The organism is Pseudomonas sp. Z18(2022) (assembly GCF_036346535.1).
Taxonomy (GTDB): Bacteria; Pseudomonadota; Gammaproteobacteria; order Pseudomonadales; family Pseudomonadaceae; genus Aquipseudomonas; species Aquipseudomonas yamanorum_A.
On sequence record NZ_JAOTOA010000004.1, the window covers coordinates 56,585 to 114,255 of the forward strand.

The window sequence follows — 57,671 nt, forward strand, 5'->3', positions numbered from 1 at the left end:
ACGGCGTACTCCGGGGCCAGGGCGGCAAACAATTTGCCGTAGGTCGCCGAAGGAAAGCCATTGGCGTGGGCGAAAAACACGTGCTGCGACATACCTGATCCATCACCGTAAACAGAGCGTTGATTCTCCCCAGACCGGGCAGTCACGGCAATGACTGTAACTGCCAGGAATGATGACACTCACGCCATGCCTATCGAGCCGGCGGGTTCTCGCCCAGCGGCACTACGGCCATGGTCAGGCGCGACACACAGCTGGCCTTGCCTTCATCGCTGGTCAGGCGGATATCCCACACATGGGTGGTGCGCCCGATATGAATCGGCTTGGCCACTGCCGTCACCCGCCCGCTGCGCAAACCGCGCAGGTGGTTGGCGTTGATTTCCAGGCCCACGCAATAGAACTTGCTGGCATCGATGCACAGGTAACTGGCCATGGAGCCCACGGATTCCGCCAGCACCACCGACGCGCCGCCGTGCAGCAGGCCGTAGGGTTGATGGGTGCGGTGGTCGATCACCATGCTGGCGGTCAGGGACTCGTCGTCAAAGCTTTCAAAGCGAATATCCAGTACTTCACCGATGGTGTTTTTCTGGCTCGCATTGAGTTGTTCGATATTGGGTTGAGTGCGCCACAGGCTCATTGATCGGTCCTTATTGGTGTTATGTCAGTGCTCAATCCTGCCACAGCACGGCCTCGGAGCGCTCGCTCCAGGCATGAAACTGCGACCCGTAGGCAGATTCAATCACGTTGCGCTTGATCTTCAAGGTCGGCGTGAGGAACCCGTTTTCCACCGCCCAACTGTCTTTCACCACCACCAGTTGGCGCAAGCGCTCATGTTTATCCAGCGCCTGGTTAACCTCTTCCAGCAAGCGTTCGAGACTGCCCTGCAACGCCTGGCGCCCTGTACCTGCGGCATCTTGCAGGCCCACCTCGGATAACACGCACAGGCCCATGGGCGCGCTCAAGCCATCGCCCACCACGCACACCTGTTCGATACGCGCATGCTCGGCCAGGCGGTTTTCAATCGGTGCCGGGGCCACGTATTTGCCTTTGCTGGTCTTGAAGATTTCCTTGAGCCGGCCGGTCAGCCGCAGGCGGCCATCGGCGCCCTGCTCGCCCTTGTCGCCGGTGCACAGGAAGCCGTCGGCGGTGATGGTTTCGGCGGTTTTTTCCGGGTCCTTGAAATAACCGAGCATAGTCGCGCCGCTGCGCACCTGGACTTCGCCGTCGTCACCGATGCGCACTTCAACGTCCGGGCATGGCGGGCCGATCCAGCCGAGCTTTTGCTGGCCGGGGCGACACACGTGGGAATAGCCGCAGCTTTCGGTCATGCCGTACACCTCCAGCACGTCCAGGCCCAATCTCCGATACCAGAGCAACAAGGCCTCAGGTACCGGGGCCGCGCCGGAGATCGCCACACGCACGGCGTCCAGGCCCAGCCCGGCGAGCACCTTGTGGCCCACACGCTTACCGATGAAGGGCAAGCGCAGCAGGGTATCGAGGCGGCTTGCGGGGATTTTGCTGTAGACGCCCATCTGGAATTTGGTCCAGATACGCGGAACGCCGAACAGCGCCGTAGGCCGTGCCCGCTTGAGGTCTGTAAGAAAGGTGTCGAGGCTCTCGGCGAAAAATACGGTTTGCCCGGTGTAGATCGAGGCCATTTCCACAAACATGCGTTCGGCCACGTGGCACAGCGGCAGGTAGGACAGCAGGCGATCGCCCTCCCCCAGGCCGAACAATTCAGTACCACGGATGGCGGCAAAGGCCAGGGCGCCGAAGCTGTGCATCACGCCCTTGGGCAGGCCGGTGGTGCCGGAGGTGTAGATGATGGTGGCTAGGTCGGAGGCTGCAGGCGCGGGGTTGTCCTGGATCGGTGAGCAGGTTTGCAGGTCGGCCCAGGTGAAATCGAATTCGCCTTCGGGGCATAGCGGCAGGCTGATGGTCGGCAGGTCCGCCTTTACCCCGGCAGACATGGAGGGCCAGTCGTCCAGTTTGCCGATAAACGCCAGGGCGGCTTCGGAGTGCTCCAGCACATGGGCGACGGAGTCGGCGGTCAGGTTGGGGTAGAGCGGGACCGAGACGTGGCCGGCCATCCAGATGGCGAGGTCGGCGATGATCCAGTGGGCGCAGTTTTTCGAGATCAGGGCGATGTGGGAGCCCTGGGGCAGGTCGCGGGCTCGTAGCCAGTGGGCGGCGCAGCGGGCCTGATGGCCGGCTTCGGCCCAGGTGAGGGTCTGGACTTCGCCGCCTTTGATGGGCTGAACCAGGAATCGTTGCCGTGGGTGGCGGGTTTCGCGATCGAAGAAGACTTGCAGCGGCAAACGAATAGCGACAGACATGGACGCGCTCCTTTGTGTTCCGATGGTAGCCAACCAAGCACTTGCTTGGGTGGACTATTTCATGGGAGCGCGGGGGGTGCAAGCTCTGAAGTTTTGGGGGTATATCCGTTGCTGCGGCCAGGGCGGCTATGGGTTCCGCTCTTACAGCGGCTCACTTTTGAACAGCCGGAATGCCGGCCCAGTCAAAAGTAAGCAAAACGCTCTTGCCCCACCACTCGGCACCTCGCCTAGGCTCGGTGTGCCCGAACGCAGGCAGCGTGGTTTAACGGGGCGCCTAAGATCAAGATCAAAAGCTACAGCGGGCACGATCCCCTGTAGGAGCTGGCTTGCCGGCGATGGTCGTTAACGATGAAGCTGGCATCCTGAATGAACGCGGCGCTCTCAGGTTCTTCGCCGGCAAGCCGGCTCCTACAGAAAAGCGGCTTTTGCCTTTGCTTCTAACACTCAGGTCGGCTTTCAGGCCGCCGTGCTCTTGATCTGCGGGCCCCGTTAACCACGATGGCCTTCGTTCCGGCATGCCGAGCCTTAGCGAGGCACCGACTGGTGGGGCAAAGACCTTTTGGTTACTTTTGGCTGGGCCGGCATTCCGGGCGTTTGCCAAAAGTGACCCGCTGTAAGAGCGGATCCCTAAGTGGCCGTTACCGCAGGAATGGATATGTACTCAATACCAAACCCAATCCCCACCTAAGGATTCCGAACCCCCAAAAGACTCATCAACCCAGCCAAAGGAAAATCCCCCTCCAGCTCCGCCAAACTCGCCGTACTCATAGGCTGCGGCTGCCGCAAATGCCCATGCTGCAAATAACTGATCAGCCCGCCCACAAACGGCTGATGGCTAACCAGCAACACATCATCGTCATTGTCGAGATGCTTGAGCACCTCCAGCGGATTACTCTCCGGCGTCAACCAGAGCACCGTCCGAACCTCGGGCTCAAACCCCAACGCCTCCCGCACCAACTGCGCGGTCTGCTGCGCCCGCACATAAGGGCTGGCAATAATCGCCCGCACAGGCTGCCCAATCAGATGCGCCGCACTGCGCAAAACCTCTTCGCGCCCATGGGCCGTGAGATTACGCTCCGCATCCGTGCGCGCATGCCCCTCGGCTTCACCGTGACGCAATACCCACACTTTCATAGCTTCGGTTCCTCATCACGCGCCGGATGCGGCGCCGGCGGCACGCTGTGGGCGGCCTCGCCTTCCGGTACACGGGGCGTCGGCCAATCAGCAAACGGCCAAGGCTTCTGGTCACTGTGAAAACTGCCAAACCGCCCAATCTGCGCCAAAAACTGACTCAAGCTGTCACCAAAATTCATCAGCCCAAGGTTCGGCGCACCGTACACCAGCCGGTAAACCAGTTGCACCACCACCAGCGCCCCCAGCAGAAACTGCGCCACTTGCCACACCAGGGCAAACACCAGCATCCACAGGACACGCAGGCCGATGGATTCGTACTTGGGTGCTGCTTTCGGATCGTTCATCGCGCGTTCCTCAGTTGAAACCACTGGTGGAAATAAAGTCGACATCGGTTTTCGGCTCAGCCCGCATCAGCAACTCGATAACCTGATTCAGGGTACGCCCCTCAAACAGGATCGCATGCAAACCGGCCACCAACGGCATGTACACCCCGACTTCCTGGGACTTGGCCTTCAGCACCTTCAAGGTGTTGACGCCTTCAGCCACCTCGCCCAAACGGGTGACGGCGTCTTCCAGGCTCAGGCCCTGGCCGAGGGCGAAACCTACCTGATAGTTGCGGCTTTTCGGTGACGAGCAGGTAACGATCAGGTCGCCCACGCCCGCCAGGCCAAGGAAGGTCATCGGGTTGGCGCCCTGGTTGACCGCAAACCGGGTCATCTCGGCCAAGGCACGGGTGATCAGCATGCTCTTGGTGTTTTCGCCCATGCCCAGCGCCACGGCCATGCCGGCGATGATCGCGTAGACGTTTTTCAACGCCCCGCCCAGTTCGACGCCAAAGCGGTCGGCACTGGCGTACACGCGGAAGGTGCGACCGTGCAGCACTTCCTGCACCCGCTCGCAAAGTTCTTCGTCTTCACTGGCGATCACGGTGGCGGTCAGTGCGTGCTCAGCCACTTCCCGCGCCAGGTTCGGGCCCGACAACACGCCAATACGCGCCTCGGGGGCGATTTCTTCAAGGATTTCGCTCATCAACTTGAAGGTGTGCGCCTCGATGCCCTTGGTCAGGCTCACCAGCAGCTTGCCCGCCAGCCGCTCGGCATGGGGCGCCAGCACCGAACGCAAGGCACTGGACGGCAGCGCGACGAAGCACAGGTCGCACTCGTTCAGCGTCGCCAGCAAATCAGTCACCGGCTCCACGGCCGGCAGAATCTTGATGCCTTTAAGGTAACGGGGGTTTTCCCGGTTGACCCGAATGGCCTCGGCTTGCTCGGGGTCACGCATCCATTGACGCACCTGATGACCATTTTCAGCCAGCAGGTTAGCCACGGCGGTACCAAAACTTCCGCCTCCCAGGACCGCAATAGGGCGCTGTTCAGTCATATGCAATCCGTTAATCCATAGCAGTGGCGATGGCCGCATTATACGGAGCGACCCGCCTGCGGCCAGCCCCTGCGTCAATTCAAACGCTCGTCGGAAAATGCGACATTTGTGCGAAGTAATTACAGGGGCGACGACTGGCAAACGGCCCCACCTCAGTTAACATGGGCGGCTATCCGTAATTATCAAGGCCGTGCCGTGTCTTTGGGCCCTCCTCCTCGCTCATCCCTTTTGCTGACGTTGTTGTGCATGCCGTGGTGCAGTACTCCGTTGCTGGCCGACGATCTGTTCCTCGACAGCCAACCGCTGCCGCAGGTGTTGACCGCCACCCGGCTCAAGCAATCGGCCGCCGCCGTGCCCGGCAGCATGACGGTGATCGACAGCGAGCTGATCAAGGCCAGCGGCGCGCGGGACATTCCCGAACTGCTGCGGCTGGTACCCGGGATGATGGTCGGCTACACCACCGGCAACCAGGCCGCCGTGAATTACCACGGCACCCAGGCGGGCGACGCCCGGCGCATGCAGGTGCTGATCGACGGTCGCTCGGTGTACCGCGCGGGCCTGGCGACGGTGGACTGGAGCGATATCCCGGTGGCCCTCGAAGACATCGACCGCATCGAAGTCTTCCGCGGCCCCAACACCGTCAGCTATGGCGCCAACGCGCTGATGGCCGTCGTCAACATCCTCACCCGCTCGCCGGCCAACAGCCACGGCACCCGCATGAAACTCACCCAGGGCGGCCGCGGGATCAACGACTGGTACGCCAGCCAAGGCATGGGCTGGGAAACCGGCGACCTGCGCCTCTCGCTGTCCGGCCAACAGGACGATGGCTTTGACAGCGACCGCGTGGGCGCCGACCGCCGCGACAGCCGTCGCCTGAGCCGCTTCAGCCTGGCCGTGAGCCAGACCCTGAACGCGCAACAAAGCATCGACTGGCAACTGGATGCCAAGGAAGGCACCAACCAACGCCCGTATACCTACCAACCGGTATTCGACGGGATTACCGAAGGCGGTACCAATTCCGACGTCAGCGCCAAGGACTACGCCGGTTCCCTGCGCTGGAACTTCGATTTCAACCCCGATCACAGCCTGTATATCCAGGGTTCGGCCCAGCAGTGGGATCGCCGGCAGATCTGGCGCGCCTGCGACGCCAAGGTCTCGTTCAGCCCGGAGTTGACCCAGTTGTGGCAGCTCAACCCCAACTATGCCGAGCGGCTGGCGCGGCACATGGATGCGTTCAGCAACGGTTCGGCGCCACCCGGCAGTGCCGCCGAACAGGCCTTGGCCAATCAGGTACTGGATCAATGGCGTAATGGCGCGAACCAGAGCGTCTGCGGCAACATCGACCAAAGCACCAAGGAAAGCCGCTACGACCTGGAGCTGCAAGACACCCTCAGCCTGTCCGACAGCCTGCGCCTGGTCAGCGGCATGAATTACCGCTACGACCGCGCCGACTCCGACACCTACTTCAACGGCACTATTGACGACACCACCTGGCGCCTGTTCGGCCACCTGGAGTGGCGCGCCAGCGAACACTGGCTGCTGCAGGGCGGCGCGATGTACGAAGACACCCACCTGAGCGGCAACTCGCTGACGCCCCGGGTGGCCGTCAACTACCTGATCAACCCGCGCCACGGCCTGCGCGCGGTGTACTCCGAAGCCATCCGCTCCCCGGACATGTTCGAGAACAACGTCAACTGGAGCTACCGCGTCACCAACCTCAGCTCGCCGGCCTACGGCCAGAACTCCGGGCAATACTTCGTGGTGACCCGCGGCCCGGGCAACCTCGACAAAGAGCTGATGCGCTCCCGGGAACTGGGCTACAACGGCTTTTTTGCCGACATCGGGCTGAACGTGGACGTGAAGCTGTTCTACGACGAAATCAGCGACATGGTCAGCGAGCCGCTGCGCAACAACCAGTACATCGCCAGTAACTCGAACAGCTCGCGCTTTACCGGCACCGAAACCCAGCTCGACTGGCACATGAGCACCGCCGACCGGCTGCGTGTCACCTATGCTTATGTGGATGCCAGCGCCACCAACCCGCTGGACAAACAGCAAACCGCCCGCAACAGCGGCTCGGCCGGCTGGATGCGGGAATGGGGCCATGGCTGGTCCAGCGCGGTGTTCTACTATGGCGACGACGCGCTCAACCAGTATCGCTTCGAACGGGTCGACCTGCGGGTGGCCAAGCGCATTGCCCTGGGCAAAGCCAACGTGGAGCTGGCCGGCATGTTGCAACAACGGCTCGACAATCAGCCCACCACCTGGCCCGACAACAACTATGACCAGCGCCACGTGCTCTACTTCAGTGCGGAGTTAGAGTTCTAGCATGAACCGCGCCCCGTCACGGATGACCCTCTCCTTTACCGCCCGACTCTGGCGGCGCTGTGTGTTGCTTGGGATTTTATGGTTTGCCGCCCCGGCATCGGCGGCGGACATCCTGCTGACCGCCGAAGAAGATGGCCCGGGCGTACAAACCTTCGTGCAGGCCCTGGCCCAACAGCGCCCCGAAGACAGCGTGAAGTTCACCCCGCTCAAGGACCTCCCCGCCCCCGCACACTTGCCCACCAGCACCCGCCTGATCCTGCTGGACCTGCCCAGCCTCGACTGGCGCCTGCAAGACACCCAGGGCCCGCCGACACTGGTGCTGCGCATCAGCCGCCTGCAAGCCCGCCAGCGCCTGGGGGACAGCTTGCCGGCGAAGATCAGCCTGTTATGGAGCGACCCGCCACTGGACCGCCAACTGCGCCTGATCATCGGCATCCTGCCCCAGGCCCGGCGCATCGGCGTGCTCTATGGCATCGACAGCGAATTCCTGCTCAGGGAGCTGCGCCAGTACGCAGCGCCCATGGGCCTTGAGATCGTGCCCCAGCTTTGGGACAACATTAATGACAGTCGCCCGCTGCAAAGCCTGTTCAAGAGCAGCGACGTTCTGCTGGGTCTGGACGATCCCCAGTTGTACAACCCGAAAACCGCAAAAAACCTGCTGCTCAGCAGCTACGCGAGGCAATTGCCGCTGGTCGGGCCCAACGCCGGGTTCGTCAAGGCCGGCAGCCTGGCCAGCACCTACAGCGATCAGACCGACTGGCTGAACGTACTCGACCGGCTGCTGGACCATGCACCGTCCAGTTGGCCGCGCTCGCTGTACCCGGAACGCTTCAAAGTCGTGGGCAACCCACAGGTTGCGCGCTCACTGGGAATCGAACAGGTGGACGAAACCAACGTCGCCGCCCGCCTGGCCGAAGGAGAAAAACGCCCATGACCTTTCGTCGCCGTTGGGACATCAACACCCGAACCCAGCTCATTACCCTGGGCCCGGCACTCCTGCTGACGCTGCTGTTGATCAGCTTTTTTACCTTCGTACGGATCCAGGACTTGCGCCAGGAGCTGGACCACACCGGCCAATTGATCGCCAACCAACTGGCGCCGGCCACCGAATACGGGGTGATTTCCGGCAACAACGACGTGCTCGAAAGCCTGTTGCGGGCGACCCTGGCCACGCCCCATGTGCGCTTCCTGGAGATTCAGGACAGTTCCGAAAACATTCTGGTGTATGTCGAACAGCCGTCGGAGAAGCACGATCGTTCGCTGTCGGTGAAAGTGTTCCAGGCGCCGATTCGTCTGCAACACATCCAGCTGGGCAATGACTTCTTCCAGGACAGCATCGCAGAGCCCAAGGCGCCCCGCGCGGATTACCTGGGGCGGGTGATTGTCGGCATGTCCAACGATGCGTTCAGCCAGCGCCAGCAGGAAATCCTGTTCAAGGCCGGGATTCTCGCGCTGTTCGCCCTGCTGTTTACCTTCCTGCTGGCGCGGCGCCTGGCGGCCAGCCTGTCGCAGCCGATCAGTGCCATGGGCAATGCGGTCAAGGCTATCCAGCAGGGTGACTACCAGACGCCACTGCCCATCGTCGATGACTCGGAGTTGGGCGACCTGTCGCGCCACATCAATAACCTGGCCGACGGTTTGAACCAGGCCAGTCGCGAACAGCACCAGGCCATGGCCCAGTTGATCCAGACCCGCGAAGAAGCCGAACGGGCGAACAATGCCAAGTCGGACTTCCTGGCGATGATGAGCCACGAACTGCGCACGCCGATGAACGGAGTGCTGGGCATGCTGCAACTGCTGGAAACCACCGACATGACCGAGGAGCAGACCGAGTACGCGGCACTGGCTTCGGAGTCCACCGAACACCTGCTCAAGGTGATCAACGACATCCTCGACTTCTCGCGCATTGAGCGCGCGGCCCTGGAGCTTGAGCACATTCCGTTCGACCTGGTGGAGCTGATCAGCAGTTGCGCCCAGGCCTTCCAGCATTCCGCCCAGCAACGCGGCCTGGCGTTGGAGGTGCCGATCCCGCAGGGCCTGGGCTCACTGCAGGTACAAGGCGACCCGACCCGCATCCGGCAGATTCTGGTGAACCTGATCGGCAATGCACTGAAGTTTACCGAGCACGGCACCGTCACCGTCGAACCCCACTGGCAGACCCTGGACCATGAATTGCTGTGGTTCACCTGCACCGTGCGCGACAGCGGGATAGGCATTTCGGCCGAGCGCCTGGAATTGATGTTCGATGCGTTCCAGCAAGCCGACAGTTCCATTTCAAGACGTTACGGCGGCACCGGGCTCGGCTTGCCGATTGCCCGTACCCTGGCCGAACGCATGGGCGGCACCCTCCGCGCCCAGAGCGAAGAAGGCCAGGGCTCGGTATTCACCCTGGAAATCCCGCTGGCGATCTACCAGCAGAGCCTGCCGGTGCTCGCGCCAAACGCTGAAGGCAGTGCCAGCACGGGCGAAGGGCGCAACGTGTTGCTGGTGGAAGACAACCCGGTCAATCGCACCGTGGTGGAAGCCATGCTGCGCAGCCTGGGGTTCGAGGTGAGCATCGCCACCGACGGTGCCGAAGCGATTCGCAGTGCCGAGAGCCTGATCTTTACCGCGATCCTGATGGACTGCCGACTGCCGGGCATCGATGGCTACGAGGCCACCCGGCAGATTCGCCAGTTGCCCGGGTGCGCCGACCTGCCGATCATTGCCCTCACCGCCAATGCCTTGCAGGGCGACCGCGAAGCCTGCCTGGCTGCAGGAATGAACGATTACCTGGCAAAGCCGTTCAAACGCACGGATTTGCAACAAATCCTACAACGATGGGTGCAATAGCAGGCCGCCATCAGCCAACTGCGACTGGCGTGAAAGACGAAAGTGCGGCAGTCTTAGGCACCCGAACGGGCCCGTAAACCGGCCCGGTTTATAATTTCAGTGCACAAGTGTACATTCATGACCTTGACGCTGTGACTTTCACTACAACGCAATAGTCTATGTGTAGGCTGCCGACATGAGGCATGAACGCTTCAGTCGGCCGGGAAGATTTGCCCTGCCCTGCCGCATGGGATTATTGAGGAGCTCGCATGACCAAACAAAACGCCTTTACTCGGGAAGACCTGCTGCGCTGCAGTCGCGGTGAGCTGTTCGGCCCAGGTAACGCGCAACTGCCCGCCCCGAACATGCTGATGGTGGATCGCATCACCCATATCAGCGAAGAGGGTGGCAAGTACGGCAAAGGTGAATTGGTCGCCGAGCTGGATATCACCCCTGACCTGTGGTTTTTCGCCTGCCATTTCGAAGGCGATCCGGTGATGCCGGGCTGCCTGGGCCTCGACGCCATGTGGCAGCTGGTTGGCTTCTACCTGGGCTGGCAAGGCCTGCCGGGCCGCGGTCGCGCCCTGGGTTCGGGCGAAGTGAAGTTCTTTGGCCAGGTCCTGCCGACCGCCAAGAAAGTCACCTACAACATTCAAATCAAGCGCGTCCTCAAGGGCAAGCTGAACCTGGCCATTGCCGATGGTTCGGTGACTGTCGACGGTCGCGAGATTTATACTGCCGAAGGCCTTCGGGTCGGCGTATTCACTTCCACTGACAACTTTTAAGGGTTATCCGCATGCGCCGCGTCGTTATCACTGGTCTGGGCATCGTTTCGTGCCTGGGCAATGACAAAGAGACCGTCTCCGCTAACCTGCGTGCAAGTCGCCCTGGCATCCGCTTCAACCCGGAATATGCCGAAATGGGTCTGCGTAGCCAGGTTTCCGGCTCCATCGACCTGCCCCTCGAAGAGCTGATCGATCGCAAGATCTATCGCTTCGTCGGCCACGCAGCTGCTTACGCCTACCTGGCCATGAAGGACGCAATCACCGATTCCGGCCTGAGCGAAGACCAGGTGTCCAACGTGCGCACCGGCCTGATCGCCGGTTCCGGTGGCGCGTCGACCTTGAACCAGATGGAAGCGCTGGACATCCTGCGCGAGAAAGGCGTCAAGCGTGTTGGCCCGTACCGCGTCACGCGGACCATGGGCAGCACCGTTTCCGCCTGCCTGGCCACGCCGTTCAAGATCAAGGGCGTGAACTACTCGATCTCCTCCGCTTGCGCCACCAGTGCTCACTGCATCGGTACTGCGGTAGAGCAGATCCAGCTGGGCAAGCAGGACATCGTGTTTGCCGGTGGCGGTGAAGAAGAACATTGGAGCCAGTCGTTCCTGTTCGACGCCATGGGCGCCCTGTCGACCCAGTACAACGAAACCCCGGAAAAAGCTTCCCGCGCCTACGACGCCAAGCGTGACGGTTTCGTCATTGCCGGCGGTGGCGGCATGGTGGTGGTCGAGGAGCTGGAACACGCCCTGGCCCGTGGTGCGAAGATCTACGCGGAAATCGTCGGCTACGGCGCGACTTCCGACGGCTACGACATGGTTGCGCCAAGCGGTGAAGGCGCCATCCGCTGCATGCAGATGGCAATGTCCACCGTTGATACCCCGATCGACTACCTGAACACCCACGGTACTTCGACGCCGGTTGGCGACTCGAAGGAAATGGAAGGTGTGCGTGCGGTATTTGGCGACAAGGCACCGGCGATCAGCTCTACCAAGAGCCTGTCGGGTCACTCCCTGGGCGCCGCCGGCGTTCACGAAGCGATCTACTGCCTGCTGATGATGGAAGGCAACTTCATGGCAGGTTCTGCCAACATCGAGGAACTGGACCCGGACGTGGCTGACATGCCGATCCTGACCAAGACCCGTGAAGATGCGACCATCAACACTGTGATGAGCAACAGCTTCGGCTTTGGTGGCACCAATGCCACCCTGGTGCTGAAACGCTGGCAGGGTAAGTAATCCCCGCCGCAGGTTGATCACCTGAAAACGCCCCGACTGGTTCGGGGCGTTTTTTTTTGCGCCCTGGAAAGCACCGGGAGTGCAGGTGGTTTGGGGGCATATCCGTTTCTGCGGTCAGGGCCGCTATGGGTTCCGCTCTTACAGCGGCTCACTTTTGAACAGCGCAAAAGTAAGCAAAACGCTCTTGCCCCACCACTCGGCACCTCGCCTAGGCTCGGTGTGCCCTCTCTCCGGTAGCACGAAGCGGGCCGCCGCGACGGGGCGTCCCTGCCCCGTCGCGGCTAAGATCAAGATCAAAAGCAGATCAACAGCACAGCGGCCTACAGGCCGGCTTGAGTGTGGTGAAGCAAAGGCAACATCAAAATCTAAAGCGAGCACGGTCCACTGTAGGAGCTGGCTTGCCGGCGATGGCATCGCCTCGGTGTATCTGATGTACCGAGTTGTCTGCATCGCAGGCAAGCCAGCTCCTACAGAAAAGCAGCTCTGCTTTCGCTCTGGATCTTGCTTTTAACACTCAGGTCGGCTTTCAGGCCGCCGTGCTGTTGATCTTGCTCTTGATCTGACTGCCCCATTCAGCCCGAGGCCGAACGCAGGGATTGAGGAGCGGGTAAACCGGCAGGACGCCGGTTTAGCCGCGACGGGGCAGGGACGCCCCGTCGCGGCGGCCCGCGGAGCAATGCCGGAGTGAGGGAACACCGAGCCTAGGCGAGGTGCCGACAGGCGGGGCAGAGCGTTTTGGTTACTTTGCCGCTTTTGCAAAGTGACTCGCTGTAAGAGCGAAACCATAAGCCGCCGTTACCTAAATAACGGATATGCCCCCTCCAAAAACCTAAACCGAAAACCTAGCCACCATAGTGTTCAGATCCACCGCCAACCGCGACAACTCCTGACTCGCCGCACTGGTCTGATTCGCCCCCGCCGACGTCTGCTGCGCCAAATCCCGAATATTCATCAAATTACGATCCACCTCCCGCGCCACCGCCGCCTGCTCTTCCGAAGCACTGGCGATCACCAGGTTGCGCTCATTAATCAGGGTAAACGCCGAAGCAATATCCTCCAGCGCCGTACCCGCCGACTTGGCAATATCCAGCGTCGACCGCGCCCGGGTGTTGCTCTGCTGCATGGAACTCACAGCCTGATCAGTCCCCTGCTGAATCCCACTGATCATCTGCTCGATTTCCTGGGTCGACTGCTGCGTACGATGCGCCAACGCCCGCACCTCATCCGCCACCACCGCAAACCCACGCCCCGCATCCCCGGCCCGCGCCGCTTCAATGGCAGCATTCAATGCCAGCAAATTGGTCTGCTCGGCAATCGAGCGAATCACATCCAGCACCTTGCTGATGCCATACACCTTCTGCGCCAGGTCCTCCACCTGAGTCGCATTGGCCGTCACATCATCCGCCAGCGACTCAATCGACAACACCGTCTGATGCACCTGCTCTCGCCCATGCTGAGCGATACGATCAGACTCCCGCGACGCCTGGGAAGTGGCCACCGCATTGCTCGCCACCTCCTCCACCGCCGCCGTCATCTGATTGACCGCAGTGGCCGCCTGCTCAATTTCCTGACTCTGCTGATGCAGCCCACGGGTCGCGTCTTCCGTCACGCAACTAAGCTCTTCGGAAGCGGACGCCAATTGGCTCGACGAATCGGAAATACGCCGAATGGTTTCCCGCAGACTCTCCTGCATACTTTTCAGCGCCTGCTGCAAACGCGCCGGCTCATCCTTGCCGCTGACGGTGATCACACCCGTCAGGTCGCCGCTGGCAACACCCTGGGCGACTTTCAGCGACTGGGATAACGGCAGCACAATACTGCGGGTCAGCAGCAACGCCAGGCCAATGGTGATCAGCGCCGTCACGGCAATCATGCCAACTACCCAACTGCGCGATTGGGCGAACACGCTTTGGGCCTGGCTCGCCGCCTGATTGGCACTGACCTTGTTCAGCGTCACCAGCTCACGCAGGGTGCCAGCCAACGCGTCGGCCAACTGGTTCATCTCGCCGTTGACTACCTTGATCGCGTCTTCCAGCTGATTGGCCCGGGAAAACGCCAGCACCTGCTCCTGACGTTGCAGGTAGCGCTCTTCTTCGGTTTTAAAACGATCGAACAGCACCCGCTCTTCAGGCAGCACGATCAACCCTTCGTATAGGGACTGAGCCTTGTGCAGGCCATTTTTCAGCTCGGTGATTTTCTGTTCATTCTGAGTGATCGCCTGCGGGTCACGGTTGAGCAGCAGGCGCAACGTGAGGGCCCGCACCCGCAGCAGGTCCTGGTTCATCTCGCCGACCGCCATCACGCTGGGCAGCCAGTTGTTTTCCACCTGATCCGACTGCTGGCGCATATTGCCCATCTGCAACAGCGCAAACCCGCCCAGGGCAAACACCATCAGCGCCAGCAAACCAAACCCCAGGCCGGCGCGAGGGGCAATATTCAGACTTCTGATATTCATGCGAGGAATCCTTCCAAAAGCGCTGCATCCACCTGCAGCGGGCTCTTGAAAGGTATCGGCGAGAAACGGGGTTTGCGTAAGACGAAAACGCGATATCAAAACGCCTTATGATCGCCCCGTCCCGGCTGTAGCGATTCAGCGTTCGGTGAACTCGAAGGCCATCACCGAGGCTTGGGCAGGACCGCCAGGAAGTTATCCCGTGCGACCTTTCTGGCGACGTCGTCAGGCAACGCATCGAGGAACGGGTCGAAGCTGCGCATTTCCTTACCGAGCTTGTTGAAGCGCCCTACCACGTCTGAACCGAGCATGAAGCGGTCCGGGAAGCGCTCCACCAGCTTTACCCACTCAGGACGTGGCTTTCCCGCCTCATCCAGCAAGTAAGGCGTGAGCACACTCCAGGACAGGTCGACGTAAAGGTTGGGGTAAGCCTCCAGCAGGCGTGCCAAAGTCGGCAGCAAGAAATCCATCTGCGTCTGGTGGCGGTGGATTTCCATGCTGCTGCCCGCGTGGGCCCAGATAAACCGAGTGTGCGGGTGATTGCGCAGTGGCTCCTCCATTTCCGCCAGGTACAAAGGATTTTTCTCACGCTTGGAGGTGATGTTGGAATGCACCATCACCGGCAAATCGTTCTCCGCCGCCAGGTGATAGATGCGAGTCATCGCCTCGTTGTTGGCCCTTGGGGTGTCGCCGGAGGTGAGCGCGGTCAGGTCGTCGTGACGGGTGAAAACTTCGCCGATGCCTTGCCACAGCCCCGGATTGAGGTCGAGCATGCGCTGGATGTGGGACGCGGCGTTTTTATCGTTGGGATTGAACCCGCTGAGGAACGGATGAAAGCGCTGGCGTTGCTCCGGGCTCAGTTTATTGACCGCATCGGCGACGAACACGTCGGTGGCGCTGTACCAATAGGCGTCGGCGTCATCCCCGGCGTAATAGCGCGGGCGCTTGGGTTCGTCTTCGTGCCACTTCTTGGCCACGGGAATCCCGGAAATCATCACATGCTCGATGCGATTGTCGGCCATGGCCTTAAGCAACTTGCCCATGCCCGCCGACTCCTGGAAAAAGTCGACATAATGCAGGTGCGCATCGCTGTAGGCATAGTCGCGGGCCTGTACCGCAAGGCTCGCGGCGGCCAGCAACAGGGCAATACTCAGGCGGGTCCGGCGCACAGGGGAATCTCAAACAAGGGCTAATGAAGGTAGACCTCAAGCCGCGCCTGCGGGTTCAGCGGTAAACAACAGGGAACACCAAGGTGCCAGCATGCTCTATAACTGCATGACCTTCTTCCTGCCACCCTGTGAGGTTTGCCATGCCTGTTACCGTGAATACGCTGAACGCCGAAAACTTCCGCCACAGCGTCAATATCAATAACCACGAGCTGTTTACCGACCTGCCCAAGAGCCTGGGCGGCGACGACTCGGCGCCCTCTCCCCACGATTACTTCGATGCCGCGCTGGCGTCGTGCAAGGCCCTGACCGTCAAGCTCTATGCGCAGAAAAAAGACATTCCGCTCACCGGCGTCACCGTGGAAGTCACCCATGACAGCACCGAAGAGCAAAAGGGCAAATACAAGCTCAACGTCAAACTGACCCTCAAGGGCGTACTCACCGACGAGCAGCGCGATGAACTGCACCGCGTGGCGGATCGTTGCCCGGTGCACAAGCTGATGACCACGGCCGAAGTCACCATCGAGACCCGGCTCTCGGAAGGCGCCTTCAGCCAGTAGCGGCAACCTCCCGTCGAGCGGGTTATGCTCAGGGGCATCCAACCCGCTCAGACTGGGACGCACCATGACCACAGTGACCGTGATCCGCCCGCGCGCCGAAGACGTTGAAGGGCAACCCATCCTGCGCCCGCTGCCCTCCCGGCAGTGCCGCAGCGTCGGGCCTTTCGTGTTTTTCGACCATATGCTGCAAACCCGCTACGCCCCGGGCACCGGCATGAACATCCGCCAGCACCCGCATATCGGCCTCTCGACCCTGACCTACCTGTTTGAAGGCGAACTCCTGCACAAGGACAGCCTCGGTTCCGACCAGGTGGTGAAGGCCGGGGATGTCAGCTGGATGACCGCCGGCAGCGCCATTGCCCATGTTGAACGCAGCCCCGAAGCCCTCAAGGCGAGTGGTTTCAGCCTGCACGGGCTGCAAGTGTGGCTGGCCTCGCCCAAGGATCATGAACAAGGGCCAGGGCATTACAGCCATCACCCCGCCGCCAGCTTGCCGGTGAGTGACAACCTCGGCGTGCAGATCCGCCTGATTGCCGGCAGTGGCTTTTGCCTGGAATCGCCGGTGCCAGTGTTGTCGCCCACGCTGTATGCCGAGGTGCGGATGCAGACGGCTACAACGCTGCTGGTCCCGGATGAGCACGCGGAACGGGCGGTGTATGTGTTGGAGGGTGAAGCGCACCTGGAGGGTGAGGCGCTGGAGGTGCACAGCCTGGTGGTGTTGCCGGCAGGTGAAAGCCTCGCGCTGTTTGCCGAGACGGATTGCCATCTGGTGGTGTTCGGCGGCGCGGCGCTGGATGGGCCACGGCGGATCAACTGGAATTTTGTGGCGAGTGACCCGGCGTTGATCGAGCAGGCTCGCCAGCGCTGGGCGGCCGGGGATTGGCCGGTGGTGCCGGGGGAAAGTGAGCGGATTGAGTTGCCACAGTAAGGCTTGAGAGATTATCGCTGATTAGATAGCAATCGCCGGCAAGCCAGCTCCTACAGTTGGAATGCGTTCCAACTGTAGGAGCTGGCTTGCCGGCGATGAGGCCCGCTCAAGTAACCGAGCTATCAGCCCTTGAACACTTCATCCAGCAAGTTATGCATCGACTGGAAGGCCCGTGCAGCGGTCTTCGCGTCGTACATCATCTTGCCCGGCACATTCGCGTGGGGGTCGGTAAACGAGTGCACCGCACCGCCGTAGCTCAGCAATTGCCAATCCACACCGGCGGCGTTCATTTCGTCTTCAAACGCCGGCAGTTGCTCTTTCGGCACCAGCGGGTCGGAAGCGCCGTGCAGCACCAGCACTGAACCCTTGATGTTTTTCGCATCGGCCGGGTTCGGTGTGTCGAGGCTGCCGTGGAACGAAACGGCGGCTTTCAACGGCGCACCGGTACGCGCCAGTTCCAGGGAGCAGCAGCCGCCGAAGCAGAAACCGAAGGTTGCCAGCTTCGAGGTATCCACCGCCGCTTCGGTCTGGGTTTTCAGGTGATCAAGCGCGACTTGCATGCGCTTGTTCAGCAGCACCCGGTCATTCTTCAACGGCATCATCGCCGCCCCGGCTTCATCACCGTTGGACGGGCGAACAGTTTGCCCGTACAGGTCGGCAAGCAGTACCACGTAGCCCTTGCTGGCGACGCTCTTGGCGATCTCTTCAGCGCCGGCACTCACACCCATCCAGTTCGGCGCCATCAACAACCCTGGCAGCGGGCCCTTATGACTGGCATCAAATGCCAGGCGGCTTTCATAAGACTGGCCATCAATCTGATAGACCACGGAACGCACGGTGATTTGGCTCATCATTTACTCCAGTTTAAGAATCACGCACAAACGAAAATGCTGTTGTAGGAGCGAGCTTGCTCGCGAAGATCGATAACGATGACGTGGGCTGCCTGAACGCACGCGGCGCTCTCAGGTCTTTCGCGAGCAAGCTTGCTCCTACAAACGAAAAAACCCGCCGAAGCGGGTTTTTCTACAACGGTGTTAAACCGACAGTTCAACCAACAGCTTGTTCAGTCGGCGCACATAAGCGGCCGGGTCTTTCAGGCTGTCGCCAGCCGCCAGGGCGGCCTGGTCGAAGAGGATGTGCGACAGGTCGCCAAAGCGCTCTTCGCTCTGCTCGCCGTCGAGTTTCTCGATCAGCGGGTGAGCCGGGTTGAACTCGAAGATCGGCTTGGAATCCGGAACCTTCTGACCGCTGGCTTCCAGGATCTGACGCATCTGCATGCCCAGGTCCTGCTCGCCGATGGCCAAAATCGCCGGGGAGTCGGTCAGACGGTGGGAAACCCGCACTTCGCTGACGGCATCGCCCAAGGCAGTCTTGATTCGCTCAACCAGGCCTTCTTTGGACTTGGCCACTTCTTCAGCCGCTTTCTTGTCTTCTTCGGAATCCAGGTTGCCCAGGTCCAGGTCGCCACGGGCGACGTCAACAAAGCTCTTGCCGTCGAAGTCGCTGAGGTAGCTCATCAGCCACTCGTCGATCCGGTCGGTCAGCAGCAGCACTTCGATGCCTTTCTTGCGGAAGACTTCCAGGTGCGGGCTGTTCTTGACCTGGGCGTAGGTTTCGCCGGTCAGGTAGTAGATCTTGTCCTGGCCTTCCTTGGCGCGAGCCAGGTACTCGGCCAGGGAAACGTTCTGCTCGCCGTCGTCACCGTGGGTCGATGCGAAACGCAGCAGGCCGGCGATTTTTTCCTTGTTGGCGAAATCTTCTGCCGGGCCTTCTTTCATGACCTGGCCGAAGTTTTTCCAGAAGCCCTTGTATTGCTCAGGCTCGTTCTTCGCCAGCTTTTCCAGCATGTCGAGCACGCGCTTGGTCAGCGCCGACTTCATGGAGTCGATGATCGGGTCTTTCTGCAGGATTTCCCGCGACACGTTCAGCGACAGGTCGTTGGAGTCGACCACGCCCTTGATAAAGCGCAGGTACAACGGCAGGAACGATTCCGCCTGGTCCATCACGAACACGCGCTGCACATACAGTTTCAGGCCTTTCGGCGCTTCACGCTGGTACAGGTCGAACGGAGCACGGGCCGGTACGTAGAGCAGCGAGCTGTATTCCAGCTTGCCTTCGACCTTGTTGTGGCTCCAGCTCAGTGGGTTTTCGTAGTCGTGGGCGATGTGCTTGTAGAACTCCTGGTATTCCTCGTCTTTGACTTCGGTACGAGGACGAGTCCACAGGGCGCTGGCACGGTTGACCACTTCCCATTCCTGGGCTGGGGCTTCTTCGCCTTCGGCCGCCGCTTGTTCTTTCGGCAACTCGATCGGCAACGCGATGTGGTCGGAGTACTTCTTGATGATATTGCGCAGACGCCAGCCATCGGCGAACTCGTCTTCACCGGACTTCAGGTGCAGGACAATACGCGTACCACGGTCAGCCTTGTCGACAGTGGCGATTTCAAACTCGCCCTCGCCTTTGGAAGACCAGTGCACGCCTTCGCTGGCGGCAAGACCGGCACGGCGGCTGAATACTTCAACCTTGTCGGCAACGATGAAGGCCGAGTAGAAGCCCACGCCGAACTGGCCGATCAGGTGCGAATCTTTCTTCTGGTCGCCCGACAGGTTCTTCATGAAATCTGCAGTGCCGGATTTGGCGATGGTCCCCAGGTGGGTGATCGCATCGTCACGGCTCATGCCGATACCGTTGTCTTCGAGGGTGACGGTTTTCGCGTCCTTGTCGAAGCTCACACGGATTTTCAGTTCCGCGCCGCCTTCCAGCAACTCAGGCTTGGACAGGGCTTCGAAACGTAATTTGTCGACAGCGTCAGAGGCGTTCGAGATCAATTCGCGAAGGAAAATTTCCTTGTTGGAATACAGCGAATGGATCATGAGGTGCAGCAGTTGCTTCACCTCGGTCTGGAAGCCCAGGGTTTCCTTTTGAGTTTCCACACTCATGGTCATCAAACTCCAATTGGATGGCAGTGGCCGCGCCCTTGAGGGTTGGCGGCGGGTTGTCATCAAAGTTGGGGGCTAAGACCAGGATTTCAAGGGCGGGCCGGTTCCTCAATCTTGAAATGCGCACGGGCGGTGGCAATCGGTTCGGACTGGGTGCTCTGCCACGCGGTAATCGCCACATTGGCCACCCGCCGCCCCTGGCGCCACACCTGACATTTGGCGTAGGTGTCGCGAAACTGCCCGGCGCGCAGGTAATCCAGGGAGAAGTCGATGATTTTCGGCACGCCCGGCGCACCGGTGAATACCAGCAGATGCAAGGCGGCGGACAGCTCCATAAAGCCCGCGATCACCCCACCGTGGATCGCCGGTAATATCGGGTTACCAATGTTGTCCTTGTTGGCCGGCATGCGGAACAGCAATTCATCCCCCAGACGCGTGCATTCGATGCCGATCAGCTTGGCGTAGGGAATCAGGTTCAGCAGCGCCTCGTAGTTGCCGCGCTCGTGGGCTTGCTGCAGTCGGGTCTTGAACTGATGAGTCATGCCTGTTCTCCCTTGATCGTATTCCCCAGGCCCTGGCTGCCCTTGAGGCGCTTGCCCATGCGCATGAACGTGCCCACCACATGGGCAATCGGCTGCTGGGGGTCATCCTGATAAGCGAAGCCACGGGTGAAGATCACGTCGGTGGTCACCCGGTAGCACTGGGCGAAACCGAACACCGGCTTGTGGGGTTCGGCCGGGTGCATGTAGTCCACCCGCAGGTCCAGGGTCGGGCAGACCTCGAATTCCGGCAGCACGCATAACGTGGCCATGCCGCAGGCGGTGTCCATCAAGGAGGTGAGCGCGCCGCCGTGGATCACTCCGGTCTGTGGATCACCGACGATATGCGGGCCATAGGGCAGCACCAGGGTCATGCCGTCCTCACTGGCGGCATGCACCTGGATGCCCAGCACCTGGCAGTGACGCAAGGCAGAAACAAAACGTGTGGCACGGGATAAAAGAGGATTTTCGGTCATTCGTTAAAGACTCTTATTAGTGTGGAGCCGGCGGAGTAGACAACCTTGCTGAAAGTTCCCTAGAGAAAAGCCTTATATATCTGTGAAATTTAAGGAACTAAGCGTTGGGCATAGGCTCGAAAGGCCAGTAGATATCTTCAATAAGGAGAAACACCCCATGCGCAAGACTTTAGCTATTTCCATGATGCTGGCTGCTGCCCTCGGCCTCGCTGCCTGCGACAAAAAATCCGAAGACAAAGCCCAAGACGCCGCAGCGCACTCTGAGCAAGCTCAAAAAGACATGGCGAAAGCACAGGATAAAGTGAACGACGCTGCGAAAGAAAACGCCGATGCTGCCAAAGCTCAGGCTGAATCGAACGAAGCTGCTGCGAAAGAAGCAACACCTGCAACCGGTTCTTGAGTCTGACGACTTGAACACTGTGACTTGAAAAGTCATGTTGCAAAAGAAAGCCCGCTTAATAGCGGGCTTTACTTTGTCCGGTGTTTTTAACCCGGCCGGGCAGCTCGAAACTTCGAACTAAACCTCGGCACAAGTTAGTGGCTAAACGTTTAAGCCATCGCTTCACTGCGTTTGCCCAGCAAGCGGTCAATCACCACCGCAACCACCAGCGTCATCACCGAAGGCACCAGCCACGCCAGGCCCTGCTCGCTCAACGGCAGGTGAGCCAATTGCGCTGGCATCCAGTCCGCCAGGCCGGCGCCCTTCAGCGCGTCGATGCAGCCGAAGATGAACGACACCAGCATTACCGGGCCCACGATCCGGCCTTGCTCCTGCCAGAAGTCCTTACAGAAGCTCAGGGCCACCAGCACGATGCACGGCGGGTAGATCGCGGTCAGTACCGGGATCGAGAACGCAATCAGCTTGGTCAGGCCCAGGTTGGACACAAACAGCGAGAACACCGCCAGGATCACCACCAGGGTCTTGTAGGACAGCGGCAGCACACGGCTGAAGTACTCGGCGCAGGCACAGGTCAGGCCTACCGCAGTCACCAGGCACGCCAGGGAAATCAGCACGGCAAGGAAGCCGCTGCCCAAGGAGCCGAAGGTGTGTTGGACGTAAGCGTGCAGCACGGCAGCGCCGTTGGCGGCACCGGCGGCTACTTCATGGCTGCCCGAACCGAGGCGGAACAGGCTGATATACACCAACGCCAGGCCCAGGCCGGCAATCAGCCCGGCAATGATCGCGTAACGGGTGATCAGCTTCGGCGACTCAACCCCACGGGAGCGAATCGCGTTGACGATCACAATGCCGAATACCAGGGCGCCGAGGGTATCCATGGTCAGGTAACCATTGATAAAGCCCTGGGAGAACGGTGCGGCCACGTATTCAGGGGTAGCGACACCCACATCACCGGCCGGCAAGGCGAAGGCGGCGATGCCCAATACGGCCAGGGCGATAATTTTCAACGGCGCCAGGAAGCGACCGACGGTATCCAGCAGGCGGCCCGGGTACAGCGAGATGAAAAACACCAGCAGGAAGTAAACCGAGCTGTAGAGGAACAGCGCCAGCGGGCTCTCACCGGTCAGCGGCGCCAGGCCCACTTCAAAGGACACGGTGGCGGTTCGCGGGGTGGCGAACAGCGGGCCGACTGCGAGGTAAGCAGCCGCTGCCAGCAAGCCACCGGCGATCTTGCCGATCGGGCTGCTCAACGCATCCATGCCACCACCGACCTTGGCCAGGGCAACCACGGTGATCACCGGCAAACCGACCGCTGTGATCAGGAAGCCCAGCGCCGCCATCCAGACATGAGGCCCGGACTGCAAACCGACGATAGGCGGGAAGATGATGTTGCCGGCGCCCACGAACAGGGCAAAAGTCATAAAGCCCAACGCCAGGATGTCCTGGCTTTTCAACACTTTCATTTGAGGAAATACCACACTACTGAATCGGAATTTAGAGAGGGCTTCCCTATGGATGAGGGAAATACTGCCGGTCCTGATGGGGACTGACGGGTCTGGCGCGGGGCTTCCTTTTGGGATGCGCACGCATAAAGAGGCGGCTAGCCTAACGAATTTGCGGGTCAAACGCACTGTTGCGGGGCGAACTGTCCGATAAGCGACATTTTTATGTCGCGTTTTCATATCTAAATTTTGAAATGCGATCAAATGTGGGAGCTGGCTTGCCTGCGATAGCATCACCTCAGTGCGTCCGAAACACCGAGTAGCCTGCATCGCAGGCAAGCCAGCTCCCACAGTTGGTCGGCGTCATTCCATACAATCGATGAGTAATCCCCAGAATGCACAAAGGCCACCCGAAGGTGGCCTTTGTGGGGTGAAGCGTCAGCTAAGCGCGAGGCTTACTTGACAGCCCAACCGGTCAGCTCGGACAAAGCCTTGCCGATGTCTGCCAGCGAACGCACGGTTTTAACGCCTGCGTCTTCCAGGGCAGCAAACTTCTCGTCTGCAGTGCCCTTGCCGCCAGAGATGATTGCGCCAGCATGGCCCATGCGCTTGCCAGCAGGGGCAGTCACACCAGCGATGTAGGAAACAACCGGCTTGGTCACGTGTGCCTTGATGTAGGCAGCCGCTTCTTCTTCAGCCGAACCGCCGATCTCACCGATCATCACGATCGCTTCGGTCTTCGGGTCTTCCTGGAACAGCTTCAGGATGTCGATGAAGTTGGAGCCTGGGATCGGGTCACCGCCGATGCCGACGCAAGTCGACTGACCGAAACCGGCGTCAGTAGTCTGCTTCACAGCTTCGTAGGTCAGGGTGCCGGAACGGGAAACGATACCGACTTTACCTGGCAAGTGAATGTGACCTGGCATGATGCCGATCTTGCATTCGCCTGGAGTGATCACGCCTGGGCAGTTAGGGCCGATCAGGGTAACACCCAGCTCGTCGCACTTAACTTTAGCGTCCAGCATGTCCAGGGTAGGAATGCCTTCGGTGATGCAAACGATCAGCTTGATGCCGCCGAATGCTGCTTCCAGGATGGAGTCCTTGCAGAAAGGAGCTGGAACGTAGATCACGCTGGCGGTGGCGCCAGTGGCAGCTACAGCATCTTTCACGGTGTTGAACACTGGCAGGCCCAGGTGCTCGGTGCCGCCTTTGCCCGGAGTTACACCGCCAACCATCTTGGTGCCGTACTCGATGGCTTGCTGGGTGTGGAAACTACCTTGGGAACCGGTAATACCCTGGCAAATAACCTTGGTGTCTTTATTGATCAGGACGCTCATTATTTGCCCTCCGCAGCTTTGACAACTTGTTGAGCAGCGTCGGTCAGGCTGGTAGCAGCGATGATGTTCAAACCGCTTTCTGCCAGTACTTTAGCGCCCAGTTCAGCGTTGTTACCTTCAAGGCGAACAACCACCGGGATTTTAACGCCGACTTCTTTCACTGCACCGATGATGCCTTCGGCAATCATGTCGCAACGAACGATGCCGCCGAAGATGTTGACCAGTACTGCAGCGACGTTGGAGTCGGACAGGATGATCTTGAACGCTTCGGTAACGCGTTCCTTGGTAGCACCGCCGCCTACGTCGAGGAAGTTGGCTGGTTTGCCGCCATGCAGGTTGACGATGTCCATGGTACCCATGGCCAGGCCAGCACCGTTGACCATGCAACCGATGTTACCTTCCAGCGCTACGTAGTTCAGTTCGAACTTGGCAGCGTGCGCTTCGCGCGGATCGTCTTGCGACGGATCGTGGAAAGTCTTCAGCTTAGGCTGACGGTACATGGCGTTGGCGTCGATGTTGATCTTGGCGTCGAGGCAATGCAGATCGCCGTCAGCCTTGATCACCAGCGGGTTCACTTCCAGCAGGGCCAGATCGTGATCCTGGAACAGTTTGGCCAGACCTACGAAGATCTTGGCGAACTGGGCAACTTGCTTGCCTTCCAGACCCAACTGGAATGCCAGCTCGCGACCCTGGAATGGCTGAGCGCCAACCAGTGGATCGATAGTGGCTTTCAGGATTTTTTCTGGGGTTTCTTCGGCGATCTTCTCAATGTCCACGCCACCTTCGGTGGAGGCCATGAACACGATGCGACGGCTCGAACGGTCAACGACAGCGCCCAGGTACAGCTCTTTAGCGATATCAGTGCACGATTCAACCAGGATCTTGGTGACTGGCTGGCCATTGGCATCAGTCTGGTAAGTCACCAGACGCTTGCCCAGCCACTGCTGAGCGAAGGCTTTGGCGTCTTCTTTGCTGCGAACCAGCTTTACGCCGCCCGCTTTACCGCGACCACCAGCGTGGACCTGGGCTTTGACAACCCACTCGGTGCCGCCGATTTTGTCGCAAGCTTCTGCTGCTGCTTCCGGGGTGTCTACTGCGTAACCCTTGGATACTGGCAGGCCGTATTCAGCGAACAGCTGCTTACCCTGATACTCGTGAAGATTCATGCTTATTACCGTCTTCGTTAGGTACTGCGCATTCGGCGCTGCGCTCTTTATTGAGTGCCGCGCCACCTGTGACTGCTGCTTGCACAGTCAAACCACCAAAAGCCTGAACCCTGGGTGGTGAAACTGCGCAAGACTGCGTCCAGCGGATATTCCGCGGTGAGTCTTGCGCACAAGGCTCACGACGGGCAACCGCCGTGGTTTCTTATTATCTCGCTTAGCGCTTCTTCTTGTTGGCGATGTGGATGGCATGGCCATTCACTGCCAACGCGGCTTCGTGCAGCGCTTCGGACAGGGTCGGATGGGAGAAAACCATCATGCCGATGTCTTCGGCGCTGGTGCCGAATTCCATACCGATTGCGCCTTGCTGAACCAGTTCTGCTGCGCCTGGGCCAATCACGTGGACGCCCAATACGCGGTCAGTCTTGGCATCAGCGATGACTTTGACAAAACCACCGGTGTCGTTGGCTGCCATGGCACGGCCAGAAGCAGCAAACGGGAAGGTGCCGACGTTAACTTCAACGCCTTCAGCTTTCAACTGCTGTTCGTTCTTGCCGACCCATGCAATTTCCGGGTGGGTGTAGATAACCGACGGGATCAGGTCGTAGTTCATCTGGGTCTTGTGACCCTTGATGCGCTCGACAACCATGATGCCTTCTTCGGAAGCCTTGTGCGCCAGCATCATGCCGCGAACCACGTCGCCAATGGCGTACACGCCCGGCACGGTGGTAGCGCAGTGATCGTCAACGTGGATGAAACCACGCTCGTCGATGTTCACGCCACTGTCGGAAGCCAGCAGATCAGTGGTCACTGGACGGCGACCAACGGCTACGATCAGCTTGTCGAAAGTGATGGTCTGTTCGCCATCCTTGTCGGTGTAGGTCACGACTACTTCGTCGCCGTTAACCTTGGAACCGGTAACGCGCGCGCCCAGCTTGATATCCAGACCTTGTTTGGTCAGGGTTTTCAGAGCTTCTTTGGACACAGCGGTGTCGGCAGCCAGCAGGAACGTGTCCAGGGCTTCCAGCACGGTGACTTCAGAACCCAGGCGGGACCAGACCGAACCCAGTTCCAGGCCGATCACGCCAGCGCCGATCACGCCCAGACGTTTTGGAACTGCCTGGAATTCCAGGGCGCCGGTCGAATCAACGATCACGTTCTGGTCAACCGGAGCCGGTGGAATGTCGATTGGACGCGAACCTGGAGCCAGGATCACGTTTTCGGCTTCGATGATTTCGGTCGAACCGTCAGGCTTGGTGATTTCAACTTTCTTGCCGGCCAGCAGTTTGCCGTGGCCTTGCAGGGAAGTGACGCCGTTGGCCTTGAACAGGGTTGCAACGCCGGAAGTCAGGCCTTTAACGATGTTGGCCTTGCGGCCGACCATCGCTGGCACGTCCATGGTCACGCCAGCGTGGTTGATGCCGTGGATGGCAAAACCGTCTTGCGCTTCGTGGAATTTCCAGGAGCTGTCCAGCAGCGCCTTGGAAGGAATGCAGCCAACGTTCAGGCAAGTACCGCCCAACGCCAGTTTGCCTTCCTTGTCGGTGTATTTTTCGATGCAAGCAGTCGAGAGGCCCAGTTGTGCGGCCTTGATGGCGGCTACGTAGCCGCCAGGGCCCGCACCAATCACTACAACGTCAAATTTCTGCGACATGAAAAAAAATCCTCTTTAGCTAAAAGCTTCAAGCCGTGAGCCGCACTCCGACCTGCCTTGCGACAGGGCCGGTGGTGCGGCTCACCGCCGCTTTATCAGATATCCAGCAGCAGACGAGCCGGGTCTTCCAGCAGGTTCTTGATGGTCACCAGGAAAGTCACGGCTTCTTTACCGTCGATCAGGCGGTGATCGTACGACAGCGCCAGATACATCATTGGGCGGATAACCACTTGGCCGTTGATCGCCATAGGACGCTGCAGGATGTTGTGCATGCCCAGGATCGCAGCTTGTGGCGGGTTGACGATCGGCGTCGACATCATCGAACCGAAAGTACCACCGTTGGTGATGGTGAAGGTACCACCGGTCATCTCGTCGATGGTCAGCTTGCCGTCACGGGCTTTCTTGCCGAAGTTGGCGATGCCGCCTTCGATTTCAGCCAGACTCATCAGCTCGGCGTTACGCAGAACCGGTACTACCAGGCCACGGTCGCTGGACACGGCAACGCCGACGTCAGCGTAGCCGTGGTAAACGATGTCGCCGCCGTCGATGGAAGCGTTGACTGCCGGGAAGCGTTTCAGCGCTTCGGTGGCCGCTTTCACGAAGAACGACATGAAGCCCAGGCGCACGCCATTGTGGGACTTCTCGAACAGGTCCTTGTACTTCGAACGCAGTGCCATGACTTCGGTCATGTCGACTTCGTTGAAAGTGGTCAGCATCGCCATGTTCGATTGTGCTTCAACCAGGCGCTTGGCCACGGTTGCACGAACGCGGGTCATCGGTACGCGCTTCTCGGTGCGGTCGCCAGCAGCGAACACAGGAGCAGCGGCAGCCGGGGCAGCAGCCTTGGCAGGCGCGGCAGCCGGAGCGTTTTTCTTGGCTTCAACGGCGGCAACCACGTCTTCCTTGGTCACGCGGCCATCTTTGCCGGTGCCTTTGATGGAAGCCAGGTTGATGCCGTTTTCGTCAGCCAGTTGACGCGCAGCCGGTGCAGCGATTGGATCTTCGCCGCCCGCAGCCGGTGCAGCAGCTGGAGCTGCGGCAGCAGCCGGTGCAGCGGCGGCAGGAGCAGGAGCCGCGGCAGCAGCGCTGCCCTCTTCGATCGAGCCCAGTACCTGGTTCGACAGAACGGTAGCGCCTTCTTCGGCAACGATTGCGCCCAGCACGCCGTCAGCTTCAGCCAACACTTCCAGAACGACTTTGTCGGTCTCGATGTCGACGATCAGGTCGTCACGCTTGACGGCCTCGCCTGGTTTCTTGTGCCAGGTGGCAACGGTGCCATCGGCAACCGATTCCGGGAATGACGGGGCTTTGATTTCGATAGCCATTATCTGTGGGTCCTTAAAATTCGGTTTCAGTCAGCGCGAAGGCGTTAAACAGTGAAAGCATCTTGCAGCAGTTTTTCCTGCTGCTCGGCGTGCATCGATGCATAACCACAAGCAGGTGCAGCAGAAGCATCACGACCGGCGTACTCCAGGCCCAGTGCCTGTTTATGGTTGCCGATGCTGCGACGCAGATGATGCTGGCTGCTGTACCACGCGCCCTGGTTCATCGGTTCTTCCTGACACCACACCACGTTCGTGAGGTTGGTGTAAGGCGCGATGGCCTCCATCAGGTCGTCTTCCGGGAACGGGTAAAGCTGCTCGATCCGCACGATGGCGATGTCTTCGCGGCCTTCGGCACGGCGTTTTTCCAGCAAGTCGTAGTAGACCTTGCCGCTGCACAGGATCAGGCGAGTGACCTTGGCCGCGTCCAGGGTGTCGATTTCCGGAATAACGGTCTGGAACGAACCATCCGCCAGATCTTCCAGGGTCGAGATGGCCAATTTATGACGCAACAGCGATTTCGGCGTCAGCACTACCAGCGGCTTGCGCAGCGGGCGGATCACCTGGCGACGCAGCAAGTGGTAGATCTGGGCCGGGGTAGTCGGCACGCACACCTGGATGTTGTGCTCGGCGCACAATTGCAGGTAACGCTCCAGACGGGCCGAGGAGTGCTCCGGACCCTGACCTTCATAACCGTGTGGCAGCAGCATGGTCAGACCGCACAGACGGCCCCACTTGTGCTCGCCGCTGGTGATGAACTGGTCGATAACCACCTGGGCACCGTTGGCGAAGTCGCCGAACTGGGCTTCCCAGATCACCAGTGCCTGAGGCGTGGTGGTCGAGTAACCGTATTCGAACGCCAGTACGGCCTCTTCGGACAGGAACGAATCGTACAGGTCGAAACGCGGCTGGCCTTCGTACAGGTTCTGCAACGGGATGTAGGTGCCCGCGTCTTTCTGGTTGTGCAACACAGCGTGACGGTGCGAGAACGTACCGCGGCCGATGTCTTGGCCGGTCATGCGGATCGGGTGACCTTCGAACGCCAGGGTCGCGTACGCCATGGTTTCAGCGTAACCCCAGTTGATCGGCAGGCCGCCGGCTTGCATCTTCTGACGGTCTTCGTAGATCTTCGCAACCTGGCGCTGTACCACGAAGCCATCTGGAATTTCCAGCAGCTTGGCAGACAGTTCCTGCAGGGTTTTCAGATCGAACGAGGTGTCGTGACGCGCAGTCCAGGCGTGGCCCAGGTACGGACGCCAGTCAACGAACAGCTCTTTGTTCGGTTCTTTGACCAGGCTTTTTACTACGTGCAGGCCGTTGTCCAGCGCGTTGCGGTATTCATCGATCTTCGCCTGAACACGTGCATCGTCCACTACGCCGGCCTTGATCAGGCTGTCGGCGTACAGCTCACGGGTGGTGCGCTGCTTGGTGATTTGCTGGTACATCAACGGCTGGGTGCCGCTAGGCTCATCCGCTTCGTTGTGACCGCGACGACGGTAGCAGACCAGGTCGATGACCACGTCACGCTTGAACTGCATGCGGTAGTCGATGGCGAGCTGGGTCACGAACAACACGGCTTCCGGATCATCACCATTCACATGGAGGATCGGCGCCTGGATCATCTTGGCAACGTCGGTCGCGTACTCGGTAGAGCGTGCGTCCAGCGGGTTGCTGATGGTGAAGCCCACCTGGTTGTTGATGACGATGTGAACGGTACCGCCGGTCTTGAAGCCGCGGGTCTGCGACATCTGGAACGTTTCCAGGACCACGCCTTGACCGGCGAATGCCGCGTCACCGTGGATGGAAATCGGCAGGACCTTCTCACCGGTAGCGTCGTTACGACGATCCTGGCGCGCACGTACCGACCCCTCGACCACTGGAGAAACGATTTCCAGGTGGGATGGGTTGAACGCCATGGCCAGGTGAACTTCACCGCCGGTGGTCATTACGTTGGACGAGAAGCCCTGGTGGTATTTAACGTCACCGGAACCCAGCTCGACCTTCTTCTTGCCTTCGAACTCGTCGAACAGCTCGCGCGGGTTCTTGCCGAAGGTGTTCACCAGCACGTTCAAACGGCCACGGTGGGCCATGCCGATCACGATTTCCTTGGTGCCGTACGAACCGGAACGCTGGATCAGCTCATCGAGCATCGGGATCAGGCTTTCGCCGCCTTCCAGGCCGAAACGCTTGGTGCCCGGGTATTTGGTACCCAGGTATTTTTCCAGGCCTTCCGCTGCGGTGACGCGCTCGAGCAAGTGGCTCTTGACGTCTGCAGACAGCACCGGGCGTCCACGCACGCCTTCAAGACGGTGCTGGAACCAGTGGCGCTGCTCGGAATCAGTGATGTGCGTAAATTCGGCACCGATGGTGCGGCAATATGTCTGCTGCAACGCTTCGTGAATTTCGCGTAGGCTCGCCTCCTCTTTGCCGATGAACAGGTCGCCGGCACGGAAGGTCGTATCAAGATCGGCATTGGTCAAGCCGTAATGATTGATCGACAGGTCTGCAGGTGCAGGACGCTGCCACAGCCCCAGCGGGTCAAGCTGGGCTGCCTGGTGGCCACGCATACGGTAGGCCTGGATCAGTCGCAGTACTTCAACTTGCTTCTTCTCGTGCTCACTGCTCACGCTTCCGGCGGAAACCGGCTGGGCGCGGCGCTGGTTCTTTGCCAGCAGCACGAACTGATCGCGAATTGTTGCGTGCGATACATCGGTGGCAGCGTTGCCGTCTGAAGACAACGTCTGAAATTTGGTGCGCCATTCTTCTGGCACAGCGTTAGGGTCGTGCAGGTAGAGCTCATAAAGCTCTTCCACATAGGCAGCGTTACCACCTGAAAGATAGCCGCTGTTCCACATGCGCTGCATCACGCTTTCTTGCATGCTTGGTCACCCTCGATTTGGGGACACCACCGGCGAAAACACCGAGTTTGCTTGCAAAAGGCCAAGTGCAGCGACCAAAACAAGCCACTTAGGATCACGCTGATAGTTCGGGTACCAACCCGAATGCCCCTGCTTGTCTCATTTCTTCAAAATAAGAGCCGCGGCTTTGTAAGTCGCTGCTCAAGTTAAAACTACGGCGCCGGTTGAAGCCTGCGCCGTAGCATCTACGGGCACAACGGTCCTGCCTTTACTACAACGTCAGTTACACGCCGCTTTGCAGCAACATGCTACGTACGTGACCAATGGCCTTAGTCGGGTTCAGGCCTTTAGGACATACGTTGACGCAGTTCATGATCCCGCGGCAGCGGAATACGCTGAACGGGTCATCCAGCGAAGCCAGACGCTCGGCTGTCTTGGTGTCACGGCTGTCTGCCAGGAAGCGGTACGCTTGCAGCAGGGCAGCTGGACCCAGGAACTTGTCCGGGTTCCACCAGAAGGACGGGCAGGAGGTCGAGCAGCAAGCGCACAGGATGCACTCGTACAGACCGTCCAGCTTCTCGCGCTCTTCCGGAGTCTGAAGACGCTCGATGGCCGGAGCCGGAGTGTCGTTCAGCAGGAATGGCTTAACCTTTTCGTATTGCTTGTAGAAGATGCTCATATCGACGACCAGGTCACGGATAACCGGCAAACCTGGCAGAGGACGAACGATCAGCTTGTTGCCTTTAACCACGGCAGACAGCGGCGTGATGCACGCCAGGCCGTTTTTGCCGTTGATGTTCATGCCGTCGGAACCGCAAACACCCTCGCGGCAAGAGCGACGATAGGAGAAACCTTCGTCCTGCTCTTTAACCAGGGCCAGTACGTCCAGCACCATCAGGTCTTTACCACCGGTATCGACCTGGAATTCCTGCATGAACGGCGCAGCGTCCTGATCAGGGTTGTAGCGATAAACACTGACTTTCAACATGGCAGCCACCCTTAGTAAGTCCGAATCTTCGGTTCAAACGTCGGAACCGTCTTCGGCGAGAAGTTCACGGCACGCTTGGTTACGCGCTTGTCACCCGGGAAGTACAGGGTGTGGCACAACCAGTTCTCGTCGTCGCGGTCTTCATAGTCTTCACGAGCGTGAGCACCACGGGATTCTTTACGAACCTCGGCGGCAATCGCGGTCGCTTCAGCCACTTCCAGCAGGTTTTGCAGCTCAAGGGCTTCGATACGAGCGGTGTTGAACGCCTGGCTCTTATCGTTGATCTTGACGTTGGCGATGCGCGAACGCAGGTCAGCCAGCTGGGCGATACCTTTTTGCATGTATTCGCCGGTACGGAACACACCGAAGTAGTTCTGCATGCAGCTTTGCAGCTCTTTGCGCAGGGAGGCGACGTCTTCGCCTTCGGTACGCGAGTTCAGGCCATCCAGACGTGCCAGGGCAGCGTCGATGTCGGACTGGCGTGGACGAGCGTAATCAACGCCTTCCTTCAGGGTCTGCTCCAGGAACAGGCCGGCGGCGCGACCGAATACCACCAGGTCGAGCAGCGAGTTGCCGCCCAGGCGGTTGGCACCGTGAACCGATACGCAGGCCACTTCGCCTACTGCGAACAGACCAGGGATGATCTGGTCGACGCCGTCGGCGTCCTGGGTGATCGCCTGGCCATGAATGTTGGTGGCAACGCCGCCCATCATATAGTGGCAAGTTGGAACAACAGGGATCGGCGCAACAGCCGGGTCAACGTGGGCAAAGGTCTTGGACAGTTCCATGATGCCTGGCAGACGGCTGTGCAGAACTTCTTCACCGAGGTGATCGAGCTTCAGCATCACGTGGTCGCCATCGGGACCACAGCCGTTACCGGCGATGATCTCTTTAACCATGGAACGGGCCACAACGTCACGACCGGCAAGGTCTTTGGCGTTCGGAGCATAACGCTCCATGAAACGCTCGCCGTTCTTGTTGATCAGGTAACCACCTTCACCACGGCAACCTTCTGTAACCAGTACACCGGCGCCGGCGATGCCGGTCGGGTGGAACTGCCACATTTCGATGTCCTGTACCGGCACGCCTGCACGCAGGGCCATGCCGATACCGTCACCGGTGTTGATCAGGGCGTTGGTAGTGGACGAGTAGATACGGCCTGCACCGCCGGTCGCCAATACGGTGGCGTTAGCCCGCACGTAAGAGGTTTCGCCGGTTTCGATGCAGATAACGATCATGCCTACAAAGGCACCGTCTTCGTTCTTCACCAGGTCGACGCCGTAGTATTCGTTGAGGAATACGGTGCCGGCCTTCAGGTTGGCCTGGTACAGGGTGTGCAGCAGCGCGTGACCGGTACGGTCGGCTGCGGCGCAGGTACGGGCGGCCTGGCCACCCTTACCGAAGTCTTTCGACTGACCGCCGAACGGACGCTGGTAGATGCGGCCCTGTTCGGTACGGGAGAACGGCAGACCCATGTGTTCCAGCTCGAAGACCGCTTCCGGGCCTACGGAGCACATGTATTCGATAGCGTCCTGGTCACCGATATAGTCGGAACCCTTGACGGTATCGTACATGTGCCAGCGCCAGTCATCGTTCGGATCGGCGGAGGCGATGGCGCAGGTGATGCCACCCTGGGCCGAAACGGTATGGGAACGGGTCGGGAACACCTTGGTGATCACGGCAGTCTTGTGACCGCCCTGGGCCAGTTGCAGCGCAGCGCGCATGCCGGCACCGCCGCCGCCAATGATGATGGCGTCGAATGAAAGCGTATTAACTGTGTTAGCCATGAATCAGATACCCCAAAGAATCTGCACACCCCAGACGAAGTAAGCGAACATCGCGACGCCGCATACTGCCTGGAAGAGGAAACGTATAGCAGTCGCGGACTTGCCGAACGCCATTGGCGTCAGGTAGTCGGTCGCAATGGTCCACATGCCGACCCAGGCGTGAGCGCCCAGGGCAACGAGAGCCAGGAGACTGAAAATACGCATCCAGTTGCTTGAGAACAGTTCATGCCATTGGGCGTAGCCGATGCCTGGATTGGCTACGACGTATCCGATCAGGAAAATGAAATAAGCCGCGAGGACAACCGCAGATACGCGCTGCGCCATCCAGTCATAGAGGCCAGAACGCGACAGGTTCGTGACGTTAGTTACCATATCCAAACTCCTGCCAGAACGATCAGCACCACGGAAATGGCGATGACGATTTTCGAGCCCAGCTTGCCGCCTTCCAGCGTCTCACCGATGCCCATGTCCATGATCAAATGGCGCACACCGGCAACCAAGTGATACAGCAAGGCGGACAGGATGCCCCAAATCACTAGCTTGGCTAGCGGACTGGTCAGACACGCCTTCACTTGACCGAAGCCCTCTTCAGAACTCAGCGACTTGTCCAATGCATAAAGCATGATGGCCAGGCTGACAAAGAGAATGACACCGGAGATTCGGTGAAGAATCGACGTGTATGCAGTGACTGGGAGTTTGATGGTCCTTAGGTCTAGGTTTACAGGTCGTTGGCTATTCACGGCTTTTTTTCACACTGAAGAGCCCCTAACAATCAGGGCAAAGTTGTTGGGGAGTGCACTGGTCAGGTAAGCACCACCCAGGGAGTGCGACCCCCAATGAAAGCAAGCCCAAAAGCCCTTGGCGGTCGGTGGCCGAGTATAGACAGTTAGGCAACTAATGACAACGCGCACTCCTCACCCTAATAGCGCATTGCGCTGGCGGCATAAAAGGCGTAAATGGCAGGTAATTTCGAGGAAAAAGTACGGTTAAAGCCTTCTGGAGCAAGACTTTAGGCAAATTGACATCTGAATTTATCTCACTATAGTGGTGCGGGCCCTGCGTGGGGGGTCTGTCTGATGATTTGAAGCATAAATAGGAGGCCACATGGCTGACAAAAAAGCGCAGTTGATCATCGAGGGCGCAGCCCCCGTCGAGCTGCCCATTTTAACCGGCACCGTTGGTCCCGATGTTATCGACGTACGGGGCCTGACGGCCACGGGCCGTTTTACATTCGACCCAGGCTTCATGTCGACCGCCTCATGCGAGTCGAAGATCACCTATATCGACGGTGATAACGGTATCTTGCTGCACCGCGGCTACCCGATCGAACAGCTTGCTGAACAGTCGGACTACCTCGAAACCTGCTACCTGCTGCTCAACGGCGAATTGCCAACAGCTGAGCAAAAGGCCCAGTTTGTCAGCACCGTGAAGAACCACACCATGGTTCACGAGCAGTTGAAGACCTTCTTCAACGGCTTCCGTCGCGACGCCCACCCGATGGCCGTCATGTGCGGCGTAGTCGGCGCCCTGTCGGCCTTCTATCACGACTCCCTGGACATCAATAACCCGCAGCATCGCGAAATCTCCGCGATCCGCCTGGTTGCCAAGATGCCGACCCTGGCCGCGATGGTTTACAAGTACTCCATGGGTCAACCCATGATGTACCCGCGCAACGACCTGACGTACGCGGAAAACTTCCTGCACATGATGTTCAACACCCCGTGCGAGATCAAACCGATCAGCCCGGTGCTGGCCGCCGCGATGGACAAGATCTTCATCCTCCACGCCGACCACGAACAGAACGCCTCCACCTCTACCGTGCGCCTGGCGGGCTCTTCGGGTGCCAACCCGTTCGCCTGTATCGCCGCCGGTATCGCCGCACTGTGGGGCCCTGCCCACGGCGGTGCGAACGAAGCCGTATTGACCATGCTCGATGAAATCGGCGATGTCTCGAACATCGACAAGTTCATCGCCAAGGCCAAGGACAAGAACGATCCGTTCAAGTTGATGGGCTTCGGTCACCGGGTCTACAAGAACCGCGACCCACGTGCCACCGTGATGAAGAAGACCTGCGACGAAGTGTTGAAGGAACTGGGGATCAAGAACGATCCGCAACTCGAACTGGCCATGCGCCTGGAAGAGATCGCCCTGACCGACCCGTACTTCATCGAACGCTCGCTGTACCCGAACGTCGACTTCTACTCGGGGATCATCCTCAAGGCGATCGGCATTCCAACCAGCATGTTCACGGTGATCTTCGCCCTGGCGCGCACCGTAGGCTGGATCTCCCACTGGAAAGAAATGCTCTCCAGCCCGTACAAGATTGGCCGCCCGCGCCAGCTGTACACCGGCTACGAGTCGCGTGACATCACCAAGCTGGAAGACCGCAAGTAAGCCAACCGCTACTTGGCTACACCGAAAACGGCCTCCTTTGATAGGGAGGCCGTTTTTATTTGTACCGGATATGAGAAACAGTTTTGTCGTATCCGTTACCAATAAAGGCAGAAAAAAGCCCCGATCTCACGACCGGGGCTTTTTTTTGTAACCGTTACAACTTAGTGGTTAACGGCCCCACTCGCCCCCAGGCCAGTCTGCGAACGCACAAACTGCGGGAAGTACAGCGCACGTTCCTTCTCTGCCGCCGCCGACTTGTCGGTGATGGAGAAGAACCAGATACCGACGAACGCAATGATCATCGAGAACAGCGCCGGGTACTCGTAAGGGAAAATCGCCTTCTCATGGTGCAGGATCGAGACCCAGATGGTTGGGCCGAGGATCATCAGGCCAACGGCACTGACCAGACCCAGCCAGCCGCCAATCATCGCACCGCGCGTGGTGAGGTTTTTCCAGTACATGGAAAGCAGCAGTACCGGGAAGTTACAGCTGGCGGCAATGGAGAACGCCAGGCCTACCATGAACGCGATGTTCTGGCTTTCAAACAGGATACCCAGACCAATCGCCAGCACTGCCAGGGCGATCGTGGTGATCTTCGATACTCGAATCTCATCCTTCTCGTTGGCCTTGCCTTTCTTGATCACGCTGGCGTACAGGTCATGGGACACCGCCGAAGCACCCGCCAGGGTCAAGCCGGCAACCACTGCCAGGATGGTGGCAAACGCCACGGCCGAGATGAAGCCCAGGAAGATACTACCGCCCACCGCGTTGGCCAGGTGCACCGCCGCCATGTTGTTACCGCCGAGCAAGGCACCTGCAGCATCCTTGAACGCCGGGTTGGTGCTGACCAGCAGGATCGCGCCGAAGCCGATGATGAACGTCAGGATATAGAAGTAGCCGATGAAGCCAGTGGCATACAGCACGCTCTTGCGCGCTTCCTTCGCGTCACTCACGGTGAAGAAGCGCATCAGGATGTGCGGCAGGCCCGCGGTACCGAACATCAGTGCCAGGCCAAGGGAGAACGCCGAAATCGGATCTTTCACCAGGCCGCCCGGGCTCATGATCGCTTCACCTTTAGGGTGAACCTTGATCGCCTCGGCAAACAGCATGTTGAAGTCGAAGTTGACGTGCTTCATCACCATCAGCGCCATGAACGAGGCACCGGACAGCAGCAGCACTGCCTTGATGATCTGCACCCAGGTGGTCGCCAGCATGCCGCCGAACAACACATAGAGGCACATCAGGATGCCCACCAGGATCACCGCCACATGGTAATCAAGGCCGAACAGCAGCTGGATCAGCTTGCCCGCGCCGACCATCTGCGCGATCAGGTAGAACGCCACCACCACCAGGGAGCCGCACGCCGACAGGCTGCGGATCTGGGTTTGCCCGAGGCGGTAGGACGCCACGTCGGCAAACGTGTATTTACCCAGGTTACGCAGGCGCTCGGCGATCAGGAACAGAATGATCGGCCAGCCCACCAGGAAGCCGATCGAATAGATCAGACCGTCGTAGCCGGAGGTAAACACCAGCGCGGAAATCCCCAGGAAGGAGGCTGCCGACATATAGTCACCGGCAATCGCCAAACCGTTCTGGAACCCGGTGATCTTGCCGCCGGCCGCATAGTAGTCGGCCGCCGACTTGTTGCGCTTGGACGCCCAGTAGGTGATGCACAAGGTCGCGCCGACGAAGGCCACGAACATCAGGATCGCTGCGATATTCAGCGGTTGTTTATGCACTTCGCCGGTCAAAGCATCGGCCGCCCAAACGGCAGGTGCAAAGGCCGAGGCGCCGAGTACAGCCAATAGACGACGGATCATTGCGCAGCCTCCTTGAGAATCGCATTGTTCAGGTCGTCGAATTCGCCGTTGGCGCGTCGTACATAGATGCCGGTGAGGATGAAGGCCGACACAATCAGCCCGACCCCGATGGGGATTCCCCAGGTGATGGACGAACCGGGGCTGATCTTGGCCCCCAGTATTTGCGGCCCATAGGCAATCAGAAGAATGAAAGCGGAGTAAAGCCCAAGCATGATCGCCGAGAGAATCCAGGCGAACCTTTCCCTTTTACTAACCAGCTCCTTGAAACGCGGGCTGTTTTGAATCGAGAGGTAAATGCTGTCGTTCATTGTTTTTATCCTCGCAGCACAGCTTTTTATTATTGGAACGTATCCACTGTATGCGGCTGAGGAACAGGTTCCAGACGACCTTAGTAGTAGAAGGAGTGTAGCGAGGGATATTGAAGGCGCAGGAATAATTGCTGGGGCGAAATAATGTGGGAGCCGGGCTTGCCCGCGATGGGATCACCTCGATACATCAGGTGCACCGAGGCGTCTGCATCGCAGGCAAGCCAGCTCCCACAAGAGACTTACTTAGCGGTCCATTCGGCGACACGCTCAGGGTGCTTGGCCACCCAATCCTTGGCCGCTGCCTCAGGCTTGGCGCCCTCTTGGATCGCCAGCATGACTTCACCGATTTCATCCTTGGAGGCCCACTGGAATTTCTTCAGGAACGCCACGACTTCCGGGGCTTTCTTTTCCAGACCTTTGCTGCCGATGCTGTTGACGGTTTCAGCAGCACCATAAATTCCTTTTGGGTCGTCCAGGAAACGCAGTTTCCACTTGGCGAACATCCAGTGTGGCACCCAACCGGTGACCGCAATGGATTCCTGTTTGTCTTCAGCACGGGTCAGCTCGGCGATCATTGCCGCGCCGGAACTGGCTTGCAGCTTGTAGTCCAGACCATAGGCCTTGATCGCTTCGTCGGTCTTGAGCATCACGCCTGAACCGGCGTCGATGCCGACGATCTTGTTCTTGAAGGTGGTGTCGGTCTTGAGGTCTTCGATGGATTTGGCTTTCACGTACTCAGGCACGATCAGGCCGATCTTGGCGTCCTTGAAGTTGGGGCCGTAGTCGACCACCTTGTCCTTGTTCTTGGCCCAGTATTCACCGTGGGTCACGGGCAGCCAGGCGGAGAGCATGGCGTCGAGTTTGCCGGTGGCCACGCCTTGCCACATGATCCCGGTGGCGACCGCTTGCAGTTTCACGTCATAACCGAGCTTTTGCTTGATCACTTCTGCCGCAACAAAGGTGGTGGCGACACTGTCCGACCAGCCATCCACATAGCCGATGCTCAGGGTTTTGCTGTCGGCGCTGGCCATTGTGGAGCTCATCGCAACTACCAAAGTGGCAGCTGCGCCCAAGAGTCGTCGCATCTTCATAGTGCTTCCCCGAAAGTGCTGCGCCCGGCGGATGCCGAGCGACGTCAACCTGTTGTTATGTGGTGCACCGCGCCCCCTTCACGCGCATCGATCACGTGGGTGCTTCATCAGTGGAGGGCTGACACTTCGATCATCAACCTGCTGCCACAAGCGACCTGCTCTGACTGCGACCTCAGGTAAGCAAGAAACGACATCACATCGCCAGCAAGATGATTTGTAGGACATTCACCGACGATCCCGCCCGAACTTTGCATGTCAAAATTATGCGGCCCCACTGGGACGGCACAAATCCGGGTAAGATGCGCGCCTTTGCTCCCCTGACGGCCTGATCATGCCCGCGACTGCCCGCTTTGCGCTCCTGCCTTATATATTTGCCCTGATCCTCGGTGTACTGGCCCTCGCCGGCTATTGGTATGGCCTTGGCAAACCCGTGGTGCTGCCGGACGTGGCCAGCGCCAGCCACAAGCTGCAATGCGCGTCCTACACGCCCTTCGACAAAGACCAATCGCCGTTCGACCAGCCGTTCAAACTGCGCCCCGAGCGCATGGACGCTGACCTGGCGTTGCTGGCTACCCGTTTTGAGTGCATCCGTACCTATTCCCAGACCGGCCTTGAAGCCTTGCCGGAACTGGCGCGCAAACACGGCCTGAAGCTGATGAGCGGCGCATGGGTCAGCAGCGACCCGGTGGCCACTGCCAAGGAAGTCGAGGCATTGATCGCCTCGGCCAACGCCAACCCCGACGTCATCACGTCAGTGATCGTGGGTAACGAAACCTTGCTGCGCAAGGAAGTCACCGCCAAGCAGTTGGTGGCGCTGATCCATCACGTCAAAAGCCATATCAAGCAACCGGTCACCTATGCCGATGTGTGGGAGTTCTGGCTGCAACACCCGGAAATCGCCCCGGCGGTGGATTTCCTGACCATCCACCTGCTGCCTTACTGGGAAGATGACCCGTCGGGCATCGACCAGGCGCTCAAGCATGTGGGCGATGTGCGCCAGACCTTCGGCAACAAGTTCGCCCCCAAGGACGTGATGATCGGCGAGACCGGCTGGCCGAGCGAAGGCCGCCAGCGGGAAACCGCGGTGCCGAGCCGGGTCAACGAAGCAAAGTTCATGCGCGGGTTCGTGGCCATGGCCGAAGCCAACGGCTGGCACTACAACCTGATCGAAGCGTTTGACCAGCCGTGGAAACGCGCCAGTGAAGGTGCGGTTGGCGGCTACTGGGGCCTGTTCGATGCCGATCGCCAGGACAAGGGCGTGCTCGCCGGCCCGGTGACCAATGTGCCGTACTGGCCGCTGTGGCTGGGGGTTGGCGGGATTATCCTGCTGGGCACGCTGCTGCTGGGCGGTCGCGTGCGCAACACCCGTGCTGCCTTGTTGTTGCCGTTGCTGGGCGCTGTGGCGGCCTGCTCGATTGGCACCTGGGCCGAATTGAACCGGGTAACGGCGCGCTTCGCGGATGAGTGGGTGTGGGCGGGATTGCTGGTGGCCTTGAACCTCGCCGTCCTGGCCCACGCCGCCCTGGCGTTGAGTGCACGGGACGGTTGGCGTGAACGCGCGTTCAACTGGCTGGAGCAGCGCGCTGGCTGGCTGGTGGCGATCGCCGGATTTGCCGGTGCCGTGATGATGCTGGCGCTGGTGTTTGACCCGCGTTATCGCAGCTTCCCGAGTGCCGCGCTGGTGCTGCCGGCGCTGGTGTACCTGGTGCGCCCGGTAAGCGGGCTGCGTCGGGAGATCGCGTTGCTGGCGTTCATCATCGGTGCCGGCATTGCGCCGCAGCTGTACCGTGAAGGATTGATGAATCAGCAGGCGTGGGGTTGGGCGGTGGTGAGCCTGCTCATGGTTGCAGCCTTGTGGCGTTGCCTGCGGGTGCGCAAAACCTGAAAGCCTCTTTTGTGGCGAGGGAGCTTGCTCCCGTTCGACTGCGCAGCAGTCGCAAAAGCCGGGGCCGCTTCGCAGCCCAGCGGGAGCAAGCTCCCTCGCCACATAAAACGCCCTTACCTCTGGTTATTCAGTAATCCGAGGCGCCCTGACCAACCGCAACCCCGCAATCACCACCGCAAACACCGCAAAGGTCGTGTTGTACAACGCCAACGCCGGAAACCCGAATACCAGCGCCAACACCGCCAACCCCCACCCTGCCCGGCCCGGCACAAAAAACGCCAGCACCGACGTCACCAGCGCCGCCCAGCCCAGCACCTTGAAGTGAATCATCAACCCCAGGTTGGAACGCACCTGGCATTCCCAGCGGCTGGCTTCGTCAGCACAGATGCCCACCCAACTGCCATCCTCCATGAATCCGTAACGCGCGCCATAACTGGCGGCCAACCAAAGCGGCAGGGCGATAAGCAACAGCATCAGCGGGAAACGGCGGGACATAGGGCACTCCGATAGGCGAAAACGGCGCCCAGCTTAATCCCCCGGCAGCCGTTGGCAAGGTTTGGAAGCAGATAAGTGTTCATCAAGGCGTGCCAAAGTGTATCGTCTGGCTACTATTACCCCGATTCCGACGTTTTTTCCGACTTTTCGTGCCGAGGGCTGGCACTTCGGCAGCAACGCGGTGGTCATAGCCTGCGAACTCCACTTCAGCACGTTTTCCTCTTAGGGATTTAGTCATGCTCCGTTCCTTGCGCTGTGCGGCCCTGTTGGGCAGCCTTTTTCTGAGTGCGTCAGCACTGGCGGTCGATATCGACCAGGCCAGCTATGGCTACCCTTTGACCAACCCGTTTGAAGCGACCATCGCCACCACCCCGCCGAACCTGCGGCCGGAACTGCCGTCCGACGATGAAATCAATCAGTCCGACTACACCCTGACGATGCGCCCCGAGCGTGAATTCAGCCTGCCCGACAACTTCTGGGCGGTGAAGAAACTTACCTACCGCATCGCCAAGCAAGACCGCGCCGCGCCGCTGATCTTCCTGATCGCCGGCACCGGCGCACGCTTTGACAGCACCATCAACGAATACCTGAAAAAGCTCTACTACAAGGCCGGTTACCACGTCGTCCAGCTGTCGTCCCCCACCAGCTTCGACTTCATCGCCGCCGCCTCGCGCTTCGCCACCCCCGGCATCAGCCAGGAAGATGCCGAAGACATGTACCGCGTGATGCAGGCCGTACGTGCGCAAAACCCGACGCTGCCCGTGACCGACTTCTACCTCACCGGCTACAGCCTCGGCGCCCTCGACGCAGCCTTCGTCAGCAAGCTGGACGAAACCCGCCGCAGCTTCAACTTCAAGAAAGTCCTGCTGCTGAACCCGCCGGTCAACCTCTACACCTCGATCACCAACCTCGACAAGCTGGTACAAACCGAGGTCAAGGGCATCAACAACAGCACCACCTTCTATGAGCTGGTGTTGAACAAGCTGACCCGCTACTTCCAGCAAAAGGGCTACATCGACCTCAACGATGCGCTGCTCTACGACTTCCAGAACTCCAAGGAACACCTGACCAACGAACAGATGGCGATGCTGATCGGTACCTCGTTCCGCTTCTCGGCGGCCGACATTGCCTTCACCTCGGACCTGATCAACCGTCGCGGCCTGATCATCCCGCCCAAGTACCCGATCAGCGAAGGCACCAGCCTCACGCCGTTCCTCAAGCGTGCGCTGCAGTGCGACTTCGACTGCTACCTCACCGAACAGGTGATCCCGATGTGGCGCGCCCGCTCCGACGGCGGCAGCCTGTTGCAACTGGTTGACCAGGTCAGCCTGTATGCCCTCAAGGACTACCTGCACGACAGCCCGAAAATCGCCGTGATGCACAACGCCGACGACGTGATCCTGGGCCCGGGCGACCTTGGCTTCCTGCGTAAAACCTTCGGCGATCGCTTGACCGTCTACCCCCTGGGCGGCCATTGCGGCAACCTCAACTACCGCGTCAACGCCGACGCCATGCTGGAGTTCTTCCGTGGCTAAATATCTTCTGCTGCTCGCCGCCCTGATGTGCGCGGGCGTGGCCAATGCCGACAACAGCAAGGCCCACACGCCGACCGTAGTGGACTCCGACGGCTTCAAGGAGCCCCTGAGCCACCTCAAGTTCAACCCCGGCCTGGACCAGCGTGAGTTCGAGCGCTCGTCGGTCAACGCCCTGAATGTCTACGACCCGCTGGAGTCGTGGAACCGCCGGGTGTACCACTTCAACTACCGCTTCGACCAGTGGGTGTTCCTGCCGGTGGTGGACGGTTACCGCTACGTCACCCCGAGCTTCCTGCGCACCGGCGTGAGCAACTTCTTCAACAACCTGGGGGATGTGCCCAACCTGTTGAACAGCCTGCTGCAGCTCAAGGGCCATCGCTCCCTGGAAACCACCGGGCGCCTGCTGCTCAACACCACCATCGGCATCGCCGGCCTGTGGGACCCGGCCACCGCCATGGGCCTGCCGCGCCAGAGCGAAGACTTCGGCCAGACCCTGGGCTTCTACGGTGTACCGGGCGGCGCCTACCTGGTGCTGCCGCTGTTTGGTCCGTCGAACCTGCGGGACACCACCGGCCTGCTGGTGGACTACGGCGCCGAGACCGAGATCAACTTCCTGAACGTGTCCAAGGTCAGCGAAAACCACCCGGAAATCTGGGCCCTGCGCGCCGTCGACAAGCGCTACCAGACCAGCTTCCGCTACGGTCAGATGAACTCGCCGTTCGAATACGAAAAGGTGCGCTACGTGTACACCGAGGCGCGCAAGTTGCAGATCGCCGAATAAACGGTAAGGGCCCGGCTCCCACAGGAATGCATATTCCTGTGGGAGCCGGGCTTGCCCGCGATAGCGATGGGTCAGTAATCGCAGCACAACCTGACATACCGCTATCGCAGGCAAGCCAGCTCCCACATTTGATCTTCAGTGCCTTCTGAACTGGCCGTGTTCAGCTATTTGACCAGGCGCTTTTCCTTCGACGGCCTGTAGCCAAAGTACGCGCTGTAGCACTTGCTGAAATGACTCGGCGAAACAAACCCGCAGGCCACCAGCACATCCACCTGGGACAGCTCGGTGTGTTGCAGCAGGCGGCGGGCCTCGGTGATGCGCAGTTCCAGGTAATAACGCTGGGGCGTGGTGCCCAACTGTTCCTTGAACAAGCGCTCCAATTGGCGCCGGGAGCGGCCGGCATAGATGGCCAGTTGTTCCATCTCCAGAGGCTCTTCGAGGTTGGCGTCCATCAGGTTGACCACCTCGCGCAGCGGCGCGCTCAAGCACACGTTTTCCGTCGGTTTGACCCGCCGGTAGCGCGACTCCTCAAACGCCAGGATGTCTTCGACGCCCTCCACCAGCGCCTTGCCGTACAGCCCCTTGATCCAGTCCAGCGCCATATGGAACGCGCCGGACGGGCTCGACGCCGTCAGCCGGTCGCGGTCAATCACATACGGCTCGCTGCTGACCTGCGTCGCCTTGCAGAACTCCGCCAGGGCCGGGCGATGTTCCGGGTGCACGGCGCATCGGTAGCCGCCCAGCAACCCCGCACGCCCCAAGAACCACGCACCATTCCACAATCCGGCCAGGCTCACGCCCTGCTCCGAGGCGCTTTTCAATAGATGGATGAATTCTTCGGTGGCCTTCAGTTCGGTGCGATAACCACCGCAAATCACCAGCAGGTCCAACTCTTTAAGCACTGAAGGCTCAAGCCGCCCATCGGGCCGAATCACCAGCCCCAGGTCGCTGACCACCTCGCCTTCCTGCAAGCCGTAGGTCGAGGTAGAAAACGACGCAGGCCGCAGCAGGTTGGTGGTGATCAGCGTATCCAGCGCCTGGGTAAATGCCGGCAGCGAGAAATGTTCGAGCAACACAAATCCCGCCCGCACGGTTTGACGGACCTCGCCGGGGTTTTCATTCAAGTAGCGCAGGTTCTTGCCTTTCATGCCCCCGCTGAATTGCCGTCGCTCGATCAAATGCCTATGCCCTCGCACGTTTCCAGAGGTTACCCACCACGCTGACCACCGCCAACACCACGGCCCCGGCAATGATCCCCGCCACCGCATTGAGCAACGTCGGCATCAGCCACGCCAGGCCACCGGTACTTTGGCTCACGGTTTCGATCCAGTGGTGCACCACCGGCACGCCATGGGTCAGGATGCCGCCGCCCACCATGAACATCGCCGCCGTGCCGATCACCGACAGGCTTTTCATCATGTACGGCGCCGCCCGCAGGATCGCCCCGCCAATGCTGCGCGCCGCCTGCCCGGGCTTTTGGGTGAGCCACAGCCCCAGGTCATCGAGCTTGACGATGCCGGCCACCAGGCCGTAGACGCCGATGGTCATGACGATGGCGATGCCCGACAGCACAATCACTTGCTGCATCAATGGCGCATCGGCCACGGTGCCGAGGGTGATGGCGATGATTTCGGCCGAAAGAATGAAGTCGGTGCGGATCGCGCCCTTGATCTTGTCTTTCTCGAAGGCCACCAGGTCCGTCGCCGGGTCCGCCACGGCTTCCACCAGGTGCGCCTGCTCTTCGGTGCGCTTGTGGAAGAAGCTATGGGCGAGCTTTTCGAAGCCCTCAAAACACAGGTAGGCGCCGCCCAGCATCAGCAACGGCGTGACCGCCCACGGCGCAAATGCGCTGATCAACAAGGCAGCGGGCACCAGGATCAGCTTGTTGATGAATGAACCCTTGGCCACCGCCCACACCACCGGGATTTCCCGCTCGGCGCGCACCCCGGAGACTTGCTGGGCATTCAGCGCCAGGTCGTCCCCCAGCACGCCGGCGGTTTTCTTCGCGGCCATCTTGGTCATCAGGGCCACATCGTCGAGCACCGCCGCGATGTCGTCGATCAATACCAGCAAACTGCTTCCTGCCATGGCTCGGGCTTCCCGTGATTCAAAGTGCGCCGAGAATAACGCGGCGCACACCGGGCAGGCGAGCCTGTCAGCGTCCGTCGACGTGCCAGCCACCGCCAAGGCTCTGGATCAGCGCCACACTGCCCTGGCTGAGTTGGCCCTGGGTGTCGCGAAGATTCTGCTCGGCCTGCAGCAATACCAGCTGCTGGGTCAGCACGGCTTCCTGGCTGACAGTGCCGGCGCGCAGTTGCGCTTGCTGGCTGCCGAACAGTTGCCGGTTGCGCTGGTACACCTGCTGGAAGGCATCGGCCTGGGTTTGCAGGTGGTTGATCGCCGACAGGTTGTCTTCGACGTTCTGCAAGGCGCTGAGCACGGTGCCGCGGTAGGTCGCGGCGATCTGGTCATAGCTGGCCTCGGCCTGCTTGACCGCTGCCTCACGGGCGCCGCCGTCGAACAGGGTTTGCGCCAGCGCCGGGCCCAACGTCCAGATGCGGTTGGGCAGGGAGAACAACCCGCCCAGCGCGCTGCCGCGATAACCGGCCTCGGCGGTGAGGTCCAGGGTCGGGAAGAACGCGGCTTCGGCCACGCCGATTTTCGCGTTGGCCGCCGCGGCCGAGCGCTCCGCCGCCACCACGTCGGGACGCCGTTGCAGCAGGGTTGACGGCAAGGTCAGCGGCGGGCGCGGCAGCACGAAGGTGTAGTCATCCCGCGCTGCCACGGCAAACTCGCTCGGCGCCACGCCCACCAGCACCGCCAGTGCGTGTTCGTATTGCTCGCGGTCGCGCAGGGAGGTCTGCAGGTCGGCAATCGAGGTGGTGAGCTGGTCCTGGGCCACCAGCAACTGGTCGTTGGTGGCGACGCCCTGGGTGAACTGCACCTGGATCATGTCCAGCAGTTGCTGGTTGATCTTCTGCTGTTGCTGCAACAGGCGCACGTCGATATCCATCTGCCGCAGCGCAAGGTAGTTGCTCGCCACGCTGGAGCTGATGGACAGCCGTACCCCGGCCAGCAACGCGTCGGATTGCTGGGCCGTGGCCTGGCTGGACTCTATCCCGCGCCGCACCAGGCCCCACAGGTCCGGCTCCCAGCTGGCGGTCAAGGTGGCGCTGACACTGTTCTCTATACCGCCAGAGTTGGTAACGGTGCTCGACGTACCGCTGCCGCTGCCTGCCGTTCCCCGTGAGCCCGACAACCCTACGCCCACCGTCGGCCACAACCCGGCCCGGCTGGACGCCACTTGCGCCTGGGCCAGACGATAAGCCGCCTCCGCCGCGATGATCGACTGGTTGGCCTTGGCCGACCGCGCCACCAGGTCGTTCAGCACCGGGTCCTGATACGCCAGCCACCACTGGCTGTCCATCGCCCCTTGGGGGTTGGCCGCCGCGCGCTGCCACTGGGCGCCTTCCTTGAAGGTCTGCGGCAGCTCCATGGCGGGCTTCTGGTAATCGGGCCCGACCATGCAGCCGCCGAGCAGCAGGCTGATGCAAAGCACGCTGTATTTCACGTTCATAACCTTGCTTCCTTACGCCGACCCAGGCGCTGTGACGCCCGGTCGAGCCACAGGTAGATCACCGGGGTGGTGTACAGCGTCAGCACCTGGCTGAACAGCAGGCCACCAATAATCGAAATCCCCAACGGCCGGCGCAGTTCCGAACCGTAGCCGGTGCCCAGCACCAGCGGCAGCGCGCCAAGGATCGCCGCCAGGGTGGTCATCATGATCGGCCGGAAACGGATCAGGCACGCCCGGCGAATCGCTTCCTTCGCCGTAAGGCCGAACTCCCGCCGCTCGGTGATCGCGAAATCGATCATCATGATCGCGTTTTTCTTCACGATGCCGATCAACAGAATCACCCCCACCAGCGCAATGATCGACAGCTCGGTGCCGGTCAGCAGCAAGGCGATCAACGCACCGACACCGGCCGAGGGCAAGGTCGAGAGGATGGTCAGCGGGTGCATCAGGTTTTCGTAGAGGATGCCCAGCACGATATACACCGAGAGCAACGCGGCGACGATCAGCAACGGTTCGCTGGCCACCGAGGACTGGAACACCTGGGCCGTACCGGCAAATTGGCCCACCACACTGGCGGGCATGCGCAGTTGCTTCACCGCATCATCCACCATCGCCGTGGCCTGGCCGATGGACGTGCCCGGCGCCAGGTTGAACGACACCGTCACCGCCGGGAACGTGCCCTGGTGACTGATGGAAATCGCCGTGCGCGCCACCGTGTTATCCGCCAGCGCCGACAGCGGCACCAGGGTCTGTTCGGTGGTCAGGCTGGGCGCCGCCGTGGTGCCTTTGGTGGTCGTGGCCTGGGTGCCGGTCGGCACATAAATGCCCTTGAGCGCCGAAGGGTCGGTCCAGTACTCCGGGGCGATTTCCATCACCACGTGGTACTGGTTGGCCGCGCGATACAGGGTGGCGACCTGGCGCTGGCCAAAGGCGTCGTACAGCGCCTGGTCCACCGCCGAGATACTCACCCCGAGGCGCGCCGCCGTGTCGCGGTTGATCTGCACATTGGCCAGCAGGCTGTTGTCCTGCTGGTCGGTATTCAGGTCGGTGAGTTGCGGCAATTTGCGCAGCACCTCCACCACCTTGGGCACCCATTCATCCAGGGATTCCTGGTCATCGGCGGTCAGGGTGTATTGATACTGTGCGCCACTTTGCCGGCCACCCACGGTGATGTCCTGGGCCGACTGCAAATACAGCTTGGTGCCCGGCAGGTCGCCGAGGCTGCGGCGGATTTGCCCGATGATCTCCGTGGCGTTGTCCTTGCGCTCGCCCAAGGGCTTGAGCAATACAAACATCTGCGCACTGTTGACCGCCCCGCCGCCGCCTCCGCCGCCGCCGACAAACCCGGCGACGGTTTCGATATTCGGGTTTTTCATCACCTTGCGGTTGATCTCGGTGAAGTCCTTCTGCATCGCACCGTAGGAAATGCTCTGGTTCGCCAGGATGCTGCCCTGCAAGCGGCCGGTGTCTTCCTGGGGAAAGAAGCCCTTGGGCACCAGCACGTACAGCACGCCGGCGAGGACGATCACCAGCACCGTGACAAAGCCCATCAGCACCGTATGGTCGATCACCCAACCCAGGGTGCGATCGTAGAAGCGGTGAAAGCGCGAATCCGGGTGTTCGTTGCCTGCGTGAATCTCTTTCGGCGCGCGCAGCAGCACGCTGGCGAGCATCGGCGTGACGGTCAGGGAGATCAGCATCGAGATCACGATGGCCACCGACAGCGACACCGAGAACTCGCGGAACAACCGCCCGACAATCCCGCCCATCAGCAGCAGCGGAATAAACACCGCCACCAGGGACACGCTGATGGTCAGCACCGTGAAGCCGACTTCACGCGCCCCTTCCAGTGCGGCCTCCACCCGGGTCTTGCCGCGCTCCAGGTGACGCATGATGTTTTCCACCACCACGATCGCATCGTCCACCACAAAGCCGGTAGAAATGGTCAGCGCCATGAGGGACAGGTTGTTCAGGCTGTAGCCAAGAAAGTACATCGCGCCAAAGGTGCCCAGCAGCGACAGCGGCACCACGATCGCCGGCACCAGGGTGCTGCGCCAGTCGCGGAAGAAGCCGAACGTCACCAGGGTCACCAACAGGATCGACACCAGCAACGTCACCTCCACGTCGTGCAACGAAGCGCGAATGGTGGTGGTGCGGTCCATCAGCAAGTCGAGCTTGATCGTCGCCGGGATCGAGCTTTGCAAAAACGGCAGCGAGGCTTTCACCGCGTCCACCGTCTCGATCACGTTGGCCCCTGGCTGCTTGAACACCACCAGCAGCACCGCCGGCTTGCCGTTGGACAGGCCGAAGTTGCGCAGGTCCTGCACGTCTTCGCGCACGTAGCCAAGGTCGGCGATATGGATCAGGTCGCCGTTGTGGGCCTTGACCACCAGCGGCCCGTAGTCCTTCTCATCGAGCAACTGGTCGTTGGCGGCAATGCCATAGTTGCGGTCACCAATGGCCACGTTGCCCTTGGGCAAGTTGACGTTGGAGGCGTTGATCACCTGGCGCACCTGCTCCAGGCTGACGCCGTACTGGTTGAGCCGGTCGGGGTTCAATTCCACCCGTACCGCCGGCAGTGCGCCGCCGCCCACCGTCACGTCACCGACCCCGGTGGTCTGCAACAGCTTCTGCTCCAGCAGGGTCGAGGCCACGTCATACATCTGCCCCGGCGTGGCGCTGTCGGAGGTCAGGCTGATGATCAAAATGGGCGAGTCCGCCGGGTTGACCTTGCGGTACGTCGGGTTGCCGGACAGGTCGCTGGGCAGGTTGCTGCGGGCAGCGTTGATCGCGGCCTGCACATCACGGGCGGCGCCGTCGATGTCGCGGTTCAGGTCGAACTGCAAGATGATCCGCGCCGAGCCAAGGCTGCTGGACGAAGTCATCTGCGTGACCCCGGCGATCTGCCCGAACTCGCGCTCCAGCGGCGTTGCCACCGAACTGGCGACGGTGGTCGGGTCAGCGCCGGGCAACGAGGCGCTGACGCTGATGGTCGGGAAATCCACCTCCGGCAGCGGCGCCACCGGCAACAGCATGAAGGCCAGTGCGCCAAACAGCGCGAGGCCCGCCGCCATCAACGTGGTTGCAATGGGGCGGCGAACAAACGGCGCGCTGAGGTTCATCGCCATCAGACCGCTTCAGCCGGGCGGCGGCTGAAGCGCTCCCCCAGGCTGTGCATGGCAAGGAAGATCACCGGGGTGGAAAACAGCGTGAGCAGTTGGCTGAGCAACAACCCGCCAATGATCGCGATGCCCAGCGGGTGACGCAGCTCCGAGCCAATCCCCGTGCCCAGCGCCAGCGGCACTGCGCCGAACAGCGAGGCCATGCTGGTCATCAGGATCGGCCGGAACCGTAACTCCGCCGCCTGACGAATCGCCGCCACAGGGCTCAGGCCGCCCTCACGTAGTAACTCCAAGGCGAAGTCGACCATCATGATGCCGTTTTTCATCACGATGCCGATCAGCAGCACAATGCCGATCAAGCCGATGATGTCGAACTGCGTACCGGTCACCAGCAGCGCCAGCAAGGCCCCGAGCGCCGCCGACAGCAGCGTCGAAAGGATCGTCACCGGGTGCACGAAGCTCTCGTACAGAATCCCCAGCATCAGGTACACCACCACAATCGCCGCCACCACCAGGAACACCTGGTTCGACAGCGACTGCTCGAACGTGGCCGCTGCGCCTTCAAGATTGGCCTGCACCGAAAGCGGCAAGCCGACCTTGGCCTCGATGTCCTTGAGCCGCGTGACCGCCGCGCCAAGGGTCTGGCCGGGGGCGAGGTTGAACGACACGTCGGCATATGGAAACTGGCCCAAACGGTTGATGGTCACGGGCGTACGCACCACCTGCATGGTTGCCATGCTCGACAGCGGCGCCACCCCGCCACCGGGGATGTCTACGTACAAGCCCGTGAGCAGGTCCGGCAAGTTACGCGGCGGATGGTCGGTGGCGATCACCACGTGGTACTGGTTGAGCTGGGTATAAATCGTCGAGACCTGGCGCTGGCCGAAGGCGTCGTACAGCACATCGTCGATCGCCTGGGGCGTGATGCCCAGGCGCGAGGCGGTGGCGCGGTCAAACGTCAGCTGGATCTGGTTGCCGAACTGCATCGCCTGGCTTTGCACGTCGGTGAACATCGGGTCTTGCTTGATCGCCGCCAGCAGCTTGGTGGTCCATTGCTCCAGCTCGCCCGGGTCGGTGGCTTGCAGGCCCAGGCGGTAGCTGGTGGTGGACACCGTGGCATCGAGGGTCAGGTCCTGCACCGAGTGCAGGTACAGGCGGATGCCGGCGTCGTCGGCGTTGGCATCGGAAAGCCGGCGGATCACTTCGGTGGCGCTGTCACGCTCGCCCCGGGGCTTGAGGTTGATCAGCAGGTTGCCCTGGTTGATGGTCGGGTTGGTCTGGTCGATGCCAACGAACGACGACAGGCTTTGCACCGCAGGGTCCTTGAGGATTCGCGCGGCGAGGCGCTGCTGTTCGGTCTGCATCTGCTGGAAGGACACCGTGGGCGCGGCCTGGGAAATGCCCTGGATCAGGCCGGTGTCCTGGTCCGGAAAAAAGCCCTTGGGCATGATCACCAGGGTCACCAGGGTCAGCGCGGCGGTGAGCACCACCGAGACCAGCGTGAGCGTGCGGTGGGCCAGCACCCAGTCGAGGCCACGCACGTAGTGGGTGTTGATGCGGTCGAAGAAATCCGCACGGCGTTCCTCGTGCTTGTTCTTGAGCATCCGCGCGCACATCATCGGCGTCAGGGTCAGGGAAATGAACGCCGAGATCACGATGGTCACGGCCACGGTCATGGCAAATTCGCGGAACAGTCGCCCGACCACATCGCCCATGAACAGCAGCGGGATCATGACCGCAATCAGAGCGATGGACAGGGAAATAATCGTGAAGCCAATCTGCTCCGAACCCTTGAGCGCCGCCTCCAGCGGCGAGTCCCCCGCCTCGATGTAGCGCGTGATGTTTTCGATCATCACGATGGCGTCATCCACCACAAACCCGATGGCAATCGTCAGCGCCATCAGCGTCAGGTTGTTCAGGGAGAAGCCCAATGCATAGGCCACCGCCAGGGTGCCCACCAGCGTCAGCGGAATGGTGACGGCGGGAATGACCGTGGCCGGCACGTTGCGCAGGAACGCGAAAATCACGATCACCACCAGCCCGATAGCCATGGCCAGTTCGTACTGCACATCGGTGACCGAGGCGCGGATGGTTTGGGTGCGGTCGGTGAGCACAGCGACCTTCAAGGTGCCCGGCAAACTGGCCCGCAACTTGGGCAGCAATTGCTGCACGCGGTCGACCACTTCGATCACGTTGGCGCCGGGTTGGCGCTGGATGTTCAGCACAATCGACGGCGTGCTGTTGGTCCACGCGGCCTGACGCGGGTTCTCCGGGCCCTGGGTGGAAGTGGCGATCTGCGACAGGCGAATCGGTGCGCCGTTTTTATAGGCGATCACCAGGTCGCGGTATTCCTCGGCCGATTGCAGCTGGTCGTTGGCGCCGATGGAATAGGCCTGGAACTTGCCGTCGATATTGCCCTTGGCCTGGTTGACGTTGGCCGTGCCCAGGGAGGTGCGCAGGTCATCGATGGACAGGCCCAGGCTATTGAGTGCCGAGGTGTTCGCCTCGACCCGCACCGCCGGGCGCTGGCCGCCGCTGATGGTCACCAGGCCCACGCCGGTGATCTGCGAGATTTTCTGCGCCAGGCGTGTGTCGGCCAGGTCTTCGACCTTGGTCAGCGGCAGCACGTCGGAGGTCAGGGACAGGGTCAGCACCGGCGCATCCGCCGGGTTGACCTTGCTGTACACCGGCGGGTACGGCAGGTTGGCCGGCAGGAAGGTGCCGGCGGCGTTGATCGCGGCCTGCACTTCCTGCTCGGCGACGTCCAGGGACAGCGACAGGTCGAATTGCAGGGTCACCACCGAGGCGCCGTCGGAGCTGGTGGAGTTCATGGATTTGAGGCCCGGCATCTCGCCGAGCTGGCGCTCCAGCGGCGCAGTGATGGACGAACTGACCACGTCCGGGCTGGCGCCGGGGTATTGGGTGAAGACCTGGATGGTCGGGTAATCGACTTCGGGCAAGGCCGACACCGACAGCAAGTGGTACCCCAGCATCCCCAGCAACAGCACCGCGACCATCATCAAGGTGGTGGCGACGGGACGTTCGATAAAGGGCCGCGAAATGTTCATGCTCGGCAGATCCTCACTGGGCGACGACCTTCACGGCCGAACCGTCATCCAGTTTGTCGGCGCCTTCGGTGATCACCTGCTCGCCCGGCTTGACCCCATTCTCGAGCACCGCCGAGACATCGCCCATGGACGGGCCGGTCTTGATATTGCGCAGGCTGGCCTTGTCGCCATTCACCACGAACACGAAATCACCCTTGCTGCCATGCTGGATCGCCCGGGTGGGCACCACGGCAACCTGGGTCAAAGTGTCGGCCTTCAGGCGCGCATTGACGAATTGGTTGGGGAACAGCGCATTGCCCGAATCATCGAACTGCGCCTTGACCTTGATGGTGCCGGTGGTGGTATCCACCTGGTTATCCAGGGCCAACAGGCTGCCGGTGGCCAGCAAGGCTTTTTTATTGCGGTCGTAGGCCAGCACCGTCACGGCGCCACGGCCCAGGGCTTGATTGATTGCACCCAAGTCATCCTCGGGCACGGCGAACACCACGGTGGCCGGGTTCATCTGGGTAATCACCACGATGCCGGTGGTGCTGGTGGTGGTGACGTAGTTGCCGGGGTCTACCAGGCGCAGGCCCACCACGCCGTCGACGGGCGAGGTGATGGTGCAGTAACCGACCTGCACTTCAAGGTTCTGCACATTGCCCTGGTCGGCGGCCACGGTGCCCAACTGTTGCTGGACCAACGAAGCCTGGGTGTCGACGGTTTGCTGGCTGGTGGAACCGGCCTTGACCAGTTCGCGGTAGCGCGCCAGATCGCGCTGGGCATTGCTCAATACCGCCTGGTCGTGGGCCAGGGTGCCCTTGGCCACCGCCAGTTGGGCCTTGAGGGCACGGTCATCGATGCGCGCAATCACCTGGCCCTGGGTGACGTGCTGGCCTTCCTTGAACGCCACGCTGCTGAGGATGCCATCCACCTGGGTGACCACGGTCACACTGCGGGTGGGAGTGACGGTGCCGAGGGCGTCGATATACACCGGCACGTCCTGCAACACCACCGGCACCACGGCCACCGGTTCGCCGGGGGCGGGAGGCCGGCCTTTGTGCCCGCCTGCAAAGAAGTGCAAACCCAGGGCAATCAACAACGCTACCAGTAACAACGTGCCAACTGCCCAGGCGAACGTACGTCGTCTGCTTTTCTCCACGGGTTTCTCTCTCGAACGCCGAAATCAGGAAGGGGCGGCCAGGCTAAATGGCCGCTCGCTGCCTGAACTCTAGCAGCGCGTACAGCTCATGCCTGTACGACCGTGAATGCGTTCAGCATCAAGACAGACAAAGTCAGCTGGGCGCCCCGCCACGCAAGGGCTGCAGCACGATTCTTGAGCCCTGCGCAAAGCCGGTGCTACCATGCCCGACCGCCTGTCTTGGCAAGGAATGACCTGGTCTATGAGCACCATTCGCGAGCGCAACAAAGAACTGATCCTGCGGGCTGCCAGTGAGGAGTTTGCCGACAAGGGCTTCGCCGCGACCAAAACCAGCGACATCGCCGCCAAGGCCGGGCTGCCCAAGCCCAACGTCTACTACTACTTCAAGTCCAAGGACAACCTCTACCGCGAGGTGCTCGAAAGCATTATCGAGCCGATCCTGGCGGCCTCCACGCCGTTCAATCCCGATGGCGACCCTTCGGCCGTGCTGAGCGGGTACATCCGCTCGAAAATCTGCATCTCCCGGGATTTGCCGTTTGCCTCGAAAGTGTTCGCCAGTGAAATCATGCACGGCGCCCCGCACCTGAGCCCGGAGCAGGTGGACCAGTTGAATGCCCAGGCCAAGCACAACATCGACTGCATCCAGAGCTGGGTGGATCGGGGGCTGATTGCGCCGATTGATCCGCATCACCTGATGTTCAGCATCTGGGCGGCAACGCAGACGTATGCGGATTTTGACTGGCAGATTTCGGCGGTGACCGGGAAGGTCAAGCTGGATGAGGCGGATTACGAGGCGGCGGCGCAGACGATTATTCGGTTGGTGCTTAAAGGGTGTGAGCCGGACTGAAGAGCATCGCAGGCAAGCCAGCTCCCACAGTGGATTTGTGCCAGACACAGAATGTATGAACGACAGAAGTCCCCTGTGGGAGCGGGCTTGCCCGCGATAGCTATCTCCCGGACACATCCTGCCAAAACCTGGAACACCCCTTAAAACATTCCCATCTAGCCTTTCAGAACTCAATTCTGCAAAGGGGCAACGGAATGCCTGATCTACCCGCATCATGTCGTCTGCGCACAGGGCGCTATAACGAATCCAACCGCATTTATCTTCTGACCAGCAACACACTGCATCGCGAGCCCATATTCAGCGACTTCAAGCTGGGCAGACTGGTGGTACAGCAGTTCAGAATTGCCCAAAGCCAACGCCTGGCAACCTCATTGGCCTGGGTGGTGATGCCTGATCATTTTCACTGGTTGATTTCGCTGGAAAACGGTTCGCTGTCGGACCTTATGCGCCAGGTCAAATCCAAAAGTACCCGAATTGTAAATGCTGTTGCCGGGCGTCAAGGGCGCCTTTGGCAACCGGGCTTCCATGATCATGCCGTGCGGCGTGAAGAAAGCCTTGAGGGCATAGCCCGGTATATCGTGGCCAACCCTTTGAGAGCGGGGCTCGTGAAGAAATTTGGCGACTACCCTCTGTGGGATGCGATCTGGGTTTGACTGGAGACCGAGTCGCCGCCATCGCGGGCAAGCCCGCTCCCACATTTTGATTTGTGAATACATTCAACTGTGGGAGCGGACTTGCCTGCGATGACTATCCATCAGTCACCTCAAATCAAGCAGACACCCCAGCATCCGCCAACAACCCCACCCCCTCGATCGCACTGATCGCACACTGCTCATCAATATCCGACGTATCCCCGCTGATCCCGATCGCGCCCAGCACCACTCCCGCCTGATCCCGAATCAACACCCCGCCCGGCGCCGGTACCACGCTGCCCTGCCCCAGGCTGTTCAACGCCGCAATAAACGCTGGCCGCTGCTGCGCATCCAGCGCCAGCAAGCGCGAACCCTTGCCCAGGGCAATCGCGCCCCAGGCCTTGCCTATGGCGATCTGCGGGCGCAGCAGGCTCGCGCCATCCTCGCGCTGCAACGTAATCAAATGCCCGCCACTGTCGAGTACCGCAATGGTCAGCGGCGCCGCCGAAATGGCGCGGCCTGCGGTGATGGCATGGCTGGCCAGGCTGACTGCGACTTTCAAGGTTAAAGCGCTCATGGGTGCCGTCCTTATCTTGTTATGGGAAAGCCGTGGGGCTCTGTTTGATCAGAAGCCGGATTCAACAAATAGAACACAATAGATTTATTTTTTGTATACAATATTTCGAAACATACGCACCACACGTCGAAATATTCCTGTCCAGAAGCCTTCCGACGAACGTAAAGGCCACCCAAGAAAATGGATTGACCTGCCCCGCTCGCCGTGAATACACTTCGGACCAACACCACTTGTATACAATTACAAAACGCAAGAGGCACCAAAACCATGAGCAAAATGAGAGCAATCGAAGCCGCTGTCCTGGTGATGCGCCGTGAAGGGGTCGACACCGCCTTCGGTATCCCGGGCGCCGCGATCAACCCGCTGTATTCGGCCTTGCAGAAG

At 60.4% G+C, this 57,671-nt stretch carries 48 protein-coding genes (2 of these 48 running past the window's edge); 15 read left to right on the forward strand and 33 right to left on the reverse strand.

All coding sequences use genetic code 11. The features are described 5' to 3' along the window. The 6 genes from V3W39_RS11040 to V3W39_RS11065 all read right to left on the reverse strand — a co-directional run. On the reverse strand, positions 1-92 hold the beginning of the coding sequence (locus V3W39_RS11040; RefSeq protein ID WP_177042752.1) for an alpha/beta fold hydrolase. 718 nt of this gene lie to the left of the window's left edge; 92 of the gene's 810 nt are visible here — the first part of the coding sequence; it begins with the start codon at positions 90-92; its stop codon lies off the left edge, out of view. Positions 93-190: 98 nt separating this feature from the next. Continuing rightward, positions 191-634 carry a hotdog fold thioesterase gene (locus V3W39_RS11045; protein ID WP_177042753.1) on the reverse strand — a complete coding sequence of 148 codons (444 nt, stop codon included), beginning with the start codon at positions 632-634 and terminating at the stop codon, positions 191-193. A gap of 31 nt (positions 635-665) precedes the next feature. Then, positions 666-2,333 (reverse strand): AMP-binding protein, encoded by a 1,668-nt coding sequence (locus tag V3W39_RS11050; protein WP_330212633.1) that lies wholly within the window; start codon positions 2,331-2,333, stop codon positions 666-668. A gap of 684 nt (positions 2,334-3,017) precedes the next feature. Continuing rightward, entirely contained in the window at positions 3,018-3,467 is a 450-nt protein-coding gene (gene sixA / locus V3W39_RS11055; protein ID WP_330212634.1) for a phosphohistidine phosphatase SixA, read from the reverse strand. Further along, entirely contained in the window at positions 3,464-3,811 is a 348-nt protein-coding gene (locus V3W39_RS11060) for a DUF4389 domain-containing protein (protein ID WP_177091482.1), read from the reverse strand. The genes sixA and V3W39_RS11060 overlap by 4 nt, the downstream gene beginning before the upstream one ends. Positions 3,812-3,821: 10 nt before the next feature. Next, positions 3,822-4,847 (reverse strand): NAD(P)H-dependent glycerol-3-phosphate dehydrogenase, encoded by a 1,026-nt coding sequence (locus tag V3W39_RS11065; protein WP_177042757.1) that lies wholly within the window; start codon positions 4,845-4,847, stop codon positions 3,822-3,824. A gap of 195 nt (positions 4,848-5,042) precedes the next feature. Here V3W39_RS11065 and V3W39_RS11070 point away from each other — a divergent pair, with 195 nt between their 5' ends. From V3W39_RS11070 to fabB, 5 genes are all read left to right on the forward strand, one after another. Continuing rightward, positions 5,043-7,175: a TonB-dependent receptor plug domain-containing protein gene (locus tag V3W39_RS11070; protein ID WP_330212635.1), complete on the forward strand. Its 2,133-nt coding sequence runs from the start codon at positions 5,043-5,045 to the stop codon at positions 7,173-7,175. A 1-nt stretch (position 7,176) separates the two neighbouring features. Then, positions 7,177-8,109, forward strand: a complete 933-nt coding sequence (locus V3W39_RS11075) for an ABC transporter substrate-binding protein (protein ID WP_177080052.1) — start codon at positions 7,177-7,179, stop codon at positions 8,107-8,109. Further along, positions 8,106-10,007 carry an ATP-binding protein gene (locus tag V3W39_RS11080; RefSeq protein WP_177042760.1) on the forward strand — a complete coding sequence of 634 codons (1,902 nt, stop codon included), beginning with the start codon at positions 8,106-8,108 and terminating at the stop codon, positions 10,005-10,007. The genes V3W39_RS11075 and V3W39_RS11080 overlap by 4 nt, the downstream gene beginning before the upstream one ends. A gap of 248 nt (positions 10,008-10,255) precedes the next feature. Then, positions 10,256-10,771 (forward strand): 3-hydroxyacyl-[acyl-carrier-protein] dehydratase FabA, encoded by a 516-nt coding sequence (gene fabA, locus V3W39_RS11085; RefSeq protein WP_003210552.1) that lies wholly within the window; start codon positions 10,256-10,258, stop codon positions 10,769-10,771. Positions 10,772-10,782: 11 nt separating this feature from the next. After that, complete coding sequence (fabB, locus tag V3W39_RS11090) at positions 10,783-12,003, forward strand: beta-ketoacyl-ACP synthase I (RefSeq protein ID WP_177042761.1); 1,221 nt, start codon at positions 10,783-10,785, stop codon at positions 12,001-12,003. A gap of 829 nt (positions 12,004-12,832) precedes the next feature. Here fabB and V3W39_RS11095 read toward each other — a convergent pair. Together V3W39_RS11095 and V3W39_RS11100 are read right to left on the reverse strand one after the other, a co-directional pair. Beyond that, positions 12,833-14,458 (reverse strand): methyl-accepting chemotaxis protein, encoded by a 1,626-nt coding sequence (locus V3W39_RS11095; RefSeq protein WP_330212636.1) that lies wholly within the window; start codon positions 14,456-14,458, stop codon positions 12,833-12,835. A gap of 161 nt (positions 14,459-14,619) precedes the next feature. Continuing rightward, positions 14,620-15,624: an amidohydrolase family protein gene (locus tag V3W39_RS11100; protein ID WP_177043100.1), complete on the reverse strand. Its 1,005-nt coding sequence runs from the start codon at positions 15,622-15,624 to the stop codon at positions 14,620-14,622. 140 nt (positions 15,625-15,764) lie between these two features. Between V3W39_RS11100 and V3W39_RS11105 the strand changes: the two genes are divergently transcribed. Both V3W39_RS11105 and V3W39_RS11110 read left to right on the forward strand, forming a co-directional pair. Next, positions 15,765-16,181 (forward strand): OsmC family protein, encoded by a 417-nt coding sequence (locus V3W39_RS11105; protein WP_003210558.1) that lies wholly within the window; start codon positions 15,765-15,767, stop codon positions 16,179-16,181. 64 nt (positions 16,182-16,245) lie between these two features. Further along, on the forward strand, positions 16,246-17,109 hold the full coding sequence (locus V3W39_RS11110; protein ID WP_177043099.1) for a pirin family protein: 864 nt from the start codon (positions 16,246-16,248) through the stop codon (positions 17,107-17,109). 122 nt (positions 17,110-17,231) lie between these two features. Here V3W39_RS11110 and V3W39_RS11115 read toward each other — a convergent pair whose 3' ends face one another. From V3W39_RS11115 to V3W39_RS11135, 4 genes are all read right to left on the reverse strand, one after another. Next, positions 17,232-17,960 (reverse strand): dienelactone hydrolase family protein, encoded by a 729-nt coding sequence (locus V3W39_RS11115; RefSeq protein WP_258347106.1) that lies wholly within the window; start codon positions 17,958-17,960, stop codon positions 17,232-17,234. 183 nt (positions 17,961-18,143) lie between these two features. After that, on the reverse strand, positions 18,144-20,048 hold the full coding sequence (gene htpG / locus V3W39_RS11125; protein WP_167663594.1) for a molecular chaperone HtpG: 1,905 nt from the start codon (positions 20,046-20,048) through the stop codon (positions 18,144-18,146). Between the two features lie 89 nt (positions 20,049-20,137). Beyond that, positions 20,138-20,590 (reverse strand): PaaI family thioesterase, encoded by a 453-nt coding sequence (locus V3W39_RS11130; protein WP_177043097.1) that lies wholly within the window; start codon positions 20,588-20,590, stop codon positions 20,138-20,140. Continuing rightward, positions 20,587-21,063, reverse strand: a complete 477-nt coding sequence (locus V3W39_RS11135) for a PaaI family thioesterase (protein ID WP_177113565.1) — start codon at positions 21,061-21,063, stop codon at positions 20,587-20,589. The genes V3W39_RS11130 and V3W39_RS11135 overlap by 4 nt, the downstream gene beginning before the upstream one ends. Positions 21,064-21,220: 157 nt before the next feature. On the opposite strand from V3W39_RS11135, the gene V3W39_RS11140 reads away from it, so the two are divergent. Further along, complete coding sequence (locus V3W39_RS11140; protein ID WP_003210564.1) at positions 21,221-21,463, forward strand: hypothetical protein; 243 nt, start codon at positions 21,221-21,223, stop codon at positions 21,461-21,463. Between the two features lie 149 nt (positions 21,464-21,612). On the opposite strand, the gene brnQ is transcribed toward V3W39_RS11140, so the two are convergent. The 10 genes from brnQ to sdhC all read right to left on the reverse strand — a co-directional run bounded on the left by brnQ (position 21,613) and on the right by sdhC (position 34,754). Then, positions 21,613-22,926, reverse strand: a complete 1,314-nt coding sequence (gene brnQ, locus V3W39_RS11145; protein ID WP_177077206.1) for a branched-chain amino acid transport system II carrier protein — start codon at positions 22,924-22,926, stop codon at positions 21,613-21,615. Positions 22,927-23,360: 434 nt separating this feature from the next. Beyond that, positions 23,361-24,242 carry a succinate--CoA ligase subunit alpha gene (gene sucD, locus V3W39_RS11150; RefSeq protein ID WP_010166265.1) on the reverse strand — a complete coding sequence of 294 codons (882 nt, stop codon included), beginning with the start codon at positions 24,240-24,242 and terminating at the stop codon, positions 23,361-23,363. Further along, positions 24,242-25,408 (reverse strand): ADP-forming succinate--CoA ligase subunit beta, encoded by a 1,167-nt coding sequence (gene sucC, locus V3W39_RS11155; RefSeq protein WP_003210567.1) that lies wholly within the window; start codon positions 25,406-25,408, stop codon positions 24,242-24,244. Before sucC ends, sucD begins: the two co-directional genes overlap by 1 nt. Before the next feature lie 214 nt (positions 25,409-25,622). After that, positions 25,623-27,059, reverse strand: a complete 1,437-nt coding sequence (lpdA, locus tag V3W39_RS11160; RefSeq protein WP_177043094.1) for a dihydrolipoyl dehydrogenase — start codon at positions 27,057-27,059, stop codon at positions 25,623-25,625. A gap of 95 nt (positions 27,060-27,154) precedes the next feature. Beyond that, positions 27,155-28,384 (reverse strand): 2-oxoglutarate dehydrogenase complex dihydrolipoyllysine-residue succinyltransferase, encoded by a 1,230-nt coding sequence (gene odhB, locus V3W39_RS11165; RefSeq protein WP_177043093.1) that lies wholly within the window; start codon positions 28,382-28,384, stop codon positions 27,155-27,157. Between the two features lie 44 nt (positions 28,385-28,428). Further along, positions 28,429-31,260, reverse strand: coding sequence for a 2-oxoglutarate dehydrogenase E1 component (locus tag V3W39_RS11170; RefSeq protein WP_177043092.1), 2,832 nt, complete (start codon positions 31,258-31,260; stop codon positions 28,429-28,431). Positions 31,261-31,522: 262 nt separating this feature from the next. Further along, positions 31,523-32,227: a succinate dehydrogenase iron-sulfur subunit gene (locus V3W39_RS11175; RefSeq protein ID WP_177043091.1), complete on the reverse strand. Its 705-nt coding sequence runs from the start codon at positions 32,225-32,227 to the stop codon at positions 31,523-31,525. An 11-nt stretch (positions 32,228-32,238) separates the two neighbouring features. Further along, positions 32,239-34,014 (reverse strand): succinate dehydrogenase flavoprotein subunit, encoded by a 1,776-nt coding sequence (gene sdhA / locus V3W39_RS11180; protein WP_063028200.1) that lies wholly within the window; start codon positions 34,012-34,014, stop codon positions 32,239-32,241. Positions 34,015-34,017: 3 nt separating this feature from the next. Next, positions 34,018-34,386 (reverse strand): succinate dehydrogenase, hydrophobic membrane anchor protein, encoded by a 369-nt coding sequence (gene sdhD / locus V3W39_RS11185; protein ID WP_330212637.1) that lies wholly within the window; start codon positions 34,384-34,386, stop codon positions 34,018-34,020. Then, positions 34,380-34,754 carry a succinate dehydrogenase, cytochrome b556 subunit gene (sdhC, locus tag V3W39_RS11190; RefSeq protein WP_330212638.1) on the reverse strand — a complete coding sequence of 125 codons (375 nt, stop codon included), beginning with the start codon at positions 34,752-34,754 and terminating at the stop codon, positions 34,380-34,382. The genes sdhD and sdhC overlap by 7 nt, the downstream gene beginning before the upstream one ends. Positions 34,755-35,118: 364 nt before the next feature. Here sdhC and gltA point away from each other — a divergent pair, with 364 nt between their 5' ends. Continuing rightward, positions 35,119-36,408 (forward strand): citrate synthase, encoded by a 1,290-nt coding sequence (gene gltA, locus V3W39_RS11195; RefSeq protein ID WP_003210575.1) that lies wholly within the window; start codon positions 35,119-35,121, stop codon positions 36,406-36,408. 161 nt (positions 36,409-36,569) lie between these two features. Here gltA and V3W39_RS11200 read toward each other — a convergent pair whose 3' ends face one another. The 3 genes from V3W39_RS11200 to V3W39_RS11210 all read right to left on the reverse strand — a co-directional run bounded on the left by V3W39_RS11200 (position 36,570) and on the right by V3W39_RS11210 (position 39,627). Further along, on the reverse strand, positions 36,570-38,228 hold the full coding sequence (locus tag V3W39_RS11200; protein ID WP_177043090.1) for a cation acetate symporter: 1,659 nt from the start codon (positions 38,226-38,228) through the stop codon (positions 36,570-36,572). Then, positions 38,225-38,536, reverse strand: a complete 312-nt coding sequence (locus V3W39_RS11205) for a DUF485 domain-containing protein (RefSeq protein ID WP_076015221.1) — start codon at positions 38,534-38,536, stop codon at positions 38,225-38,227. Before V3W39_RS11205 ends, V3W39_RS11200 begins: the two co-directional genes overlap by 4 nt. A gap of 239 nt (positions 38,537-38,775) precedes the next feature. Then, positions 38,776-39,627 carry a glycine betaine ABC transporter substrate-binding protein gene (locus tag V3W39_RS11210; RefSeq protein ID WP_177113569.1) on the reverse strand — a complete coding sequence of 284 codons (852 nt, stop codon included), beginning with the start codon at positions 39,625-39,627 and terminating at the stop codon, positions 38,776-38,778. Positions 39,628-39,958: 331 nt separating this feature from the next. Here V3W39_RS11210 and V3W39_RS11215 point away from each other — a divergent pair, with 331 nt between their 5' ends. After that, positions 39,959-41,512 (forward strand): glycoside hydrolase family 17 protein, encoded by a 1,554-nt coding sequence (locus tag V3W39_RS11215; protein ID WP_330212639.1) that lies wholly within the window; start codon positions 39,959-39,961, stop codon positions 41,510-41,512. Positions 41,513-41,635: 123 nt separating this feature from the next. Here the strand turns inward: V3W39_RS11215 and V3W39_RS11220 are convergent, their stop codons facing one another. Beyond that, positions 41,636-42,007: a hypothetical protein gene (locus tag V3W39_RS11220; RefSeq protein ID WP_330212640.1), complete on the reverse strand. Its 372-nt coding sequence runs from the start codon at positions 42,005-42,007 to the stop codon at positions 41,636-41,638. A gap of 236 nt (positions 42,008-42,243) precedes the next feature. Here V3W39_RS11220 and V3W39_RS11225 point away from each other — a divergent pair, with 236 nt between their 5' ends. Both V3W39_RS11225 and V3W39_RS11230 read left to right on the forward strand, forming a co-directional pair. Continuing rightward, on the forward strand, positions 42,244-43,542 hold the full coding sequence (locus V3W39_RS11225) for a serine protein kinase PrkA (protein WP_010166231.1): 1,299 nt from the start codon (positions 42,244-42,246) through the stop codon (positions 43,540-43,542). Then, positions 43,535-44,323, forward strand: coding sequence for an MlaA family lipoprotein (locus V3W39_RS11230; protein ID WP_003210582.1), 789 nt, complete (start codon positions 43,535-43,537; stop codon positions 44,321-44,323). The genes V3W39_RS11225 and V3W39_RS11230 overlap by 8 nt, the downstream gene beginning before the upstream one ends. A gap of 164 nt (positions 44,324-44,487) precedes the next feature. Here the strand turns inward: V3W39_RS11230 and V3W39_RS11235 are convergent, their stop codons facing one another. From V3W39_RS11235 to V3W39_RS11260, 6 genes are all read right to left on the reverse strand, one after another. Continuing rightward, positions 44,488-45,471 carry a GlxA family transcriptional regulator gene (locus V3W39_RS11235; protein ID WP_177077210.1) on the reverse strand — a complete coding sequence of 328 codons (984 nt, stop codon included), beginning with the start codon at positions 45,469-45,471 and terminating at the stop codon, positions 44,488-44,490. Between the two features lie 34 nt (positions 45,472-45,505). Next, entirely contained in the window at positions 45,506-46,411 is a 906-nt protein-coding gene (locus V3W39_RS11240) for a DUF808 domain-containing protein (protein ID WP_177043086.1), read from the reverse strand. Positions 46,412-46,478: 67 nt separating this feature from the next. Then, complete coding sequence (locus V3W39_RS11245) at positions 46,479-47,900, reverse strand: efflux transporter outer membrane subunit (RefSeq protein ID WP_330212641.1); 1,422 nt, start codon at positions 47,898-47,900, stop codon at positions 46,479-46,481. After that, positions 47,897-51,022 (reverse strand): efflux RND transporter permease subunit, encoded by a 3,126-nt coding sequence (locus tag V3W39_RS11250; protein ID WP_177077409.1) that lies wholly within the window; start codon positions 51,020-51,022, stop codon positions 47,897-47,899. Before V3W39_RS11250 ends, V3W39_RS11245 begins: the two co-directional genes overlap by 4 nt. Before the next feature lie 5 nt (positions 51,023-51,027). After that, positions 51,028-54,090: an efflux RND transporter permease subunit gene (locus V3W39_RS11255; protein ID WP_330212642.1), complete on the reverse strand. Its 3,063-nt coding sequence runs from the start codon at positions 54,088-54,090 to the stop codon at positions 51,028-51,030. 13 nt (positions 54,091-54,103) lie between these two features. Continuing rightward, positions 54,104-55,231, reverse strand: coding sequence for an efflux RND transporter periplasmic adaptor subunit (locus V3W39_RS11260; protein WP_177113573.1), 1,128 nt, complete (start codon positions 55,229-55,231; stop codon positions 54,104-54,106). A 241-nt stretch (positions 55,232-55,472) separates the two neighbouring features. Between V3W39_RS11260 and V3W39_RS11265 the strand changes: the two genes are divergently transcribed. Both V3W39_RS11265 and V3W39_RS11270 read left to right on the forward strand, forming a co-directional pair. Further along, positions 55,473-56,078 carry a TetR/AcrR family transcriptional regulator gene (locus tag V3W39_RS11265; RefSeq protein ID WP_330212643.1) on the forward strand — a complete coding sequence of 202 codons (606 nt, stop codon included), beginning with the start codon at positions 55,473-55,475 and terminating at the stop codon, positions 56,076-56,078. Between the two features lie 194 nt (positions 56,079-56,272). Beyond that, positions 56,273-56,731 (forward strand): REP-associated tyrosine transposase, encoded by a 459-nt coding sequence (locus tag V3W39_RS11270; RefSeq protein WP_177043081.1) that lies wholly within the window; start codon positions 56,273-56,275, stop codon positions 56,729-56,731. Positions 56,732-56,846: 115 nt separating this feature from the next. Here the strand turns inward: V3W39_RS11270 and V3W39_RS11275 are convergent, their stop codons facing one another. After that, positions 56,847-57,287 (reverse strand): GlcG/HbpS family heme-binding protein, encoded by a 441-nt coding sequence (locus tag V3W39_RS11275; RefSeq protein ID WP_177043080.1) that lies wholly within the window; start codon positions 57,285-57,287, stop codon positions 56,847-56,849. Positions 57,288-57,554: 267 nt separating this feature from the next. Between V3W39_RS11275 and gcl the strand changes: the two genes are divergently transcribed. After that, positions 57,555-57,671: the beginning of a glyoxylate carboligase gene (gcl, locus tag V3W39_RS11280; RefSeq protein ID WP_063028181.1), read on the forward strand. The gene runs 1,659 nt beyond the window's last position; only the first 117 of its 1,776 coding nucleotides appear in the window; it begins with the start codon at positions 57,555-57,557; the stop codon falls past the right edge of the window.

Excerpts from the sequence above, each read along its gene's own strand:
- V3W39_RS11045 (WP_177042753.1), bottom strand. The coding sequence starts at position 634 with ATGAGCCTGTGGCGCACTCAACCCAATATCGAACAACTCAATGCGAGC.
- V3W39_RS11050 (WP_330212633.1), bottom strand. The coding sequence starts at position 2,333 with ATGTCTGTCGCTATTCGTTTGCCGCTGCAAGTCTTCTTCGATCGCGAA.
- sixA (WP_330212634.1), bottom strand. The coding sequence starts at position 3,467 with ATGAAAGTGTGGGTATTGCGTCACGGTGAAGCCGAGGGGCATGCGCGC.
- V3W39_RS11060 (WP_177091482.1), bottom strand. The coding sequence starts at position 3,811 with ATGAACGATCCGAAAGCAGCACCCAAGTACGAATCCATCGGCCTGCGT.
- V3W39_RS11065 (WP_177042757.1), bottom strand. The coding sequence starts at position 4,847 with ATGACTGAACAGCGCCCTATTGCGGTCCTGGGAGGCGGAAGTTTTGGT.
- V3W39_RS11075 (WP_177080052.1), top strand. The coding sequence starts at position 7,177 with ATGAACCGCGCCCCGTCACGGATGACCCTCTCCTTTACCGCCCGACTC.
- V3W39_RS11080 (WP_177042760.1), top strand. The coding sequence starts at position 8,106 with ATGACCTTTCGTCGCCGTTGGGACATCAACACCCGAACCCAGCTCATT.
- fabA (WP_003210552.1), top strand. The coding sequence starts at position 10,256 with ATGACCAAACAAAACGCCTTTACTCGGGAAGACCTGCTGCGCTGCAGT.
- fabB (WP_177042761.1), top strand. The coding sequence starts at position 10,783 with ATGCGCCGCGTCGTTATCACTGGTCTGGGCATCGTTTCGTGCCTGGGC.
- V3W39_RS11095 (WP_330212636.1), bottom strand. The coding sequence starts at position 14,458 with ATGAATATCAGAAGTCTGAATATTGCCCCTCGCGCCGGCCTGGGGTTT.
- V3W39_RS11105 (WP_003210558.1), top strand. The coding sequence starts at position 15,765 with ATGCCTGTTACCGTGAATACGCTGAACGCCGAAAACTTCCGCCACAGC.
- V3W39_RS11110 (WP_177043099.1), top strand. The coding sequence starts at position 16,246 with ATGACCACAGTGACCGTGATCCGCCCGCGCGCCGAAGACGTTGAAGGG.
- V3W39_RS11115 (WP_258347106.1), bottom strand. The coding sequence starts at position 17,960 with ATGAGCCAAATCACCGTGCGTTCCGTGGTCTATCAGATTGATGGCCAG.
- htpG (WP_167663594.1), bottom strand. The coding sequence starts at position 20,048 with ATGAGTGTGGAAACTCAAAAGGAAACCCTGGGCTTCCAGACCGAGGTG.
- V3W39_RS11130 (WP_177043097.1), bottom strand. The coding sequence starts at position 20,590 with ATGACTCATCAGTTCAAGACCCGACTGCAGCAAGCCCACGAGCGCGGC.
- V3W39_RS11135 (WP_177113565.1), bottom strand. The coding sequence starts at position 21,063 with ATGACCGAAAATCCTCTTTTATCCCGTGCCACACGTTTTGTTTCTGCC.
- V3W39_RS11140 (WP_003210564.1), top strand. The coding sequence starts at position 21,221 with ATGCGCAAGACTTTAGCTATTTCCATGATGCTGGCTGCTGCCCTCGGC.
- brnQ (WP_177077206.1), bottom strand. The coding sequence starts at position 22,926 with ATGAAAGTGTTGAAAAGCCAGGACATCCTGGCGTTGGGCTTTATGACT.
- sucD (WP_010166265.1), bottom strand. The coding sequence starts at position 24,242 with ATGAGCGTCCTGATCAATAAAGACACCAAGGTTATTTGCCAGGGTATT.
- sucC (WP_003210567.1), bottom strand. The coding sequence starts at position 25,408 with ATGAATCTTCACGAGTATCAGGGTAAGCAGCTGTTCGCTGAATACGGC.
- lpdA (WP_177043094.1), bottom strand. The coding sequence starts at position 27,059 with ATGTCGCAGAAATTTGACGTTGTAGTGATTGGTGCGGGCCCTGGCGGC.
- odhB (WP_177043093.1), bottom strand. The coding sequence starts at position 28,384 with ATGGCTATCGAAATCAAAGCCCCGTCATTCCCGGAATCGGTTGCCGAT.
- V3W39_RS11170 (WP_177043092.1), bottom strand. The coding sequence starts at position 31,260 with ATGCAAGAAAGCGTGATGCAGCGCATGTGGAACAGCGGCTATCTTTCA.
- V3W39_RS11175 (WP_177043091.1), bottom strand. The coding sequence starts at position 32,227 with ATGTTGAAAGTCAGTGTTTATCGCTACAACCCTGATCAGGACGCTGCG.
- sdhA (WP_063028200.1), bottom strand. The coding sequence starts at position 34,014 with ATGGCTAACACAGTTAATACGCTTTCATTCGACGCCATCATCATTGGC.
- sdhD (WP_330212637.1), bottom strand. The coding sequence starts at position 34,386 with ATGGTAACTAACGTCACGAACCTGTCGCGTTCTGGCCTCTATGACTGG.
- gltA (WP_003210575.1), top strand. The coding sequence starts at position 35,119 with ATGGCTGACAAAAAAGCGCAGTTGATCATCGAGGGCGCAGCCCCCGTC.
- V3W39_RS11200 (WP_177043090.1), bottom strand. The coding sequence starts at position 38,228 with ATGATCCGTCGTCTATTGGCTGTACTCGGCGCCTCGGCCTTTGCACCT.
- V3W39_RS11205 (WP_076015221.1), bottom strand. The coding sequence starts at position 38,536 with ATGAACGACAGCATTTACCTCTCGATTCAAAACAGCCCGCGTTTCAAG.
- V3W39_RS11210 (WP_177113569.1), bottom strand. The coding sequence starts at position 39,627 with ATGAAGATGCGACGACTCTTGGGCGCAGCTGCCACTTTGGTAGTTGCG.
- V3W39_RS11215 (WP_330212639.1), top strand. The coding sequence starts at position 39,959 with ATGCCCGCGACTGCCCGCTTTGCGCTCCTGCCTTATATATTTGCCCTG.
- V3W39_RS11220 (WP_330212640.1), bottom strand. The coding sequence starts at position 42,007 with ATGTCCCGCCGTTTCCCGCTGATGCTGTTGCTTATCGCCCTGCCGCTT.
- V3W39_RS11225 (WP_010166231.1), top strand. The coding sequence starts at position 42,244 with ATGCTCCGTTCCTTGCGCTGTGCGGCCCTGTTGGGCAGCCTTTTTCTG.
- V3W39_RS11235 (WP_177077210.1), bottom strand. The coding sequence starts at position 45,471 with ATGAAAGGCAAGAACCTGCGCTACTTGAATGAAAACCCCGGCGAGGTC.
- V3W39_RS11240 (WP_177043086.1), bottom strand. The coding sequence starts at position 46,411 with ATGGCAGGAAGCAGTTTGCTGGTATTGATCGACGACATCGCGGCGGTG.
- V3W39_RS11245 (WP_330212641.1), bottom strand. The coding sequence starts at position 47,900 with ATGAACGTGAAATACAGCGTGCTTTGCATCAGCCTGCTGCTCGGCGGC.
- V3W39_RS11250 (WP_177077409.1), bottom strand. The coding sequence starts at position 51,022 with ATGAACCTCAGCGCGCCGTTTGTTCGCCGCCCCATTGCAACCACGTTG.
- V3W39_RS11255 (WP_330212642.1), bottom strand. The coding sequence starts at position 54,090 with ATGAACATTTCGCGGCCCTTTATCGAACGTCCCGTCGCCACCACCTTG.
- V3W39_RS11265 (WP_330212643.1), top strand. The coding sequence starts at position 55,473 with ATGAGCACCATTCGCGAGCGCAACAAAGAACTGATCCTGCGGGCTGCC.
- V3W39_RS11270 (WP_177043081.1), top strand. The coding sequence starts at position 56,273 with ATGCCTGATCTACCCGCATCATGTCGTCTGCGCACAGGGCGCTATAAC.
- V3W39_RS11275 (WP_177043080.1), bottom strand. The coding sequence starts at position 57,287 with ATGAGCGCTTTAACCTTGAAAGTCGCAGTCAGCCTGGCCAGCCATGCC.